The 57671-nt window shown below is 46.2% G+C and carries 37 protein-coding genes, 3 tRNA genes, 1 pseudogene and 1 other annotated feature (2 of these 42 cut by a window edge); of the genes and pseudogenes, 37 read left to right on the top strand and 4 right to left on the bottom strand.

What is annotated here, in order from left to right; all coding sequences use genetic code 11:
* From GCWU000182_RS09260 to rplL, 15 genes and pseudogenes are all read left to right on the top strand, one after another.
* A protein-coding gene (locus GCWU000182_RS09260) for a uracil-DNA glycosylase (protein ID WP_023392549.1) crosses the window boundary here: on the top strand, positions 1-496 show its 3' portion. Its footprint begins 158 nt before the window's first position; the window shows 496 of its 654 coding nt (coding positions 159-654); its start codon lies off the left edge, out of view; its stop codon occupies positions 494-496.
* A 36-nt stretch (positions 497-532) separates the two neighbouring features.
* Positions 533-1957 (top strand): cysteine--tRNA ligase, encoded by a 1425-nt coding sequence (cysS, locus tag GCWU000182_RS09255; protein WP_035364971.1) that lies wholly within the window; start codon positions 533-535, stop codon positions 1955-1957.
* Complete coding sequence (locus tag GCWU000182_RS09250) at positions 1954-2349, top strand: Mini-ribonuclease 3 (protein WP_023392547.1); 396 nt, start codon at positions 1954-1956, stop codon at positions 2347-2349. Before cysS ends, GCWU000182_RS09250 begins: the two co-directional genes overlap by 4 nt.
* Position 2350: 1 nt before the next feature.
* On the top strand, positions 2351-3196 hold the full coding sequence (rlmB, locus tag GCWU000182_RS09245) for a 23S rRNA (guanosine(2251)-2'-O)-methyltransferase RlmB (RefSeq protein WP_023392546.1): 846 nt from the start codon (positions 2351-2353) through the stop codon (positions 3194-3196).
* 12 nt (positions 3197-3208) lie between these two features.
* Complete coding sequence (locus tag GCWU000182_RS09240; RefSeq protein WP_023392545.1) at positions 3209-3724, top strand: YacP-like NYN domain-containing protein; 516 nt, start codon at positions 3209-3211, stop codon at positions 3722-3724.
* A 60-nt stretch (positions 3725-3784) separates the two neighbouring features.
* Positions 3785-4411, top strand: coding sequence for an RNA polymerase sigma factor (locus GCWU000182_RS09235; RefSeq protein WP_023392544.1), 627 nt, complete (start codon positions 3785-3787; stop codon positions 4409-4411).
* Between the two features lie 54 nt (positions 4412-4465).
* The gene (gene rpmG, locus GCWU000182_RS10120; RefSeq protein WP_070756439.1) at positions 4466-4618 is read left to right on the top strand and encodes a 50S ribosomal protein L33; all 153 of its coding nucleotides are present in this window, start codon (positions 4466-4468) and stop codon (positions 4616-4618) included.
* A 14-nt stretch (positions 4619-4632) separates the two neighbouring features.
* The gene (gene secE, locus GCWU000182_RS09230) at positions 4633-4806 is read left to right on the top strand and encodes a preprotein translocase subunit SecE (protein ID WP_023392543.1); all 174 of its coding nucleotides are present in this window, start codon (positions 4633-4635) and stop codon (positions 4804-4806) included.
* Positions 4807-4904: 98 nt separating this feature from the next.
* Entirely contained in the window at positions 4905-5402 is a 498-nt protein-coding gene (locus GCWU000182_RS09225; protein ID WP_023392542.1) for a phosphatidylglycerophosphatase A family protein, read from the top strand.
* Between the two features lie 141 nt (positions 5403-5543).
* Positions 5544-6083 carry a transcription termination/antitermination protein NusG gene (gene nusG / locus GCWU000182_RS09220; RefSeq protein WP_023392541.1) on the top strand — a complete coding sequence of 180 codons (540 nt, stop codon included), beginning with the start codon at positions 5544-5546 and terminating at the stop codon, positions 6081-6083.
* 247 nt (positions 6084-6330) lie between these two features.
* Positions 6331-7652: pseudogene (locus tag GCWU000182_RS09215) on the top strand (uracil-xanthine permease family protein).
* A 221-nt stretch (positions 7653-7873) separates the two neighbouring features.
* Positions 7874-8299: a 50S ribosomal protein L11 gene (gene rplK, locus GCWU000182_RS09210; RefSeq protein WP_035364969.1), complete on the top strand. Its 426-nt coding sequence runs from the start codon at positions 7874-7876 to the stop codon at positions 8297-8299.
* A gap of 80 nt (positions 8300-8379) precedes the next feature.
* A complete protein-coding gene (gene rplA, locus GCWU000182_RS09205; protein ID WP_023392537.1) occupies positions 8380-9069 on the top strand; it encodes a 50S ribosomal protein L1 in 690 nt (229 codons plus the stop codon).
* Positions 9070-9127: 58 nt separating this feature from the next.
* Positions 9128-9249 (top strand) — a sequence feature (ribosomal protein L10 leader region).
* A 36-nt stretch (positions 9250-9285) separates the two neighbouring features.
* On the top strand, positions 9286-9786 hold the full coding sequence (rplJ, locus tag GCWU000182_RS09200; RefSeq protein WP_023392536.1) for a 50S ribosomal protein L10: 501 nt from the start codon (positions 9286-9288) through the stop codon (positions 9784-9786).
* A 35-nt stretch (positions 9787-9821) separates the two neighbouring features.
* On the top strand, positions 9822-10187 hold the full coding sequence (rplL, locus tag GCWU000182_RS09195) for a 50S ribosomal protein L7/L12 (protein WP_023392535.1): 366 nt from the start codon (positions 9822-9824) through the stop codon (positions 10185-10187).
* Positions 10188-10563: 376 nt separating this feature from the next.
* On the opposite strand, the gene GCWU000182_RS09190 is transcribed toward rplL, so the two are convergent.
* Entirely contained in the window at positions 10564-11961 is a 1398-nt protein-coding gene (locus GCWU000182_RS09190) for an HD domain-containing protein (protein WP_023392533.1), read from the bottom strand.
* Positions 11962-11973: 12 nt separating this feature from the next.
* Complete coding sequence (locus tag GCWU000182_RS09185) at positions 11974-12837, bottom strand: lipoate--protein ligase family protein (protein ID WP_023392532.1); 864 nt, start codon at positions 12835-12837, stop codon at positions 11974-11976.
* A gap of 161 nt (positions 12838-12998) precedes the next feature.
* On the opposite strand from GCWU000182_RS09185, the gene GCWU000182_RS09180 reads away from it, so the two are divergent.
* From GCWU000182_RS09180 to GCWU000182_RS09160, 5 genes are all read left to right on the top strand, one after another.
* Positions 12999-13433, top strand: a complete 435-nt coding sequence (locus GCWU000182_RS09180; protein WP_023392531.1) for a DUF1934 family protein — start codon at positions 12999-13001, stop codon at positions 13431-13433.
* 43 nt (positions 13434-13476) lie between these two features.
* On the top strand, positions 13477-14154 hold the full coding sequence (gene rpoE, locus GCWU000182_RS09175; protein WP_023392530.1) for a DNA-directed RNA polymerase subunit delta: 678 nt from the start codon (positions 13477-13479) through the stop codon (positions 14152-14154).
* A gap of 145 nt (positions 14155-14299) precedes the next feature.
* Positions 14300-15901, top strand: a complete 1602-nt coding sequence (locus GCWU000182_RS09170) for a CTP synthase (protein WP_023392529.1) — start codon at positions 14300-14302, stop codon at positions 15899-15901.
* Between the two features lie 199 nt (positions 15902-16100).
* Complete coding sequence (gene fba / locus GCWU000182_RS09165; protein WP_035364966.1) at positions 16101-16958, top strand: class II fructose-1,6-bisphosphate aldolase; 858 nt, start codon at positions 16101-16103, stop codon at positions 16956-16958.
* 179 nt (positions 16959-17137) lie between these two features.
* Positions 17138-19117 (top strand): acyltransferase family protein, encoded by a 1980-nt coding sequence (locus GCWU000182_RS09160; RefSeq protein ID WP_023392527.1) that lies wholly within the window; start codon positions 17138-17140, stop codon positions 19115-19117.
* Between the two features lie 40 nt (positions 19118-19157).
* Here the strand turns inward: GCWU000182_RS09160 and GCWU000182_RS10440 are convergent, their stop codons facing one another.
* The gene (locus GCWU000182_RS10440) at positions 19158-19874 is read right to left on the bottom strand and encodes a prepilin peptidase (RefSeq protein ID WP_035364965.1); all 717 of its coding nucleotides are present in this window, start codon (positions 19872-19874) and stop codon (positions 19158-19160) included.
* Between the two features lie 134 nt (positions 19875-20008).
* On the opposite strand from GCWU000182_RS10440, the gene GCWU000182_RS09150 reads away from it, so the two are divergent.
* From GCWU000182_RS09150 to GCWU000182_RS09140, 3 genes are all read left to right on the top strand, one after another.
* Positions 20009-20081, top strand: a tRNA-Lys gene (locus GCWU000182_RS09150).
* Between the two features lie 23 nt (positions 20082-20104).
* Positions 20105-20177: transfer RNA gene (locus tag GCWU000182_RS09145), tRNA-Thr, on the top strand.
* A gap of 10 nt (positions 20178-20187) precedes the next feature.
* A tRNA-Gly gene (locus GCWU000182_RS09140) sits at positions 20188-20259 on the top strand.
* A gap of 103 nt (positions 20260-20362) precedes the next feature.
* Here the strand turns inward: GCWU000182_RS09140 and GCWU000182_RS09135 are convergent.
* Positions 20363-21214 carry a Cof-type HAD-IIB family hydrolase gene (locus GCWU000182_RS09135; protein ID WP_023392525.1) on the bottom strand — a complete coding sequence of 284 codons (852 nt, stop codon included), beginning with the start codon at positions 21212-21214 and terminating at the stop codon, positions 20363-20365.
* Positions 21215-21324: 110 nt separating this feature from the next.
* On the opposite strand from GCWU000182_RS09135, the gene manA reads away from it, so the two are divergent.
* From manA to rpoC, 14 genes are all read left to right on the top strand, one after another.
* Positions 21325-22275: a mannose-6-phosphate isomerase, class I gene (gene manA / locus GCWU000182_RS09130; protein ID WP_023392524.1), complete on the top strand. Its 951-nt coding sequence runs from the start codon at positions 21325-21327 to the stop codon at positions 22273-22275.
* Between the two features lie 23 nt (positions 22276-22298).
* Entirely contained in the window at positions 22299-22910 is a 612-nt protein-coding gene (locus GCWU000182_RS09125; RefSeq protein WP_023392523.1) for a class I SAM-dependent methyltransferase, read from the top strand.
* Between the two features lie 258 nt (positions 22911-23168).
* Positions 23169-35153 (top strand): ZmpA/ZmpB/ZmpC family metallo-endopeptidase, encoded by an 11985-nt coding sequence (locus GCWU000182_RS09120; RefSeq protein ID WP_023392522.1) that lies wholly within the window; start codon positions 23169-23171, stop codon positions 35151-35153.
* Positions 35154-35449: 296 nt separating this feature from the next.
* Positions 35450-42274, top strand: coding sequence for a ZmpA/ZmpB/ZmpC family metallo-endopeptidase (locus GCWU000182_RS09115; protein WP_035364963.1), 6825 nt, complete (start codon positions 35450-35452; stop codon positions 42272-42274).
* Positions 42275-42387: 113 nt separating this feature from the next.
* On the top strand, positions 42388-43095 hold the full coding sequence (locus GCWU000182_RS09110) for an MBL fold metallo-hydrolase (protein WP_035364962.1): 708 nt from the start codon (positions 42388-42390) through the stop codon (positions 43093-43095).
* A gap of 154 nt (positions 43096-43249) precedes the next feature.
* Complete coding sequence (locus GCWU000182_RS09105; RefSeq protein WP_169727611.1) at positions 43250-43675, top strand: TetR-like C-terminal domain-containing protein; 426 nt, start codon at positions 43250-43252, stop codon at positions 43673-43675.
* Positions 43676-43756: 81 nt separating this feature from the next.
* Positions 43757-44857 carry a PfkB family carbohydrate kinase gene (locus GCWU000182_RS09100; protein WP_023392516.1) on the top strand — a complete coding sequence of 367 codons (1101 nt, stop codon included), beginning with the start codon at positions 43757-43759 and terminating at the stop codon, positions 44855-44857.
* Positions 44858-45769 (top strand): pseudouridine-5'-phosphate glycosidase, encoded by a 912-nt coding sequence (locus GCWU000182_RS09095; RefSeq protein ID WP_023392515.1) that lies wholly within the window; start codon positions 44858-44860, stop codon positions 45767-45769.
* A gap of 198 nt (positions 45770-45967) precedes the next feature.
* Positions 45968-47887, top strand: coding sequence for a heavy metal translocating P-type ATPase (locus GCWU000182_RS09090; RefSeq protein WP_023392514.1), 1920 nt, complete (start codon positions 45968-45970; stop codon positions 47885-47887).
* Positions 47887-48183: an ArsR/SmtB family transcription factor gene (locus tag GCWU000182_RS09085; RefSeq protein ID WP_023392513.1), complete on the top strand. Its 297-nt coding sequence runs from the start codon at positions 47887-47889 to the stop codon at positions 48181-48183. The genes GCWU000182_RS09090 and GCWU000182_RS09085 overlap by 1 nt, the downstream gene beginning before the upstream one ends.
* A 150-nt stretch (positions 48184-48333) precedes the next feature.
* Complete coding sequence (locus tag GCWU000182_RS09080) at positions 48334-49266, top strand: dihydroorotate oxidase (protein WP_023392512.1); 933 nt, start codon at positions 48334-48336, stop codon at positions 49264-49266.
* Between the two features lie 209 nt (positions 49267-49475).
* Entirely contained in the window at positions 49476-51380 is a 1905-nt protein-coding gene (locus GCWU000182_RS10400) for a GbpC/Spa domain-containing protein (protein WP_023392511.1), read from the top strand.
* A 364-nt stretch (positions 51381-51744) separates the two neighbouring features.
* A complete protein-coding gene (gene rpoB, locus GCWU000182_RS09070) occupies positions 51745-55395 on the top strand; it encodes a DNA-directed RNA polymerase subunit beta (RefSeq protein WP_051372965.1) in 3651 nt (1216 codons plus the stop codon).
* A gap of 83 nt (positions 55396-55478) precedes the next feature.
* On the top strand, positions 55479-57671 hold the 5' portion of the coding sequence (gene rpoC, locus GCWU000182_RS09065) for a DNA-directed RNA polymerase subunit beta' (protein WP_035364961.1). The gene runs 1443 nt beyond the window's last position; the window shows 2193 of its 3636 coding nt (coding positions 1-2193); its start codon is at positions 55479-55481; the stop codon falls past the right edge of the window.

Below are 57671 nucleotides of genomic sequence, written 5' to 3'. Positions count from 1 at the left end.
TGTCAAGGTGGTTATTCTGGGTCAAGATCCCTACCATGGGCCAGGTCAGGCACAAGGATTAAGCTTTTCTGTACCTAATGATTTGCCTGCCCCCCCTTCTCTTCAGAACATTCTCAAAGAATTAGCGGATGACATTGGCGTCAAGCCCAATCATGACTTAACGGCCTGGGCCCAACAAGGCGTCTTGCTGCTCAATGCCTGTTTGACCGTTCCAGCCGGTATGGCTAACGGCCATGCAGGTCAGATTTGGGAGCCATTTACGGACGCCATCATTCGGGTTGTCAATCAACAGGAGCAGCCGGTTGTCTTCATTTTGTGGGGTGCCTATGCCCGCAAGAAAAAAGCTTTGATTACCGCTAGCCAACACTTGGTAATTGAATCGGCGCATCCTAGTCCCCTATCTGCCTATCGCGGTTTCTTTGGCAGTCGACCTTTTTCACGAGCCAATGCCTTTTTAGAGGCCCAGGGTCAGCCCCCAATTGATTGGCTTGCATAGAGCTATCTACTTATTTTAATGCAAAGGAGCAATACTATGGCAATACAAGTCTATAATACCTTGACACGGCAGAAGGAAGTTTTCCGCCCTATTAAAGAGGGACAGGTGGCTTTCTATGTCTGCGGCCCGACCGTCTATAACTATATCCATATCGGCAACGCCCGTAGCGCGGTAGCCTTTGACACCATTCGCCGTTATTTCCAGTATCGAGGGTATCAAGTTAATTATGTCAGCAATTTTACTGACGTCGATGACAAAATTATCAAGGCAGCGATTGCCGAAGGTTCGACTCCCGAAGCCATTGCTGATAAATATATCGCGGCCTTCAAGGAAGATACGGGTCAGCTCAATATTCAAGCGGCGACCGTTCACCCACGCGTTATGGAAAACATTGAAGAAATTATTGCCTTCGTTCAGACCTTAATTGAAAAGGGTTATGCCTATGAATCTGAAGGCGATGTTTACTTCAAGACGGAATCTTTTAAGGACTATGGCCATTTATCTGACCAATCGCTAGAGGACCTACTAGTAGGCGCAAGCGAACGTTTAGACCAAGCAGTCGCAGAACGCAAGGCCAATCCTCTGGACTTCGCCCTCTGGAAGACTGCCAAGCCTGGGGAAATCGCTTGGGACTCACCATGGGGGCCGGGCCGTCCTGGCTGGCATATTGAATGTTCAGTTATGGCCACTAAGTATTTAGGTGATACCATTGATATTCATGGGGGCGGGCAAGACCTCACCTTCCCTCACCATGAGAATGAGATTGCCCAGTCTGAAGCCTGCACTGGTCATACTTTTGCCCATTACTGGCTCCATAACGGTTTTGTGACCATTGGGAAGCAAGATGAGAAAATGAGTAAGTCCTTGGGGAACTTCGTCCTCCTGCGAGACTTGCTAGCGGCTTATGATCCGATGGTCATCCGCTATATGTTGGCGACGACTCACTATCGACGTCCTTTGCGCTATGATGAGGCTGTGATTACCGAAGCACAAGCTAATGTCAACAAATTACGGGAGGCAATTCGTCGACTTAAGCACCGTCAGGAGCAAGCTAGTGCAGACCTTGAAGGTCATGAGACGTGGTTAGCAGAGATTAATGGCATTCAAGAGCAATTTGTGACCGCTATGGATGATGACTTTAATGCTTCTAATGGGATTACGGCTCTCTTTGATTTGGTCAAGTCCCTGAATCGCTACTTGGACCTAGAATTAGTGAGCCAAGTTGTTCTGTCACTTTATGACAAAGTTCTACATGACTTATTAGCAGTATTTGGCTTGGATTTAGAAGATAAAAGCAATAGTATTGATCAGGAAATTGAGGCACTGATTGAGGAACGGCGTCAAGCCCGGGCCAACAAGGACTTTGCCCGTAGCGACGCGATTCGTGATCAACTCAAGGAGCAAGGAATTCTCTTAGATGATACGCCTCAAGGTACGGTTTGGAAGCGAGTGAATCGATGAATCAAGTAGATCAATTAAATGGGGCTGCCCTAGCCTATATTGGGGATGCTATCTATGAGGTTTATGTCAGACAGCATGTCATCGCCTCTGGCTTGACCCAGCCCAATCGTCTGCATCGGGCAGCGACCCGCTATGTAGAGGCCAAGGGCCAGGCCTATGCCATGCAGTGTCTGCGGGACCAAGAGGCCTTAAATGAAGAGGAATTAACCATCTATAAGCGGGGGCGCAATCATAAGGCTAATACCAAAGCCAAGAATGCCAGCATTGGCGATTACCGCCAAGCGACAGGCTTTGAAGCCCTACTTGGCTGGCTTCATCTCTCCGGACAAAGTCAGCGTTTGGAGGAGTTGATTGCCCAGTCTCTAGCCCTGATCGATCAGAGAGGACAATAGAATGAAATATGATACAAGTCGGTCGCGCAAATCAACCAGCAAGCGACAAACGCATAAAAAGAAATATGATGAAACAACAGACAAGAAAATAGAAAATATTCCAGATGCCTCTCCTCAAGAGGAAATTATCTTTGGCAAACATGCGGTAATGGAAACCCTTAAAAAAAATAAGGGAATAAACAAACTTTTTTATCAAAAAGGGCTGGCAGATTCTAAAATAAGTAGTATAATAGAATTAGTAAAAAACCACGGCGGAATTTTTCAAGAAGTTCCGAAAAGTAAACTGGATGAATTGACCCAAGGTGCTAATCACCAAGGGTTGGTTCTCACCGTGCCTCCTTTTGATTATCAGACCATAGAAGGCTGCCTTGCCTTGGCCGAAAGTAAAGGTCAGCCTCCTTTCCTACTGATTCTTGATGGGATTGAAGATCCTCATAATTTGGGGTCCATTCTTCGCACGGCGGATGCTTTTGGTGTCCACGGAATCATCATTCCTAAGCGTCGCGCAGTCGGTTTAACAGGCATTGTTGCCAAGACATCCACAGGGGCTATCGAACATGTGCCCGTTGTTCGTGTTGCGAATATCGCTCAGACCATTGAACTGCTACAAAATCAAGGGATCTGGGTCTTCGCCACGGATATGGCGGGAGAAGATGTGCGCCAGTGGAATAGTCAAGGGCCTTTGGCGATTGTCATTGGGAATGAAGGTCAAGGGGTCTCTCCTCTTGTGAAGCAAAAAGCAGATGGTATTGTCACCATCCCAATGGTGGGACATGTCCAAAGTCTTAATGCTAGCGTGGCAGCAGGCGTATTGGTTTATGAAGTTGCCCGGCATCGGATGAATTAGGGGAATCACTAGATGAAAAGACAGGCCTACCTTTTGGTGGATGGCTACAATATGATTGGTGCGTGGCCACAACTGTCGCGTCTTCAAGTGGTTAATATCCAAGAAGCGCGGGATCGACTAATAGCTGAACTGGCCAGTTATGCCAGGGTGAGACAGGTCCAAGTGATTGTGGTCTTTGATGCCCAATTAGTACCTGGACGAGCGACAAGGCTTGAGCAGTCTGGAGTGCAAGTGGTTTTTACCGAGGAGAACGAAACGGCAGACTCGTATATTGAGAGGGGAGTAGGAGCCTATATCCACCCGTTGAACCGCGTAACGGTGGCGACGAGTGATATGGCTGAGCAATGGACTATTTTTCAACAGGGAGCCCTTCGTATGTCGGCTCAAGAATTATGGCTTGATTTGAAGTTAGCCAAGGAAGAAATGACTGCAGATGTCGAACGTTACTATAGTAGACGGCTCCGCCGACACAGTCCGTGGAGCGCAACACAATTGGCAAGACTCGATCAATTGCGCCAAACACTTTAAACATATGGGATAAACCTTTTCCTTCTCCCCTATATTAACCCTATAGAGGAGGCAATACCCATGGATTTTCATCAGCAAGAAGATACAGAGTTGTCAGCACTGGATCAAGCAGTTGCAGCACTCAAGGCAGATTTTGATGGTCAACAATTTGAACAATTGTTGCGCCAGTTTAGTCCTTTGATTAGAAGTTGTTATTTGATGAGTAAGTCTGCTTATCTCGATTATGCAGACTTTCAACAGGAAGCTAGAGTTACTTTGTGGAAGGCCATCTTCACTTATAACGGTGGAATTCCCTTCAAGAGTTATTTCAAGATTGTCCTTATCCGACATTTTAGCCATTTGTATCGTTACGAATCGGCTTATAAACGCGTTCAATCATCCGATTGTGTTTCTTTGGACGTGGATGACTATGTAAGAGAACAACTAGAGGCACATTTTGATCCTTTGAGTCCCCTAGCCCAAGGTCACGATGTGGCACCAGAAGATTGGTGTTTAGCGCGTGAAGCCTCTGATGGTTATTTCTCAAGTCTGTCTGATTGGGAAAAAGAGGTCCTCTTAGCTTGTCTGGATGGCATGAGCGTCGAGGAGATGTCTCAAGTCAAGGGCAAGTCCCTACGTTCTTGTCAAAGTGCCCTAAGCCGCTGTCGTAAAAAACTAGAAGATTTCTGCAAGAGGCTTGACAAATAGCCGGGAACTGCCTATCATTAAAAGATGATATAGCATCAAAGGGAGGTAGTTGCCTTGGCTCAAAAGAAAGGTGCCTTAGCCTGTAGTGAATGTGGTCAACGTAATTACCACATGACACCCACACAAATGGGACAGTCGCAACGCTTAGAAATCAAGAAATTCTGCAAGTATTGCAACAAGCATACCTTGCATAAAGAAACTAAATAGAAGGGTATTAGAGCATGGGATACATTAAGAACGTCGGAAAAGAAATGAAACGCGTGACTTGGCCTAGCTTAGGTGAAGTCAACAAATATACATGGACAGTCATCATTATGGTCGTTTTATTAGGCCTCTACTTCGGTGGCATCGACTTTGGCTTGTCCAACTTACTCAATTACTTCTACGCCCTCTAAGCGAGCGAGAGGTAGGCACTTAGATAGAAAAGCTCAATCCGCTTGGAGAATCTCTCTAGGCGGATTGATTTTACTTTAGGGAAAAGGACGGTGGTTTCATGACACACGATGAACGTTTAGAACAACATATGTATGATCTCTTAAGCCAACGAGGCGTGACTATTAAGGATATTGCCCATATTGTCTACGACTTACAAGTAGATTATGTGCCCCATATTACCATTGAGCAATGCCAAGCCCACGTTCAAGAAGTCCTTAAGAAACGCGAGGTTCAGCACGCAGTAGTTACCGGTATTGAGTTAGATATGGCAGTAGAAGCGGGCCACTTCTCGCCTATTTTGCGTGATATTATTGCGCGCGATGCAGGCCTTTATGGCATTGATGAGATTCTGGCCCTGTCCATTGTCAATGTCTACGGATCAATTGGTCTGACCAACTTTGGCTATGTAGACAAGATGAAGACCGGTATTGTCAAAGAACTAGATTCCAAGACGCCTGGCCGCGTCAATACATTCATTGATGACCTGGTAGGCGCCATTGCAGCCGCTGCTGCAGCTCGGATTGCTCACGCAGGCTTAGAGAGAAATCAAGACTAGCCACTAGGCCAAGTGCCCGAGGAAATTCCTTGGGCCGGGTCTTGTCTCAGTGGCCGCCCTTATGTTATACTAAGGCTAACGATAGCGACCTACCCAATGTAGGTTTTTTATTTTGCCGGTTCAAATAAAAGGAGTAGACAGATGAGTAAAGAATGGTATGTATTACACACGTACTCAGGGTACGAAAACAAGGTCAAAGAAAATATCGAGATGCGGACGGAAAGCATGAACATGCAAGACCACATCTTCCGCATTGCGGTGCCTGAAGAAGAAGTGGTTGAGAAGACCGATGGCGTAGAGAAGAAAAAAGTCGAAAAGACTTTCCCTGGCTATGTCCTAGTAGAGATGGAAATGTCTGATGAGGCTTGGTTTATTGTTCGTAATACACCAGGTGTAACTGGTTTTGTTGGCTCTCACGGGGCTGGCTCAAAACCATCCCCACTCTTGCCAGAAGAAATTGCGGCTATCTTGGGTGACGCGCCAATGCCAAGTCAACGCGTGGAACTCAATGTTGAAGAAGGCGACTACGTATCTATTATCGACGGGGCTTTCTCCGGCTTATCTGGCCAAATTGAAGAAATCGACCGCGACCACGATAAACTCAAGGTGGTTATTGAGATGTTTGGTCGTGAGACAGTGGCGGAATTAGACTTCGTGCAAGTTAAAAAAGAAGATATTTAATCAAGGTAGAGACTAGGAAATAAGCTTCCTAGTCTCTTTTTGTGGGGCGAGTGACGAAGTCTTAACAAAATGAGCTAATTATCTAGCTTAGGCTCGTCAAAGAGCCTCACTTGTGCTATACTATCTCCCAATAAGGGCTTTTAATTCCATCCCGTGAGGTGGAGAAGGCTAAAATCACTTTACCGAGCCCTTGGAATAAAATCAGAGGGCTCTTTGTCATGTCTTGGAGCCCGGAAAAGAGGTTATGATGGAACTACAAACGTCCAAGGTCCGCATGCTGCTTGATGTTGAGCAGAAGCCGCCTTTCCTACAAGGGCTCTTGTTGAGCGCCCAACACGTCTTTGCTATGTTTGGGGCGACTATTCTGGTGCCCCTAATCCTGGGCATGCCGGTTGCGGTGGCGCTCTTTGCCTCAGGGATTGGGACCCTCATTTACATGGTCTCGACTCAGTTCAAGGTGCCGGTTTACCTGGGGTCTTCCTTCGCCTTTATCCAGGCTATGGCCTTCGCTAATAGCCAGATGAATGGCGATGTCTCTGCTGCCCAAACAGGGGTGGTGCTAGTGGGGCTAGTCTATGTTGGGATGGCACTCTTGATTCGGGCAATCGGCACTGCCTGGATTGATCGCCTGCTGCCACCTATTGTAATTGGGCCCATGATTATGGTGATTGGTTTGGGTTTAGCCAACTCAGCGGTTAAGAATGCCGGTTTTATTGAGGGGGCGACATCAAACATATCCTGGTCGCCCTTGTTACCTTCTTAATCACGGCCTTCATTAATACCAAAGCCAAGGGTTTTCTCAAAATCATCCCCTTCCTTTTTGGGATTATTGGGGGCTACTTGGTGGCCGTTGTCTTTGGTTTGGTAGACTTTAAGCCAGTCCTAGAGGCAGCTTGGTTTGAAGTACCACATCTCTATCTGCCCTTTGAAACCGGTGGTTTCTTCAGTCGCTATCATCTCTACTTTGGGCCAGAAACTTGGGCGATTTTGCCGGTAGCGGTCGTGACCATTGCAGAACATATTGGGGACCATACAGTGTTGGGGCAAATCTGCGGCCGTAAGTTCTTGGAGAAACCAGGCCTCCATCGGACCTTGATTGGGGATGGGGTGGCGACGGCTGTGTCAGCCTTTATCGGGGGGCCAGCCAATACCACATATGGCGAGAACACCGGGGTGGTAGGGATGACTCGTATCGCTTCCGTCTCCGTCATTCGCAATGCTGCCCTCTTTGCTATTGGGCTCAGCTTTATGGGCAAATTCACGGCCATCATCTCCACCATTCCTAAACCCGTTTTGGGTGGTATGGCCATCCTGCTCTATGGGGTTATTGCTTCTAACGGTTTGAAAGTGCTGATTGAGAAGCAAGTCGACTTCCACCAAGTCCGCAATTTGATTATCGCCAGTTCCATGCTAGTGCTAGGCTTGGGCGGTGCGGTTCTCAAATTGGGGCCGGTGACCTTATCTGGGACTGCCCTTTGCGCCTTGGCGGGCGTCCTACTCAACTTAATCTTGCCGCACGAAGAAAAATTCCAAGACCAGAAGGTTGAAGAATTACTTGGTGAAGCATAATAAGAAGCTCCCTTTCCAGGGGGCTTTTCTTGTATGAACAAAGCCAATCAGGAGCAGAATCTTGCAGAGCAAAAAAATCTCTCGAAATCAGGCCCTAAGGCATTGCATATTTGCTGGAGTATGCTATAATAGTACGGTGCGCAAAGTACGCACACTGAGTGGGAGGAGGCTTGGGCTTCCATGAACCACATCACGAACCAAAAATTAAGGAGGAATGTTTCGTGGCTAAAAAAGTCGTAAAACAAGTTAAATTACAAATCCCAGCCGGCAAAGCAAGCCCTGCTCCACCAGTAGGTCCAGCGCTCGGTCAAGCACAAGTAAACATCATGGGGTTCTGTAAAGAGTTCAACGCTCGTACACAAGATCAAGCAGGCTTGATTATTCCTGTTGTTATCTCTGTATACGAAGACCGTTCATTTACTTTCATCACCAAAACTCCACCAGCTCCAGTATTGTTACTGAAAGCTGCTAAAGTTGACAAAGGTTCAGGTGTACCTAACAAAACTAAGGTTGCCACTGTAACCAAAGATCAAGTACGAGAAATCGCAGAAACTAAAATGCCAGACTTAAATGCAGCCAATGTTGAAGCTGCAATGCGCATGGTTGAAGGTACTGCTCGCTCAATGGGGATTACAGTCCAAGACTAAGCACAATGTAGCTTCTCAACCCGAATTCTATCGGGTGTGGGAGGTCTAACCGTTATAACCACAACATAGGAGGAAGAAAAATGGCTAAAAAGAGCAAAAACTTACAAGCGGCTCTTGCAAAAGTAGACCGCAACAAAAAATATGAAGCTAACGAAGCTGTTGCCTTAGCAAAAGAAATCGACTTCGCTAAGTTCGACGCTACCGTTGAAGTTTCTTACAACTTAAACATCGACGTTAAGAAAGCTGACCAACAAATCCGTGGCGCAATGGTATTGCCACACGGGACTGGTAAAACCAGCCGTGTTGTTGTAATCGCGCGCGGCGAAAAAGCTAAAGAAGCGGAAGCAGCAGGTGCTGACTTTGTTGGTGAAGCAGACTTAATCCAAAAGATTTCTGACGGTTGGTTAGAATTCGACGTGATGGTCGCTACCCCTGACATGATGGGTCAAGTGGGTCGCCTTGGTCGTGTCTTAGGGCCAAAAGGCTTGATGCCAAACCCTAAAACCGGGACTGTTACTATGGACGTAACCAAAGCAGTTAACGACATCAAAGCTGGTCAAGTAACTTACCGTGCTGACAAAGCGGGTATCGTGAACGTGCCAATTGGTAAAGTATCTTTTGAAGATAACAAATTAGTTGAAAACCTCAAGGCGCTCCACGAGCAAATCTTGCGTGTGAAACCAGCCGCTGCTAAAGGTACTTACATCAACAACTTGACTTTGAGCACTACTTTTGGTCCTGGGATCAAGTTGGATGTTACTTCTCTCTAATTTTTAGCGAGAAATCCGCGAAGAGGCTTGACATGATGGCCCTTCTTCGCTACAATTACATACGTTAATATAACGACCGAAGACAGTAAGTGGCGCAGGCCTTAATTTCTTACCGAGGAAGTTCCACGAATGGAAGCTATCTCTATGTCTAAGGTGACATAGAGATTTTTTATGGCAACATAAAAATCTCTATATCAAACTAGCGGAGGTGAAATTATGACAAAAGCAGTTCTCTTGAAAAAGCAAGAAGAAGTTTCAAAAGTTGCTGAAGAACTCAAATCTGCAGCATCTGTAGTCGTTGTTGACTACTTAGGCTTAACCGTTGAAGAAGTGACTAACTTACGTAAAGAGTTGCGTGATAACGGCGTGCAAATGAAGGTTGTGAAAAACACCATCTTACGTCGTGCTGCTGCTCAAGCTGAAATCGAAGGCTTGGATGCCCACTTTGTAGGCCCAACCGCTATCGTGTTCAGCGAATCAGAAGTTGTAGCGCCAGCGAAAGTTATCGCAGAATTCGCGAAGAAAGCTGAAAAGCTTGAAATCAAAGGTGGCTTAATCGAAGGGAAAGCAGCTTCAGCAGAAGATGTGAAGGCTCTTGCAGCTCTTCCAGACCGCGACGGCTTGCTCTCTATGCTCCTTTCTGTACTGCAAGCCCCAGTACGCAACACTGCATTGGCTATTAAAGCTGTTGCAGAAGCAAAAGAAAGTGCAGCTTAATTACACAATACTAAACTTAATGGAGGAAATTAATCATGGCATTAAACATTGAAAACATTATTGCTGAAATCAAAGAAGCAACAATCATCGAATTAAACGATTTAGTAAAAGCAATCGAAGAAGAATTTGGCGTAACTGCAGCAGCTCCTGTAGCAGTAGCAGCAGGTCCAGCAGCAGCAGCTGAAGAGAAAACTGAATTTGACGTTGAATTAACTAACGCAGGTGCAGGTAAGATCAAAGTTATCAAGGTTGTCCGTGAAGCAACTGGCTTAGGCTTGAAAGAAGCTAAAGAATTAGTTGACGGCGCACCATCTGTAGTCAAGGAAGGCGCTTCTAAAGAAGACGCAGAAGCTTTGAAAGCTGCCTTGGAAGAAGTTGGCGCAACTGTAACCTTGAAGTAATCGACTTCGGTTATCAAATGCCAAAGGCGGAGACCTTGTCTCCGCTTTTTCTTATAAAAGAAAAATCCCATTATATCATATATGATATAATGGGATTTTTGTGTGTGGATTATTTTTTGTACTATGAGAGGATAGTTTTTAGCCTTGAAGCTAGGTGAATTACTGTAGTCGCGTCAAACATCATGCCCACGGAAGGTTGAGGATGTCAGGCGTATGAGAAGCGCTTGGAGCGTCGCGACTTAGCGATTCCATAGCTTGACAAGGCGGAAGACTGGCGGAGAGCCAGGCTAAAGCCGGTCCCCTTCCATGGGCATGACGTTTGCTCGAGCGACGGAAGTTATTCACCGTTTGAAAAGCTAGTATCTATTTCTAATCCTTAGAACAACCTTTGTTGAATATTCTGGGTAACATCGTTGCGCTCATTGTAATAGGCCGCCAGTAAGGTGGTCTGGTTCTCATTGACCTGGTCGGCCGCCGTATCCTCGGCTGTGGTCAAAATTTCTTTAGGGAAGTAGAGCCGCAAATCGCCTCGTTGCTTGCCGGCTAGGGAATTGACCAGGGGACTAACTTGAGATAGCTCAACAATTTGTCCCATCTTGGTAATGAGCTCAATCTGGGTGCGTTTGCTAATCTGACCTACACGATAATAGTCATAAGGCAGGTCAAAACTAGAATTTTCTGCGAAATAATAGTAAGGGTCATAGCCCAGCCGGACCAACTCTTGGTCGATGGCAATGGTCAGCTCAGTCTTCTCTTCTGGACTGGTCAGGACGGATTTGAAGGGTTTGCGGGTCAGGAAGCGATTAGCCAAATCTGCTAGCAAGACATCCTCTTCGTCTAGCCAGTGATTGAAGTAGCTACTAAGGATATGGTCGTCCAGGCGCAAGTAATCAGATAGGAGCCAATCTCCTCTCAGGAAGGGCTCTAGGAAGCTGATTTGGGTCTTCATCTGGTCAGCTTTTTCCAGATAGCAGGTCTTAGCGCGGGTCAGCAGACTGTGGAGGACCATTTCCATGCCGCGAGAGACGGAGTGGAAGTAGACCTGCATATACATTTGATAGCGACTGACGATATAGTCTTCAATAGCGTGCATACCCGAAAAGTCGAAGACAATGCCGTTTTTGAAGGGGCGAATCACTCGCAAAATCCGCGTCAAATCGAAAGTGCCGTAGGAGACGCCAGCATAGTAGGCATCGCGAAGCAGATAGTCCATGCGATCGGCATCAATCTGGCTACTAATCAGCTGCACTACCTGCTGATTCGGGTAGGTCTTATTGATGACACTCGCGACCTTAGCCGGAAATTCTGGGCCAAGTTGGAGCAAGACCTGATGAATTTCAGTTTCAGGCGAGGTGATAATGCGTTGAGTAATCTCCTCGTGGTTGGTATGGAAGATCCCTTCAAAGGCATGGGAGAAGGGGCCATGACCGATGTCATGGAGTAAGGCAGCGCAGAGGGCGACCAAGCGCTCAGAGGCCTGCCAGAGGCCGTCACCTGGCTTTTGGGACAGGTATTGGCGTTCGAATTTGTCGACTATGAGGCGTGTGATTTCATAGACACCTAGGGAATGCCCGAAGCGCGAATGTTCGGCCCCATGGAAGGTGTAGACGGAACCACCCAATTGTTTAATGCGGCGCAGGCGTTGAAATTCTCGCGTGTTAATCAGATCTAAAATAATCTGATCTTGGATATGGATATAGCCATGTACCGGGTCACGGAAGACCTTCTCACGGCTAAGTTTTTGGGCCACAACGGCCCCATCAAAGTTAAACATGGCATAACCTCCTTAGCTATCTGGCTTGCTATTTACTTCTGGTTTAAGTGATTGGGTACGGGCCAAGGATACTTGGCGCATTTTGGTAAAAATTGGAACTAGGTCAGGATCTTGATAGTCGCCGGGCACTAGTTTTTGATAGTGGCTAATCAGTTGGATTAGCTCTTCTTGGTAGGTCTGGCGGTCAAGTGGCTGACCACAAGCATGAGCCAGGGTCGTCATGACCGCAGGGTCTACCTTGGGGTAGCTGTCGTCCGCTCCAGCTGCCTGGTAAAAACCCGCCATGAGTTGGGCCCGAGCAGCTTGGTCGCCCGCTACACTGATATAAGCCGCAGTTGTCAGACCGGTCTTAAAGCGACGTTGGGCAATACCACCGATTTTTTGTCCGCCCACGACTAAGTCATAGGTGCCTGGGCAGTAGGATTGGGCGATTTCATAGGCTTCAAGTTCAAGGCCATAAGGTATCAAGGACAGCCCTATCAGGGCCACCATCTGTTCGTAGGCAGCATCAATGGATAGAGGGAAGTGAGTCAGATTACTGGCCAAGCCAATATTCAGGATGCCTGAATCACAGACAACGCCCAAACCACCATGGGGCCGGAGGGCATAGTCGAAACCCTGGCCTTCTAGGTAGGTCAAACCAGCCGCTAAGTTAGGCAGACGGCTATCCTTGGCGCCCAAGAGGACAGTGGGACGATCAATTGAATAGAAGTGAACGAGGCCCTGAGCTTGGTCTCCTTGTAAATGAGGAAGCCAACGAATGAAGCTGTCTTGATAGGCCAAACTATCGCTTGCCGGTAGCGCCGGAACATGGCTAGCATCGTCAAAGTAACGCCATTCATGCTGTGATAAATATGGAAATTGTGGCAATGCCATTCTGCCCTCCCCCTTTCTTATCAAAGTTGCGCTCCTAAATGCGGATGAGAGCGATTGCTATAGTGTTATTATAGCACGATTTGCGGTATAATGACTATATAGAACCATTCGAGAGGCCCATCTTGTGACAGAAAGTGAACAAGTGGCCAGAAAGGACCTTCATGAGACGTGTAAGCATTGACCTTCAGGTCGAACAACAAATTATTTATCCCGATAGTCAGCAGGTAGAACGTTATGACCACAAGACCCAGGCGGTCCTATTAGAACTAGAATCTTTTACCAAGCTGACCTATCAAAATCTCAATCAAGAACCTGTTGAAGTCAAATGGCTACCCCAAGCTGATGGAAGCACCCAGATTCAAGTTAGTCAGGCTCAGGGAATCCTACTTTTTGTACCCAACCAAGAAACCACGACTAGCTACCAGACCCCTCAGGGTAGCTGGACTTTGAGTGTCCATACCCAGCACTTGCACTGGCATTTTGAGCCTGCTGACCAGCCAGGTAAGACCCGCTATGCCTTGACCATCGACTATCAATTAAAAAATGACCAAGAATTGCTAGGAAACTATCGTTTTCGATTGATTTATGTCGCTTAAATAGGTAATATATAAGAGTATACTAGGGAGGGTGTGTCAAACCATGATTTTGAAACAATTTGAAGGACAAGACCGCAAAGATTTATCCATGATTGAAGTTGCTCACGCAATTTTAGAACAAAAAGGCGATGTGGTAGACTTTACGGAATTACTGATTGAAATCCAAAACTACTTGGAATTATCAGAGTTAGAGCTGGAAAGCCGTATGGTCCGCTTCTATACTGACTTGAATATCGACGGTCGTTTTATCTCCTTAGGGGAGAATCGTTGGGGCTTGCGTGGCTGGTACCCAATCGATGCAATCGATGAAGAAATTATCTCTAGCGCTGAAGCTGAAGATGATCGTCCAGTTAGCCGTCGTAAGAAACGTAAATACAATGCCTTCTCTGAAGGTGATGACATGATCGACTACAACGATGATGATCCAGAAGATGCAGATGATATCTACGACACCGATTTAGACGATTACGGCGATGTAGATGAGGATGATGAGGATGACGACGATACTCGTGGTCTAACCCTCATTGAAGACGATGCCGTTGACTTAGACGACGACGAAAACCAAGAGTTGGGCGAATACGCTTCTGACCTCTCTGATTTCGGCGATGATGACTTAGATTTAGACGGTGATGCTTCCTTCGAGGCCGAAGATGATGAAGCCGATGACTTCGAATCAGAAGACGAAGAATACGAAGAAGAATTACAAGACGAAGAAGAATAAACTTGACGCGGTCTTAGCTTTAGCGTAATATTTTATGTGGGCCCCCTAAAGCTTTTTAGGGGCAACTGACCAAGTGAGCGCTCCCTGTTCCTAGAACGGGGAGCGATTTTCATTTAGTAAATAGACAAGGAAAAGGAGTAGTGACATGACAAAGTATATTTTTGTAACAGGTGGGGTAGTTTCCTCCATTGGTAAAGGGATTGTAGCAGCTTCCTTAGGGCGTCTGCTCAAGAATCGTGGCCTCAAAGTAGCCATCCAAAAATTCGACCCTTATATCAATGTGGATCCTGGCACCATGAGTCCATACCAGCACGGGGAAGTCTTTGTCACCGATGACGGGACCGAGACTGATTTGGACTTAGGTCACTATGAGCGTTTCATCGACATTAACTTGAACCAATATTCCAATGTCACTACCGGTAAGGTCTATTCAGAAGTGCTCAAGAAAGAACGTCGGGGCGATTACCTCGGGGCAACGGTTCAGGTAATTCCGCACATCACTAACGAGATTAAGGATAAAATTCGCCGCGCTGGTGAATTAACCGATGCCGATATTGTCATCACTGAAGTAGGGGGGACAGTAGGGGATATTGAGTCCTTACCATTCCTTGAAGCCTTGCGTCAAATGAAGGCCGACATGGGCGCCAACAATGTACTCTATATTCACACGACCCTTATTCCTTACCTCAAGGCAGCGGGTGAGCTCAAAACCAAGCCAACTCAGCACAGCGTCAAGGAATTGCGTAGTTTGGGGATTCAGCCTAATATCTTGGTAGTCCGTACCGAAGAAGAGTTACCAAGTGGCATAAAGGACAAGTTAGCCCTCTTCTGCGATGTTAAACCTAATGCCGTGATTGAGTCTCGCGACGTCGAGACCCTCTATACCATTCCGCTTAATCTTCAAGCTCAAGGTATGGATGACTTGGTGCTGGACCACTTTGGCATTCAACGTCCAGAAGCAGATATGACCGATTGGCGCGCGCTAGAAAACAAGGTGCTCAATCTTAAGGGTAAGGTCACGGTCGGCCTAGTCGGTAAATACGTCTCCTTGCCAGATGCCTACCTATCCATTGTGGAAGCACTCAAGCATGCAGGTTATGCACACGATACTGAGATTGACATTCGTTGGATTGATGCCGAAGAAGTGGACGATCAGAGTGTAGCAGACTACTTGGCAGATGTCGATGGCGTCTTAGTACCAGGTGGCTTTGGTAGCCGAGGCCTGATCGGGAAAATTGCGGCCATTCGCTATGCTCGCGAACACAAGTTACCATTCTTTGGAATCTGCTTAGGAATGCAGCTAGCCTGCATCGAGTTCGCACGGAATGTGGTAGGCATCCATGATGCGGATACAGGTGAAGAAAACCCAGCTTGCCCACACAAAATTATCGATCTCTTGCCTGACCAAGAGGCAGAGGGTGACTTGGGGGGCACCTTGCGTCTAGGACTCTACCCTTGCCGCTTAGTGGAAGGCACCTTGGCTCATCAACTTTATGGCCAAGAGGTGGTCCAAGAACGTCACCGCCACCGTTATGAGTTTAATAATGCCTACCGTGAGCGTTTAGCAGCAGCTGGCTTGACTTTCTCTGGCCTTAGCCCTGATGGTCGTTTGGTAGAAATTGTCGAAATTAAAGACCATCCATTCTTTATTGCAGCTCAATTCCATCCAGAGTTTATTTCTCGTCCTAACCGTCCACAAGCTATTTTTGATGGTTTCGTGGCTGCCTGCCAAGCGCATCAAGCATAATTCGTCGGCGCACAAGTTCTCAGGGCTTGTGCGTTTTCTTGTCTACATATGCGTGACGCCTGTCTAGACAAGGTATGAGCTTGTGAAGAAAGCGCTATGATGCAGTTTATGGGCAAGGTCAAAGGAGAAAGACTAGCCAACCCAGTGAAAATGGAGTATAATAAAAACATAAAATAATCCAACTCAAGGAGGCATAAACATGAGTCGTTTAGTAAGTATGACGGAAATGTTGAAGAAAGCAAAAGAAGGTCATTACGCTGTTGGTCAATTCAACATCAACAACTTAGAATGGACCCAAGCGGTATTACAAGCTGCTGTAGAAAACAATTCACCAATTATCTTAGGGGTTTCTGAAGGTGCTGGTAAGTACATGGGTGGCCCTGTTGCTGTTGTCGGCATGGTAAATGGTTTGTTGGAAGCAATGGATGTAAAAGTACCAGTTGCTTTGCACTTAGACCACGGTTCATCTGTTGACGTATGTAAACAATACATCGATGCAGGTTTCTCTTCCGTAATGTTCGACCACTCTCACTACCCAATCGATGAAAACATCGCTTTAACCAAAGAAGTAGTGGCTTATGCTCATCCTAAGAATGTTTCTGTAGAAGCAGAAGTTGGTACAGTTGGTGGTACTGAAGATGGCGTAACCGGCGGGATCAAATACGCTGACTTAGAAGAATGCAAACGCATGGTTTCTGAAGGTCAAGTCGACGCTTTAGCTGCTGCTTTAGGTTCAGTTCACGGGACTTACGCTGGCGAACCTGTATTAGGTTTCGACGAAATGCTTGCTATCTCTGAAGCAACTGGTGCTCCACTTGTACTTCACGGTGGTTCAGGGATTCCAGAATTCCAAATCAAGAAAGCAATCGAACGTGGTCACGCTAAAATCAACGTGAACACTGAATTGCAACAACAATGGACAGCAGCTGTTCGTGCTAAATTAGCAGCTGACTCAGAAGTCTATGACCCACGTAAAGTCATCGCACCTGGTAAAGAAGCCATTGTGAAGACAACTAAAGAAATCATGGACATGTTTGGTTCAACAGGCAAAGCCTAAGACCAGTAAGTATCATGCAGGGACTGGGATTTCGATTCCAGTCTCTTTTTTGCTGATAGGCCAAGGAGACATGAGCTCGTTTGTTGCCGGAAAGCCCTGAGAACGTAATCTGATTGTTACGGTATAGGGCTAAGATTTCCCTTATAATAATAAAATAACAAGTACAAGTAGGTGGCGAGATGAAAGGACAACATATACGAGGCCTGAATGGCATAAAGGGTTTGGCTATTCTGATGGTCATTAGCTATCACCTCTTTCCGAGTGTGACTAGCGGTGGCTTTCTCTGGGTCAATAGTTTCTTTGTCCTGGGTGGTTTCTTCCTTGCGCGGAGCATGGAGAAAATCCAAGAAGGTAACCGGCCACATGCCTTAAGAAACTATGTCTTAAAAACAGTCCAACGACTTTGGTGGCCACTCTTGGTCTTTATCTTAATTATGTTGGCCTATCTCCTAGCCTTTGATCGGCGGGAGCTGAGTTATGACCGAAGCGACATTCTGTCTAGTCTATTCTTCTTCAATAATTATTTCCAGATTAGTGCTGGTCGGTCCTACTTTACTCAGATGGCCGGGACTTCGCCTTTTACCCACCTCTGGTATAATTCGCTTTATCTCCAGTCTTTCCTAGTCGGAGTAGCTGGTATTTGGGTGACCCAGAAAGCCTACTTTTCTGCCTACTATAAGGCGGCCTTTTGGTTGGCACTGATGAGCCTCAGTCATACATTGACCTTCTATCTCTACCAACCGTCAGGTGACCCCTCTCTGGTTTATTATGGATTGGCGACCCGCTTTGCTAGTGTAGCGGGTGGGATTGCCTTGGCCTACTTATTGCCAATTTTCCTCAACGCCTGCTATCGCTATCAGCACAAGCAAGCCATGCTTAACATTCTGGCCTTGGTGTCAGTCGCGCTCATGCTAGGGCTTAGCTTTACTGCATCAGACCAGGCAGGTATTACCTACTATCTCTGGTTACCAGCCTTCAACATCCTGACCATCTTACTAGTGCTGGCCTTAGTCGGGGGCGCAACCCTAGGACGTTTAGTCTTTGATTGGGGCTTTTTGACCCATTTTGGCCGTCGCTCCTATTCCTTCTACCTCTGGTACTATCCGCTCTTGACCGGCCTGCTAAAGGCGCTACCTCATACCGCCTGGACAGCTATCCTGGTCTTGTTGGTCATCCTACTGGCTAGCGAAATCTTCTACTGGCTAGTTGAAGGCCGCGCGCCTCAGCCTGTCTGGACTTGGGGCAGCCGCTTCAAGAACGCCTGGACGCGCTTGAGACAAGGGGCGTGGCGTTGGCCAGACTGGCGTAAGGCGAGCCTAGGGCTAGTGGGTGCTCTTATCTTAGTCGTCGGCCTCTTGCTAGCAGCTGACTATCAACGCCTTGCTTTATTTGAATTGGAGTACTTGGCTTTTACCAACAAGACCCATGTTCAAAAAGCCATATATCCTGGGACTGAAGCCATGGATGCCCTACAGACTGATTTGAAGGCTGTCGATACAACCTTTAAGACCGACTATGTAACGCCACAGTCTCGCCAGACTGTCCTTGACAAGGCCATTAAAGCAAGTCAGGTTAATGCCGAAATGCAAGCCTTTTTTGAGGAGAATAAGGAAGTTTTAGAGCAAGCCGCTGCTCTTAATCCAGAGCTTGTAGCGATGCTGTCGCCAGTTGAAATCATTTATGCGACTACTCAAGAAGTGTCGCTCTTTGGTGACTCGGTAGCCTTGCTTAACTCATCGACTTTCTCTGATATCTTCTGGCAAGGCAATACTTACGGTAAGGTCAGTCTATCGGTCTATAACGGAGCACAAGAAATTCTACAGGACCGTGTTTGGTCAGGCCTAGTTAAACCTAAAGTGGTCATTCAACTGGGTGTCAATGGTGGCTTAGATACTGATTCCATGGATCAGCTTATGGCGATTTTACAGGGCAGAGAAGTTTACTTTGTGACCGTCCATAATGCGGATGGTGAGGACACGGAAGTGAATAGCTATATTAAAGACACGGCCCGTCGCTATCCAAATGCCCATGTAATTGATTGGCAAGCCTATCAAGTGGGACATCCGGAATGGTATGTGTCGGATGGTGTCCACCACAACGAAGTGGGGACCCTACACTATGTGGCCTTTATTGCTCGCAGTCTCTACCAACAACGTTAAGACTTATCTAACCAAGCTGTCTTCACTGCAGCTTGGTTTTTTAGCTTAGCCAGGGGAGCAGAGCTAAGATGAGATAGTAGGCGAGGGCGATGGCTGGGACAAAGGGGATGGGTTGGCGCCAGCACCTAGGACGACTGCCAACCATCAAGAGGCCAAGTCCGGCTGCCAGTCCCAATAGCAAGGCCAGTGTCCTAAGTGGAAGAGATAGCCAAAGCAGGCCTAGCAATTTGATATCAGCGCCGCCCAGCCAATGGGGATAGAAGGCTTGGAGTAAGACAAGGAAGCTTAGGGCGAGAATAATGGCTAGCAACTTCCAGCCATCCCAAGCTTGAAGTAAGGCAAGAAAGCAACTAAAAGGCAGGCAGGCAAGCTGTAAGCTATCTGGTATCCAGTAAGCCCAGAGGTCGCAAGCAGCCATCAAAGCAAGTAAAAGGAGCAAGATGCTATAAAGGAAGATTTGACTTGGAGGCCACGCCTGATAAGATGACATCAAAGCGAAACCGCTAGCTAAGCAGCCTCCTGCCAACTCGCTTTGCCAGTAGAGGGAGGAGATTACTTGGTGACAGTGAGGACATCGGGAATGGAGGCGGGCCTGAGAGATTAGAGGAATGAGCTCTTTCCAGGAGAGTGGGTGATGGCAATAATCGCAAGAGGAACGGGCCCGCCAATCAAAATGGTTAAAAACTAGTTGGTGGGCCAAACACGGTACAAAAGAACCTAAGCAAGCCCCCAAACAAAAAGCTAAGATAAACAGCATACTAAGCACCTCCTTATATACTATATAGACTGAAAATGGAATGAAACACTAAATCTCAGCAAAAAATCTGAAAAGATTTAGGCTATGACTTGACTAAAATGTAAATCTGAGCTATGATATATGAGTCGTTACAAGAGTCATTAGCTCAGTTGGTAGAGCATCTGACTTTTAATCAGAGGGTCACAGGTTCGAGCCCTGTATGACTCATTCTTGCTTTTTAGCAAGCTGTAGCCGGCTTAGCTCAGTTGGTAGAGCATCTGAATCGTAATCAGAGGGTCGAGGGTTCAAATCCTTTAGCCGGCATCGCCAACTTGCGGAAATAGTTCAGAGGTAGAACATCACCTTGCCAAGGTGGGGGTCGCGGGTTCGAATCCCGTTTTCCGCTTATTATATAGAAGAGGCTAGGATTTCCTAGCCTCTTCTTTTTTATGCTTAGCTAGCGATTGGGGCAACAAAAAAGACGGGGCAATATCCCGTCTTCAAAGAATTTACTTCATTTGCTTCAAAAGCTGATAGATGATATGGGCTACCCCATCTTCTGCGTTGCTAGGAGCCTCATAGCTTGCCAAGTCTTTAATGGCTTGACCAGCATTAGCCATGGCATAACTATTAGGGAACATGGCTAGCATAGAGCGGTCATTGGCCGAATCGCCAATGGTTAAGACTTGATGCTTAGTGAATCCATGGTGTTGACAGTAGGCTTCAATCGCTAAGCCTTTTTGGGCCTTGAGACTAGTGATTTCTAAATTATCTGGGCCAGAAGAAGTCAAGTCAATGGCAAAGTCCTTGAGGAAATGGCGGGCAGTCTCTAAGATTTCAGGGCGACGGTCAATCAGCATAATCTTAAGTGGAGGATCTAAGTCCGGTTGATAGTCCTTAAGTGGTAGAAGCTCTTTGAAGTGGAGCTCAAGCTGGGCTAGACTATCATCGCTAGTAGCTTCTTTGGCATGATCCATGAAAGCTTCCATGCGCTGCCGATAGAGGGCAAGGTCATTAACATAATAACCGTTCAGAGACTTGAGTGACACCAAAGTCTGAGTTCCAGGCACCGCAAATCGTTCGATAATGGTCTGGGTATCAGCTAAATCCAGGGCAAAGACATCCTCCAAATTTCCTTTAACGTCATAAGTTGCAGCGCCATTGACGGCAATGATGCGAGCGGTCAGTTGATGCTGATCTAGGAGCCATTTAGCAGATCGATAATCTCGTCCGGTAGCAATCAGAAACTCGATATCCGATTGAGCTTGAAGGTCTCGAATAGCTTGGGCGGTAGTGTCGCTAATGACATGGTTTGGGTTTAATAGCGTCCCATCCATGTCGGATGCAAAGAGTTTAATCATCGGCAACCTCCATAATTCGTCATAATTCTCGTATAAATAGTGTACCACGAAATCGTCAAAAAATGGTATGATAGAAGCGAGAAAATTTATCTTTGAAAGGATGGATCGAGATGACACAACCGATTTTCTTAAAGCCTGTGTTACAAGATAAAATATGGGGTGGTCGCAAATTAGAGCTAGAATTTGGTCTCAAAGGCCCTAGCGACACAGTGGGGGAAGCTTGGTGTATTAGTGCTCATCCAAATGGGGTGTCGACCGTCATTAGTCCTGCCGAATATGCAGGATTGGGCTTAGATCAGCTCTATGAAGAGCATCCAGAATTGTTTGGGAATCCTAGTCAAACTGTTTTTCCTCTATTAATTAAAATACTAGATGCAGCAGCCGAGCTTTCTGTGCAGGTCCATCCTGATGATGCCTATGGACTTGAACATGAAGGGGAGCTTGGTAAGACTGAATGCTGGTATGTCATTTCGGCAGAGCCAGGAGCCAAGATTGTTTATGGGCATAAGGCTCAATCTCGGCAAGAATTCGAAGAATTAGTAGCGGCAGGGCGTTGGTCAGACCTTTTAGTGGAGGTGCCAGTTAAGGCGGGCGACTTCTTTGATGTGCCGGCAGGGACCATCCATGCGATTGGTGCAGGGGTGGTCATTCTGGAGACACAGCAGAGCTCAGATACTACCTATCGTGTCTACGACTATGATCGACGGGATGCGCAAGGCAATCCCCGTGATTTGCATCTTAAGCAGGCGGCGGATGTCACTTTCTATCCAGATCCAGAGCGTCACTTGCAAGTCAAGACTCAGCAAGTTGGTGACAGCCAAGTTATTCAGTATCTAGAAAATGAATTTTTCACTGTGACCAAGTGGGAAGTCGTGGATAGCCTGACTTTAAGCCTGGATAATGCCTATACCTTGGCAACCGTCATTGCAGGGCAAGGCCGACTATGGCTGGACGGTGTCGCTTATGACTTAGATTTGGCAAGTTCCTTTATTTTGCCGCACGGTGTTACAGAAATTCGTCTGGAAGGGACCCTAACCTTAATTAGTTCCCATCCGGCTTAAAGAGGGGAGCGTATCAGCAGATAATGAGTGAACAATACTTTAAATCTAGTCCTACTAGTCAGCATGCTTTGCACCAGATTCAAGATGGTGTGGCAGGCCTGACTTTGAGCTTTCAGACCGATAATGGCGTCTTTTCTAAACAGCGCATGGACTATGGTTCCAAGGTGCTAGTGGAAGCTTTCGCTGATGCAGTCCCTGTAGGAAGCTATCAAATAGTGGAACTGGGGAGTGGCTACGGACCAGTCACGATTGCCTTGGCAAAATTATATCCCCAAGCTCAAGTGACAGGTGTCGAGATTAATGAACGCGCCTACCAGTTGGCGCAGGCTAATAGCCAGCTCAATCGCGTAGAGAATACGGCCTACCAATTGGCTGATGCAGGCCAATGGCAAGCTAGTCAAGCGCCGGATTTTGTGGTGACCAACCCACCAATCCGGGCCGGCAAGCAGGTCATCCAACAATTCGTACGCTCAGCCCAGGCTAATTTAAGACCTGGCGGTGAATTATGGCTTGTAATTCAGAAAAAACAAGGCGCTCCTTCTATGGAAACTTTTATGGAAGAAGTCTTTGGGAATGTTGAGTTAGTGACCCGATATAAGGGCTATTGGATTTTGAAAAGCAAAAGTCAATATTAAATGAACTGTATAAGGCTATTCTGATTATTTCGTCAGGATAGCCTTTTGCATTTTAGCGAAAATTCACCTTCCTATATCCGCTTAAAAACGGCGATTCTAGCTGCCGTGTGCTAGGGTGGGTGATGTTATCGTTCGTGAAAAATCAAGCCGCTAAATCTAAAGGATAAATTTTGTGAATTTAAGTAAAAAACCGTATATTTCTTAGTGATTATATGATAGAATGAATTGCAAAATTAAATTTAGAAAGGTAAGAAATTAGTGAAATTTAAAGGGAAACATCAGCGTCCTAACCAGATCCAACGTTTTTCTATTCGGAAATTCTCTGTCGGAATTGCGTCGGTAGTGATTGGGAGCTTTTTTATGGGGACAACAGCACCAATTTCGGTCCAAGCTCAGGGGAGTATTAGTTCTCAATATGTAGCCTCGGCACCTACATTATCCTCTATAACGACTAGCTATCAGTATGTGGCTCTGCAAGAGCTAACACCTGCCCAACAACAAGCGATTCTATCTGGTACGCCTTCCGATATTGCGCAGGCTGACCAGGTCTATTATTTTGTTTATCGTCCGATAGAATCCAAGCAAGTACTGCCAGCGACGGGAGAGGCGGCGCCTCTTTTTGGAGCCATGGCAGGAGCTTTAACCTTAATTGTTGCAGTGGGCCTTATTCGTGATCGTAAGAAAACGATAATGACTTTGATGGTAGTATCAAGTTTAGGGCAGATTCTATCGACCTCGGCAACGCTAGCCCTCGAATCACGTTTGCTAAATCGCTATAATCAAGTTTTTTATAGTCAGCAAGGAGATCATTTGCCAGACCCTCGTATCCACATCGAAGGCTATGAATATGTCGGTTACTTTGCTCAAGCGACATTAAATCAGGCTAATAATACTCTTCCACAGTCTAGTGAAAGTTCATCGCAAGTCCAGTCGAATGAGGAAGTTTCTAGCGAAGAGCTTTCTAGTCAATTGGTTTCTGAATCTTCATCTAGTTCGCCAGCTAATGCAGTAGTGACTAGTTCCGTTGCAAGCAGTGAGTCAAGTGCCTCTACATCAGATTTATCTTCAAGTAACGCAGAATCTAGCAGTGAGTCTCCGCTATCAAGTGAGAGTGAGGCCTCCCTCAGTCAATCATCAGAAGTGACCGTAAGTGAAAGTTCGTCTCAATCTAGCGAGTCTAGTCAGCCTGTTGAATCGACTCAAAGTAGTGCTCAGCCGGTAAGCTCTGATCCAGCAGAATCTGAATCAAGTCAAGCTGTAATCTCGCAACCGGCCGAGTCTTCAAGTCAAGTTGAATCGACACCTCAGCCAAGTTCTGAATCAAGCAGTCAGAATCAAATTCCAAATCCAGCAGAATCAAGCAGTAAGACACCAAGTCCAACTCCGGATCCAATCCCACAACCTGAGCCACCTAAGCCACTTAACTATGCTGCTTGGCAAGCAAATCTTGAACAAGCTCAAGCAAGTTGGCAGGTTTTAGCGAATGATGATTTATCAGGTAAGACACCGAAAAGCGTAAAAGCTTACAATGATGCTCTAGCCAGCCTGAAACAAGATTATCAAGCCCTTGTAGAGGCGATGACTAGTCTTCAGGCTAGTGGTGCCGTAAGCCAGTCAGAAATCGATCAACTGACTTCGAAGATGACAGGGATAATTGCGCGCCAAGTGGCTTTGCCTGACACTTTAGTCAAGCGTGCAGATCAGACGCCGCTCATCACTCAATCCGATAATCTGGCTAATCTTGTTAAGACTCTGAATGCAACAGATTTAAGTCAGAAAACACCAGCTAGCGCCCAAGCTCTCAAGGAACAAATTAAGTTTGCTCAGGCAGCCCTACAAAATGGGGGCAGTGTCTTAAAGGATGGAGACGCTACTGAAGCAGACATCGACGCTATGACACAGAACTTAGCTGACCAGTTAAAGTCCTTGCAGGATGCCCAAGCAGCTCTTCAAGATAAAGCAGACTTAAGTGTTTTAAAGGAAGCATTGAATCAGTTAGCAAAACCTGTTAATACGGATGGCAAGACACCAAAGAGCGTCAAACAATTCGAGGCTGCAAAAGCGGCATATGCTGAGCGCCTTGCTGAGCTGATTACTCAAGCAAATGCGGTCCAGGAGGATCCGAATGCTAGTCAGGAACAAGTGGATACTGTCGTAGCAAAAGTTCAGGCTTTCCAGCAAGAAGTCAGTCAGGCTCAAGAACTTCTAGTAGACCAAACTGATAAGAAGGTGCTCAATCAAACCAAGGCAGACTTAGACCAACTGTTAGCTTCAGAGCCAGATTTGTCTAACAAGACCCCTAAGAGTGTGGCGGCCTATCGTCAAGCCAAAGAGGCGGCTCAACGCCTAACGCAAGAAGCTGCCCAGTTGCTAGCCAATCTTGATGCAAGTCCTATGGAAGTCCTAGAGCTGAACGAACAATTAAATCAAGCTCAAGAAAAATTACGTACGGCTGAAACTGCTATTATGGCAGTTGCGGACAAGGAGTCTTTGCGACAAGCTAAGCAAGCCCTGGCGAAAAAGCCTGACACAACGGGTAAGACCCCTAAGAGTGTGGCCGCTTACCAGGCCCAAGTTCAAGCGCTAGCTCGGGAGTTGGCGCAAGCGAATGATCAAGCACAGGCAGTACTTGACGATGCAAATGCTAGCCCTGCTGAAGTTGAGGCTGCTTTAGCTCAGGTTCAAGCCCAGCAGGAAAAATTGGATCAAGCAGCCAAGCTTCTTAAAGATCAAGCAAATAAGACAGCTTTAGAACAAGCTATTCGAACTCTGGAAACCGACCTTGCCCAGGAAGTAGAGGGAAGCAACAAGACACCATTTAGTCTTGCTCTCTATCGTCAGAAGCAAGAAGAGGCCCGCGATGCATTGGAGCAGGCGAATCGAATCGTTCAAGATTTAGACGCTAGCCCCCAAGAGGTAGCGACTGCAGTAGAGGAAGTCAATCAATCTAAGGCAGCTTTGCAACATGCTAAGGAAAACCTCCGAGACCAAGCAGGGAAAGCTACCTTGCACAAACTCTTGAAAGAAATGGTCAAACCTATCTCAACAGAGGGTAAGACTCCTAAGAGCGTTCAAGAATATCAGACAGAATATGGTCGTCATCGAGCGGAAATTGATGCGGCTCTAGCTAAAGGTGCACAGGTAGCTGAAGATAAGAATGCTACAGAAGCGGCGGTTCAGGAGGCAATTAGTGCGCTAGAACAAGCGCTAGAACGCAAATCGAATAGCCAGTTGCTACTCGTCAATCAAGTTGACAAAACAGCACTTCGAGCTGCTCGCCAAGGACTTCAAGATTTATTAAGCCAAAAACCAGATTTAAGTGATAAAACACCAGCGTCAATTAGAGATTATCAAGAGGTGCTGGAGGAAGCTGAAACTGAACTAGACTTATTAAGTAGTTTGATTGAGGATCCTAATACAGCTGAAAATGAAATGAATGATGCGCTTGCCCAGTCGCGGACGACCGCGACAAGTCTCGAATCAGCGATAGCGGCTTTGACCCCTAAAGCGGACAAAGTAGCTCTAGAACAGGCCTTGTCACAAATCAATCAACCGATTGATTTAGCTAGTAAAACACCAAATAGTGTGACAGCCTTTGAGGAAGCTAAGCAAGCCAATCGAGCATCTCGCGACCAAGCGATTCAAAAGGCTCAGGATGTAATGCTAGACGAAAATGTAACACCAGAAGCAGTTAGCCAGGCTTTAGCTGAACTTAAGGCCGCTCAGGCTAAGCTAGATCAAGCTCGTGCAAAGTTAGTGAATCAATCCGATAAATCAGCCCTGAAACAAGCTCGTGCAGCACTAGATACAATTTTACAAGCTCAAGCAGATTTAACTAACAAAACCCCACAATCTATTGGTGCTTATGACCGAGCACGTCAGGCTGCTCAAGCCCAAGTTCAAAATGCTCAGGCAATCATTGCTGACGCCAATGCAACTCCAAACGCAGTAGCAGAAGCAGTCAATAAAATTAAGGAAGCTCAAGCTAACCTAAAAGCGGCCCAAGAAGGTCTGACGAACCAGGCAGATAAGGCGAAGCTAATCCAAGCTTTGGCAACCTTGAAACAACCAATCTCAACGGAAGGTAAGACACCAAAGAGCATTCAAGCCTTTAATCAGGCACAAAATGGTCAACTTGCTCAAGTTGAAGCTGCTAAGAATGAAGCTGAACGTATCATAGCTAACCAGGATGCGAGTCCAGAACAAGTCAGTCAAGCACTTCAAGCTATTCAAGAAGCACAAAGTCAGATAAATCAAGCCAAGGCACTTCTAGTGAATCAAGCAGACAAGTCAGCTTTAGGACAGGCTAAGCAAAATCTTGATACTGCTATTCAGGCGACGCCAAACCTAACGAATAAGACGCCACAGTCGGTTCAAGCTTACGAGCAGGCTAAAGCGGACGCTCAAGCTGCAGTTCAGGCGGGCCAAGCTATAATCGTAGATTTGAATGCAAGCCCAGAAGCGGTAGAAGCAGCGAAGACACGGATTACTCAAGCCCAAGCAGCTCTGAAAGCAGCTCAGGATAATTTGCGAGACAAAGCAAATAAGGCAGGACTCCAGTCTGCACTCAATGCTTTAAATACTCCGATTTCAACTGTTGGCAAGACACCAAACAGTGTCAGCGCCTTTGAAAAAGCACAAGCTGTCGATAAAGCGACAACTGACCAAGCTAAAGCCAAAGCTAAGGCAGTGATTGCCGATGAAAACGCAACGGAAGCTCAAGTGGCTCAAGCTCTTCAAGCCGTTCGGGATGCGCAAACTAAGGTAGACACTGCCAAGGCGCTTCTGGTGAATCAAGCAGACAAGTCAGCTTTAGAACAGGCTAAGCAAAATCTTGATACTGCTATTCAGGCGACGCCAAACCTAACGAATAAGACGCCGCAGTCGGTTCAAGCATACGAACAAGCTAAGGCAAACGCACAAGCTGCAGTTCAAGCGGGCCAAGCTGTTATCGCAGATTTGAACGCTAGTCCAGAAGCGGTAGAAGCAGCGAAGACACGGATTACTCAAGCCCAAGCAGCTTTGAAAGCAGCACAGGATAATTTACGAGATAAAGCAAATAAGGCAGGACTCCAGTCTGCACTCAATGCTTTAAATGCTCCGATTTCAACTGTTGGTAAGACTCCAAGAAGTATTGATGCCTTCCGTACGCAAGAATCAGGCTACCAATCAGACCTTAATTCTGCAAAACAAGCGGCTCAATCCGTGCTAGCAGATGAGAATGCAACAGCTAGTCAAGTAGCCCAAGCTCTAGAGCAGGTTCAAGCAATCCAAGCAAAAGTTAATGCAGCCAAAGCCTTACTGGTAGATCAAGCTGATAAATCTGCCTTAACAAGTGAGCGTACTAAACTACAGAATCAAGTGGCACAAGCGCCAGATTTGGCTAATAAGACGCCGCAAAGTATTACAGCTTATGAATCAGCCAAGGCTCAGGCTGACGCAGCGCTAGCGAAAGCTCTAAGTGTACAGAACGATTTGAACGCGACACCAGCTCAAGTTCAAGAGGCGGTTAATCAGTTGAAGGCCAGTCATACAGCTTTGACCTCAGCTAAAGCTGGGCTTCAAACTAAGGCCGATAAGCAAGCCTTGATTGGGGCCTTAAACAAGCTGAATGAACCAATTGCTACGAACGGTAAGACACCAAACAGTGTTCGCGCCTTTGAACAAGCACAAGCTACAGATAAAGCGACAACTGACCAAGCTAAGACCAAGGCTCAAGCGGTGATTGCCGATGAAAATGCAACGGAAGCCCAAGTGTCTCAAGCGCTTCAAGCCGTTCGAGATGCGCAAACTAAGGTAGACGTTGCCAAGGCACTTCTAGTTAATCAAGCCGACAAGTCAGCGTTAGAGCAGGCTAAGCAAAATCTTGATACTGCTATTCAGGCGACGCCAAACCTAATGAATAAGACGCCACAGTCAATTCAAGCTTACGAGCAAGCCAAGGCGGACGCGCGAGCTGCAGTTCAGGCAGGCCAAGCTGTTATCACAGATTTGAATGCTAGTCCAGAAGCGGTAGAAGCAGCGAAGACACGGATTACTCAAGCCCAAGCAGCTTTGAAATCAGCACAGGATAATTTACGTGACAAAGCAAATAAGGCAGGACTTCAATCTGCCCTCAACGCATTGAATGCCCCAATTTCAACTTCTGGTAAGACACCAAACAGTGTTCGTGCCTTTGAACAAGCACAAGCTGCCGATAAAGCGACAACTGACCAAGCTAAAGCCAAAGCGAAGGCAGTGATTGCCGATGAAAACGCAACGGAAGCGCAAGTGGCTCAAGCGCTTCAAGCCGTTCGCGAAGCGCAAACTAAGGTAGACATTGCCAAGGCACTCCTGGTGAACCAAGCCGACAAGTCAGCGTTAGAACAGGCTAAGCAAAATCTTGATACTGCTATTCAGGCGACGCCAAACCTAACGAATAAGACGCCGCAGTCGGTTCAAGCTTACGAGCAGGCTAAGGCGGACGCTCAAGCCGCAGTTCAGGCAGGCCAAGCTATTATCGCAGATTTGAATGCTAGTCCAGAAGCGGCAGAAGCAGCGAAGACACGGATTACTCAAGCCCAAGCAGATTTAGAGGCGGCTAAGAATAATCTGCGGGATAAAGCAGACAAATCAAGCTTATTGGAGGCTCTAGCCACCATAAACCAGGCTGTTTCAACTACTAATAAGACACCAAATAGTATCCAAGCATATCAAGCACGCCTTAAGGCACAGGACGGAGTTATTTCACCTGCTAAGTCTAAGGCGGCACAAGTGATTGCGGATGAGAATGCTAGTCGCGAGCAAGTGGAAGATGCACTTCGTGCGGTACAAGTAGCTCAAACGCAGGTCAACCAAGCAGTCGGTCTGTTAGTGAACCAGGCTGATAAGCACTTATTATCGGAAGCTATTAATAATAGCCAAGTAGAAGTGAATAAGGCGCCAACGTTGGCTGATAAGACGCCGAAGTCTGTGACTGCCTACGAGCAAGCTAAGGCAACTGCCCAAGCAGCTCTAGAAGTAGCTAAAGGTGTGCAAGCTGATCCGAACGCAACACAAGCGCAAGTTCAGGAAGCTATTAATCGTTTGGCAAGTGCCAAACAAGCCTTAGAGAAAGCCAAATCTGCCCTTCAAGTCAAGGGGGATAAGGCAGGCCTACGAGCAGCTTATGAGGCCTTAAATTCTCCAATTTCCACCATAGGTAAGACTCCAAGAAGTATTGATGCCTTCCGTACGCAAGAATCAGGCTACCAATCAGAACTTGATGCTGCAAAACAAGCAGCTCAGTCTGTGTTAGCGGATGAGAACGCAATAGCTAGTCAAGTAGCCCAAGCTCTAGAGCAGGTTCAAGCAATTCAAGCAAAAGTTAATGCAGCTAAAACCTTACTGGTAGATCAAGCTGATAAATCTGCCTTAACAAGTGAGCGTACTAAACTTCAGAATGAAGTGGCGAAAGCGCCAGATTTGGCTAATAAGACCCCGCAAAGTATTACAACTTATGAGACAACCAAGGCTCAAGCTGACGCCGCGCTAGCGAAAGCTCTAAGTGTACAGAATGATTTGAACGCGACACCAGCTCAAGTTCAAGAGGCGGTTAACCAGTTGAAGGCTAGTCATACAGCTTTGACTGCAGCTAAAGCTGGGCTTCAAACTAAGGCCGATAAGCAAGCCTTGATTGGGGCCTTAAACAAGCTGAATGAACCAATTGCTACAGACGGTAAGACACCTGCAAGTATTACGGCTTATCGCAATAGTTTGACGGCTAATCAGTCAACTATTAATCAAGCCAAGGCTCAAGCTCAGGCAATGATTGCGAATGAGAATGCAAGCCAAGTTCAAGTGAACGAGGCCCTACAAGCGATTAAATCAGCCCAAGTGAAAATTGATGAGGCTAAGAATAAGTTAGTTGATCAGGCCAACAAGCAAGCCCTTCAGGCTAGCATAGCTGAGGCAGGCCCTCTAGTAGAAAATCACTATACGCCTGCGAGTTGGCAAGCCCTTCAGACTCAGTTAAGTGCTGCTAAGCAAGTAAATCAAGATCTGAATGCAAGCCAGTCTGCCGTAGATAGTGCTAAGCAGGCCTTAGATCAAGCGATTGCCCAGTTAGTGATGCACACACCACGCTTTACAAGCCAAGAAGTTGTTCTACCAACTGATGAGCTGTCTCGAAGCGTGACGGTGAACTATACCTTGTTTGATCCAGCTAATAAATATCAAAGCGCCCAAGTCAAAGTCTATCAAGGAGACCAACTGGTTCAAACGGTTGCGATTAATAATAATCAAGCCGTAATTAATGGCCTCAATTATGAAGTGCCATACCGCTTGGTAACAGAGCTAACCTATGCAGATAAATTAGGCGTGTCTAAGACGGATCCACAGTTATCTGAAGAGCTGGTAGAGCTTAAACTCAAGAAGTTTGAGCTTAAACAGATTAAAGAAGAAGGCCTCTATCAAGTGGAAGGGCAGGAGCTTAAGCGCGTTAGTGCTTTGGCCTCAGTGCCTCAAGACCTCAGTGGCTATTTAGTGAAAGTAAGTTCGGATCGCTATAAGGATGTGGTGCTCAAAGTAGCGGCAATAGAAGCAACAACCTACAATGGCGAGGATTACTATCAAGTGACCGCCACTGCGCCTGAATTAGTGCAAAATAATGGGGGAACAACTGATTATCATCAGACTCATCAGTTCCTAGTTCGTAAGGCTGCCCCTGCCGTGAATAATGTTTACCATAGCTTCGGTGAGTTGTTGACAGCTATGAAGGCGAATCTAAGTGGCACATTCATCTTAGGCTCTAATGTTAGCGCAGCTGATGTTGTGTTAGCTAAGGGTCAAGAAGCCTACTTAATGGATACCTTCCGAGGGAAATTACTAGGGCGTGGTGCTGATGGACAATCGCATGCCATCTTTGATTTGAAGGCACCGCTATTTAAGGAAACTAATCAAGCTACGATTTCTAATTTGGACCTTAAGCGAGTTGATATTCGCGATCGTGATAACGTAGGTTCCTTGGCAGTTGTCGCAAACCAAACAACCATCACGGATGTAACGGCTAGCGGTCGACTATCTGGTAGCCAGAGCATTGGTGGTTTAGTGGCCACTGTACTAGGTGGTTCTCAGTTGAGTCAAGTCGGCTTTAAGGGTAGCATAGAATCTATGGCTTTCAATGGTGCAAATTCAACTATAGGTGGAATTGTAGCTAACCTTGAGAAAGGTAGCATTACACAGGCGACTGCTGATATTAATATGCACCTTTCGTCTGGTAACGAAAATAGTAGATATGGTGGACTGGTTGGGGCTGTTGGCTCAGGCAGCAGCCTAACGAAAGCCGTGGTTAAAGGGAACATCTGGAATAGCGGTAGTGGCGTTCTTAGACGTTGGGGCTCTTCGACAGGTGGGGCAGTAGGTTCTACCTGGAGTAATAGCCGTATAGACCAAGTAATCAGCGAAACCAAGGTAGACAATGGCCGTATTTTCTTTGGTCATAGAAATGCGGAGCAGCAAGAATCAACGCGTAGAAGCTTCAGCAATATTGCGGTTGTGCAAGATGTAGCTTCTGGTATAGAGCAAGAGTTTCTCAAGGATATAGAAACTATCTCACCTCAAGAGGCAGCTAGTCGTCAGCAAGCTATGGGAATCACTGTTTCCTTCGACGATAGCTCTGACGCTGTGACGACCTTGTCTAAAGAATCGCTGATGACGGACTATACTACCATGCCGAATTACAAGGCAGATAAAGCACAAGCTTATGCCAACATGGAAAAACTCCTGCCGTTCTATAACAAGGAACAGATTATTAAGTATGGTAACCTGGCAACTGGCAAGTTAGCATCTCAAGTGCTTGTATCTGTTACCCCTATGATGGGTTCAAACTATGTAACAGATTATAGTCAACCAATGGATCGCATTATGTTGCACTATGCTGATAAGAGTGTGCAATATCTAGGCCTCGCTGCTAAATCTAACTTTAAGCAGACTGGGATAGTCGAGTATCAATTGGAAGACTCTGGCTTGATTTATACACCAAACCAAATTCAACAGGCCTCGATAGAAAGTCTGGCGCAAGATCTTGCAGCGCAGCTTAGCACTACAGACCTCTACTCTGATAAGATGTTTGAGCTACTAGGCATCAAGGATAAGAACTATGTAAATGATAAGGTTAAACAAACGCGTAGAGATGCTCTGCAAAAAACACTAGGTCGTGTTCCTACAGATGAAGAGCTTCAAGCAGATTTAGATGCTGTTAACCAGGCGGAGCGTATTAAAGATGTCAAGCGCCTCTATCTAGAAGATACAATGGCTCGCTTGAAACCAAACTTAACGGATGCTGTTAAAAAAGTTCTTAAGCAAAGCTTGAACCAAGCGATTGATGGAGGTCATTCTGGTCTAGAAGCGCAACTCAAGCAACAAGTGCTCGATAACAAGGAAGCCTTGTTACTGGGTCTCCTCTACATGCATCGCCACTATGAGATCAAGTTTGGCGAAGCCAATATTGGTGATATTTCCACCTATCAAGCTGATTTCTTTGGGAAGAGCGAGAACGTGCTCGATAAACTTATCTATTTGGGCTCAAGAGGTATTAATGCGCTTCATACTAAGCATAATTTCCGTGCCTATGCAGCTTTCATTAGTCCTGATCAAGCGGTAGGGAATTTACTAGACTACTTAGATTACTTCCGTGAGACACTTACGGATTTAGATGAGAATGCTTGGTTCCGACAAGCTACTCAGCAGAATCTGGTACTGGAAGAACGGGCGTCGAGAGAAGCTGGTTTAGCAAATAAAGAGTATCGGATCTACCCACGTCTTAAGGCAAGATCTGTGCAAAACTACATTTTGCCATTACTTAACCTTAAAGACAGTACTTTGTTTGCTATTTCGACAGTTAACGGATTTACTTGGGGTAGCTTAGATCGTCGAAGCTATGATCGCCAAAGACTGGAAGAGTTGGTTAACCTTATGGCCAATCGCCAACAAACTCACCTGGATACTTGGTATCGAATGGCCTTGCCAGCTGTTAAAGACCGTATTGCCAATAACCCTGGGAACCAAACTTGGGATGGTTATAAGGATGCAACTGGACAGTGGTTTGGCGAGTTTGGTGAGAGCAATGCCAAGGGGAATGCTCCTAAGAATCCATCAATGGGTATCCGCGAATTCTTCGGGCCAATTGGACGCTATTTCGGTGCAAATGGTTCGGCTGCTTATGCAGATACGATTAGTAATATCTACTTTATCCATACGGATATGCTTAATGACTACAACGGGGCATCGATTTGGACGCATGAATTAGTCCATCTGCAAGACCGTTCTATCAACTTAGGGGGTTATGGTTGGCGTCCAGATGAGAGATTTGAGCAGTACCCACAAGGTTTGTTACAAGCACCTGAGAATCCAAGCACAATCAACCATATGGGGATTAACACTATCTTCGATTACTCTAATGAGAAATTGCGTTATTACAATGAATCGCCAGATCGCTTCCAAACTGCAGCAGATGTTCATGAGTATGTTCATGGAGTATTCGACGTTCTGTATACTCTAGACTATGCGGAAGGACTAGATGTCTTGGCCCGCGGTAAGGATTTCTGGAAGAAGATGTATAACCAGGTAACCAATGAGGTGGATGGCGTGCATGCTAACAACCTAATTAAGGAATTAACTGACCAAGAATGGGAGAATATCAATCTCACTTCTATTAATGATTTGGTTGAGCACCAATTGGTTGTTAAGCGTGGCTATGGAGCCAAGGCTAAATATAATCGTGATAATTACGTCACAATTAATATGTATGCACCAAACTATGCGACTGGGGAAAACACGACGGGTTCACCGGGTGGTCTCATGTTTAAGCGCATGGCTTGGGAGATGATGGCCTACAAGGGCTATGAAGATGGTTTTGTACCGTACGCCTCTGATAAGCTTCAGAAGGAAGCTAAGGCTGCTGGAAATACAGAACTAAGTGATACCTATGTAATCAAATCTGTCTCCGGAGGAGAGTTCCAAAACATGACAGTCTTTAAGCAGGCCATGTTCAAAGAACGGATTGATAAGTTGAACCAATCCCTGATTCCAATTACAGTCAATGGAACACAGGTACGTACTTTTGCTGATATCCAGCAACTCATCCATCAAGCGATGGAAGCAGATATTAAGGCTAACTTCCTGACGAGAGGGGACAATAACGTTCACAAAGTGAAGAAGGAAATTTATCGTCAATATCTATTGGCAACAAATGATTTCAGAACCTCTATTTTCCAAGGACAGTAAGCTGATAATCTTAATCCTACGGCATCTTGCCGTAGGATTTTTTATATAGTAAGTTAACTATGATGAAGCTTGGATATAATTATAAAATAATGAAGTTGCCATATTTTTATTTATGGACTCGGGTGAACGGAATAATAATCTGTATAGACATTATTGCCATGCAAATATGGTCTGAATAAAATTAGTTTATTAAGCATAACAAAAATACTACAAAATTAATACTTCCCATATATTTCTGGTTATTTTTGTGGTAAAATACACTAGCAATGAATATTCATACGAAAGGAAAAAACTCAATGAAGAAATCTAAGGGCTCCAGCAGCCTTACTACAGTCCAACGATTCTCCATCCGGAAATTTTCTGTTGGGATTGCTTCTGTTGTCATTGGGAGTTTTTTTGTATCGGCATTGACCGGACCGACCGTTAATGCCCAGGCCCCCACGCCTGTCACGAATGCTCCATCAACCCCAAAAACTGTTACAACAGAATATCGATATGTGTCCATCGAAGAATTAAGCTGGGCACAACGTCAGGCCATTAAGTCAGGCACTCCTAATCAAATCGCACAAGCAGATCAAGTTTACTATTTTGTTTATCAACCAAGTCCAGGCACGCGTCAGTTGCCGGTTACAGGGGAATCATCAGCCTTGTTAGGCCTAGCAGCAAGTGCAACACTGATTGTCTTTGCTGTTGGCTTAGTTCGCGACAAGAAGAAGGCTTTGACTAGCTTTATGGTAGTGACCATGGCAGGTCAAGTCTTACTCTCGCCAAGTTTACAGGCAATTGAGGCTCGTTTACTGCAAGACTTCAACCAAAGCTACCAGCTGCCAGTAGGCCAAACACTTCCTAACCCAAAGATTGAGATAGAAGGTTATGAATATCTTGGATATTTGACCACGCATGAGTTGAATCAATCAGTGGCCAGTGTTTCAGTTGCTAGCACGTCGAGTGAGTCAGAAAGCAGTAAATATTCAGTTTCCTCAGAAGAGACCTCATCTGTTGAAGTGTCGAGTGAAAGCAGTTCAGCTGAGTCATCAGTACAATCTCAAGAATCTGAGTCAAGAACTTCAGTAGAATCAAGCCAGCAACCATCGGAATCAAGTACAGCGGCAACTCCGACCCCGCAACCAGAAGAATCAAGTTCGAGCGCAACTCCGACTCCAACCCCACAATCAGAAGAATCAAGTTCAAGCACAGCATCGACTCCGGCTCCGCAATCAGAAGAATCGAGTTCAAGCGTAGCATCGACTCCAGCCCCACAATCAGATGAGTCGAGTTCAAGCGCAACTCCGACTCCGCAACCAGAAGAATCGAGTTCGAGCGCAACGCCAACTCCAGTCCCACAGCCAGAAGAGACAAGTTCAAGTGTAGAACCGACTCCGCCCCCACAACCGGAGGAATCGAGTTCGAGCGCAACTCCGACTCCAGAGCCCCCTAAAACATTAGATTACACAAAGCTGGAGATGACTCTAAAGACGGCAAATGATCAATTGGGAGCTTTATCAGGAACGGCCTTGGTCGGCAAGAAACCTAGCACAATCAAATCCTTTGAAGAGCGGGTTGCTCAAGTCAAGGAAAAACTAAAAAATCTAAATAACCAGGCGCAAGAACTCAAAGGGCAACCTGATACGACAGAACAGGCAACAATCGATGCTTTGGCTCAGCAAGTGCAGGACTTAGTCAATCTTTCGACTAATTTGGCTGATATCTTAGTAGACCAAGCAGATAAGTCGCCGTTAGAAACTGCTATGGCAGCTTTAGCAGAGCAAGTAAAAACAGCCAAAGCGCTTGATTTAAGCGACAAGACACCAAGTAGCCAACAAGCCTTAGCGGATGAAATTCGCAAAATACAAGCCACACTCCAGAATGCGCAGTCAGTAGTGAAGGATCCTGAAGTCTCAGATGTTGATGTAGAGGCGATGACTCGATCAATAGAGAACCAAGCCAAATCCTTGGAAGCTGCCATCAAGGCTCTCCAAGCCAAGGCAGATACAAAGGCGCTAGCGGCAGCCTTGGCTTTACTGGACGCTCCTGTTAATACAGACCAGAAGACGCCGCAAAGTATTGCGAACTACCAGCAAGCGCTAGATTCATTGAGAGACAGTCTAGAAGCTACGCGTGCTCAAGCGCAAGCCATCTTGAGTGATCCAGAGGCTAAGCAGGAACAGGTGGATAAGACCCTGATAGCAGTAAATGAAGTGCAAGCTAAACTTGACCAAGCCAAAGCTTTGCTACGACAACAAGCGGATAAGTCCGCCTTAGAGAAAGCCAAAAATAATCTGGACCAAGCCATTCAAAAACCAGTTGTGACAGATCAGAAACGGCCAAAGACTATTCAAAATTACCAAGCAGCAAAAGGCCTTGCTTTGCAATTGAGTCAAGAAGCTGCTCAACTATTAAAAAATCTTAATGCTACTCCAGAAGAGGTTTTAGCAAGTACGGAAAAACTCAACAAGGCTTTCCAACAGTTAGAATTAGCGGAAGCGGGTATTTTGGATCTTGTGGACAAGGCAGACTTACAACGAGCTCTGACTCAGTTGAATCTGCCAGTTGACACGACAGGGAAAACACCGCGCAGTGTGAATGATTTCAGCCAGGCGCTTGCAGGGCATCAAGCTACTATTGATCAAGCAAAAGCCAAGGCTCAAGCTTTGATAGCCAATCAGGATGCAACGCCTGAAGAAGTGGCCGCCGCAATCGAGGCTGTGAAAGACGCTCAAGCGCTTAAAGACCAAGCGCAAGCTCTCTTAATGGACCGCGCAAATAAAGAGGCGCTTGGCCAACAGGTTGAGGCAGCACAAGAAGTTGTCGCCAATCGTTATACGCCAGCTAGCTTCCAGAAAGTTGCTGACCAGCTCAAGGCTGCTCAGGCCGTTTTAGAAGATGGCGATAGCAGCCAAGAAGCGGTTGATCAAGCGACCCAAGCCCTTCGAGAAGCCTTGGCACAATTGGAGCAAGTAGAACCTAAATATACAGCTGTTAACGTTGAAGCACCTGTATCTGATTTATCTCGGAGCGTCACCGTGAGTTATCAGTTAGAAGACCCTAACCAGCTTTACCGGGGAGGCAAGGTACAAGTCTTCCAGGGGGATCGCCTAGTTAAGACAGTCCCAATCCAAGATTTGACCGCAAGCATTGATGGGTTGGATTATCATGTGCCTTATCGTCTCCATACTGTGATGGATTATGAGAACCAGCAAGGTGCTCAGTCGAAAGATCAGTTAGAGGACCAAGCAATAGAGTTAGATTTGAAGAAGATTGAGCTTAAACAAATCAAGGGTGTGCAACTCTTCCATCGACAAGCTGATGGTAGTCATCAATTAATGGCTAGTTTGAGTCAGATTCCATCTGATTTATCTAATTATTATGTCAAAGTACAGTCTGACCGCTTCAAGGATGTCTATCTGCCAGTTGCTTCTATTGAGACAGTAAGTCACGATGGTCAGTCTTATTATCAAGTGACGACCCAGGCGCCTGAGCTAGTGCAAAATCAAGGTGGTTCAAGTGACTATCACCAAGGTTATCAATTCCTAGTTGGTCAAGAACGCCCAGCGGATGGGAACGTGCATTATAGCTTTAAGAGCTTGCTTGAGGCTATACGCCAAAACCCAGCTGGAGACTACATACTGGGTGCCAACCTATCAGCGTCCGAGGTCAGCTTAGCAGCCAACGCGACCGCCTATTTTGTGGGAACCTTCACTGGGACCCTGTCCGGCCAGACTGCAGACGGCACGCAACATGCTATCTATAATTTGGTTGCACCACTCTTTGATCAGTTAAACCAAGCGACCATCAAGCATTTAGACCTTAAACAAGTGGCCATTGAATCTGGTAACTCTATAGCTGCTCTAGCCAAACGAGCGACTAGTTCGACAATCAGTGATGTGGCAGTTTCTGGGCGCGTGTCAGGGACGACCAATGTAGCAGGTATCGTTCATACCGTAGTGGGTGGTAGCAGGCTTGAGAACGTTCGATTCCAAGGTGAGATTAGCCAGAGTGGCCAGCCTAACCAGGCCCAAGAAGTGGGCGGTTTAGTCGGCCTACTTGAACAATCAAATGTTACTAACGCGTATGTCGATGCCAAACTGAAGGTGAATCTAAACGCGCAAAGCACTCGTGCTGGCGTAGCCTTTGGTCGAGTTGTGTCCAGCCAAGGTAAGGCAGTAGTTAAGAATGTCCTTGTCAAAGGAAGTCTTAATAATACAGGCTCTACTGTTCAAGGTCGAAGTGGTGGACAAGTAGGTGGGGTCGTCGGCTCTACCTGGATGAATGGACGTTTAGAAAACATTATCTCAGACGTGGCAGTCACTAACGGTTACCGTGTTTACGGAGATAATGGGGCCATTTCAGAAGGCTATATCCGAAATGATCAAGTGGCTTGGAAGATGACTGAACGCGTAACCGGTGTAGAAGAGCCAAGTTTTAAACCTGCTAAGGCTAGTCAAGCTGATGTGGATAAATTAGCTAGTCAATTAGAAGCGGCCGGTGGGGTCCTGACGGATACGCCTGCAAGCTCTTATGTCGATCAAATCAACCAACAAGCAACCGATTATAGTCGTTTGGCTAATTATCAAGCTAGTCGTGCTCAGGCCTATGCCAATATGGAGAAACTCCTGCCATTCTATAATAAGGAGCAAATTGTTAAGTATGGGAACTTAGTGGCGCCAGACAGCAAGTTGGCGACTCAGGTGCTCTTGGCGGTTACGCCAATGCAAGGTAATGCTTTTGTGACGGACTACAACCAAGCAATGGACCGGATTATGTTGCACTTTGCTGATAAATCAGTGAAATACTTGGCCTTAGGTGCGAAATCTGAGTTCAAACAAACAGGCGTGGTTGAGTATCAATTAGAGGATTCAGGTCTTATCTATACACCTAACCAAGTGCTGAAATCAGTGGATGATGTCATGAATGCAGTCCTCGATATCATGAAAGAGACAGGTTTATCATCTGACGCTGTTTGGCAAGCCGCAGGTGTCAATAATCTCTACACAGATGTAAGTGCCAGAGTCAAAAATGATCGCCGAACGGCCCTAGAGAACAAGCTTGGCCGATCAGCAACTGAGGAAGAAATTGCAGAAGATTTAGAAGTCTATCGCCGCGAACAGCGTGCCTATCAGATTGAGACACTCTTCTTCAATGCAACCTTTGGCGCTTTCCAAGATACCTTAGCCAATGACTTAGTGAAGATTATTCGCCAGGAGGCCAACTATCTGGGAGATAATGAGCAGGCGCGTGCTGCTTTGATTCAGAAACTCAAGGATAATCGTGGCGCCCTGCTTTTAGGTCTGGCATATCTTCAAGACCACTATCGTGTAAACTTTGGAGACCTCAATTTAGGAGAAATCGCGACCTATCAGACAGACTTCTTCGGTAATCAGAAGAGTATTATTGATAAGTTGATTCAGATTGGGAGTCAAGGGGTTCAACCCCTTCGCTCAGTCAACAGCGCTAAGACTTACAATCGAGTATTAAGTGCGGACTCTAAACTGCCGACAGTCCTCGACTACCTTTCTTATTTCCGTGAGCTGTGGACCAAGTTTGATCAATACGAATGGTTCCGCGATGCGACCAAGGCTAATGTCACCATGGAGGAGCGTCCATCTCTTGAAGAAGGACTTAATAAATCTCCTTATAAGGTCTACGATCGTTTGTCTGTTCCGGATTATCGTGATTACATCTTGCCTTTACTCAATCTGAAGAAGAGTCGGATTTTCCTTGTATCCAATGTTCTATCGCTAACCTTGGGGTCTACTGACCGACGTCCTAACCTAACGCCAGAAGAGTTCGACAGACGCGTTAAGGCCTTAGCAGATCGCCAACAAATGCACGTCGATACCTGGTATCGTGTAGCCTTACCAGCGGTTAAAGACCGCATGGCCCGCAAGAATGCTATGCTGATTTGGGATGGCTATGCTAATGGCAAGAATGGCGGTTGGTATGATGGACTAGGTAACGATACATCCAATAAGCCGGTTAAATACCCTTCAATGGGGATTAAGGAATTCTTTGGGCGAATCGGCCGAGTTTATGGCAATAACGGTGCTGGTGCTTATGCCGATACTAACAATGGGATTTACTTTGTCTTCACGGATATTCTGGAAGACTATATTGGGACCTCTCACTATACTCACGAAGTGGTCCACAATATGGAACGTTCAGTCTATCTTGGCGGGAACGGCTGGCGTCCGGAAGAAGTCTGGGAAGAGTATGCGCAAGGTCTCTTGCAGTCACCTGAGGGACCTGAGTTTGATCATATTGGGCTTAATACTTCCTTTGACTGGAGCGATAAGGCGAACCGCCTCTATAACGCGACACCATCACGCTTCCAGTCTGCAGATGACTGGGGTCAATATGTCCACCGACTCTTCGATATTCTCTACTTGCTAGACTATGCTGAAGCCAAAGCAGTCCTAGAAAAGGGGCCAGATGCTATGAAGCAATGGTTCAACCGCTTCATTAATGTGCCGAATGGGCCTAACCATGTCAATAATAAGGTAGTGGAGATTAGTGATGAAGAGTGGACAAACTTTAATATCCAGTCGATTGATGACTTCATTGATCGTAGCTTAGCACCAAAACGCTACTTCCGTAATGGTTTTGAGACAGATCGTAACTCTTATGAGCGAATCAATATGTTCCACCCTATGTACGGGACAGGTCAAAATGATAAGGGCTCACCAGGCGGTTGGTGGTTCAAACGAATGGCTTGGGAACTGATGGGTTATAAGGGATATAAAGATGGCTTCATCCCTTATGCTTCCAACCAATTAGAACGTCAAGCTAGAACGGATGGACAGACCCTAAATGATAACTATATTATCCAGAAGGTTTCTAACGGTGAATTCCAAGATCTTAATGCCTTTAAGAAGGCTATGTTCAAGGAACGTCTGGATAAGATTGCCAATGGGGCAACATTGCGTCCAATTACAGTCCGTGATCGCCAAGTAAGCACCTTGGCGGATATCGAAGCGCTGATGAAGGAAGCAGTTGACAGAGTGCTATCAGCTCGTCAAACAGGTAATATGCGGAATGATGTCTATAACTTGAAGCGCGAAATTTACCTTCAACTCTTCAAGGCTTCTGATGATTTCCGTCAATCTATTTTTGCCAACGAATAGAAAGCAGAAAACAGCAGCTAAGGCTGCTGTTTTTTGGTCGTACTTGCAAGTAGGGATTAGATGGAGTAGAATATAAACTAATCCGATTAGTTTAAAAAGGAAGGATGATTTCGATGAGAATCAAGCAACACGGAAATCTTTATCAATTAACCTTTTTGCCTCGTCTTTTCCCCATTAATGCTTATGTGTATGAGACAGCTGATGCCCTAATCGTTCTAGATATGGGAGTGAGCAACTTTGTTAAAAGCGTTCAGGCCATTGAAGCTAAGACGGCCAAGCCAGTGACCCATTTGCTAATTACGCACGGGCATAGTGACCATATCAGCGGAATTTCGGCCTTTGCAAAGCTGTATCCCCATGCGGAGATTGTGGTATCTGCTCGAGAGGCTAGAATTTTACGCGGAGACCTAAGCTTAGATGATACAGAAGATCAAAGTCCTATCTCGGGAGGATGGCCAGAGCTAGATTTTGACATTCATCGAGAAGTAATCCCAGGGGATCAAGTGGCAGGCTTTCAAGTAGTGGGGGTTCCAGGACATACCCCAGGTTCGGTTGCCTACTTAGCGCCTGATGGGACTATGATTGCGGGCGATGCCTTCCAAACACGCGGGGGCTTGGCTGTAACAGGCGATTTACGTATTGCCTTTCCATTTCCAGCTTGGGCTACGTGGAGCCACAAACAGGCTTTGGCTAGTGCGGAGGCAGTCTTAAAATTAAACCCAAGCTGTCTGGCTTTAGGTCATGGGCCACTAGTTTTAAATCCGGCTTTAGAGTTGCCACCAGTAATTAAGCGAATGAAGGAGCGTTTGGAGCATGCGTAGACCCTCTATAAGCCTAGAACAGCTCGTCAAAATAGGTTCTTCTTTACTAAATCGAAAGGGACTTACGGAATTTGCTCTCAAAGACGTTGCGCACGAGGTAGGAATGCGTCTGCTTTCTCTATATAACTATATCGAGAGTCGGGAGCACTTGCTGATGCTTATCGCAGAAGATACGGCAAAGCGTTTTTATCAGCTATTGTCAACAGCAGCTCAAGAAGGAGATGGCACCGAAAAGATACGTCAGGTAGCCGAGGCATATTTGAACTTTGCTTGGGACTACCCGGGAGAGTATGAATTGATGCAGGCGCCTATCTTTTGGTGCAAGAGTTCGGCAGGACCTGTCTTTGAGTCAATCTTCGAGTTAGTACGTCAACTTACTGGGGATTGGAGATTAGCTCCGGAAGTTGAGACGCATTTTTATCGGAGTCTACGTAGTTATTTGCATGGTTATGCCGATATAGGACGACAACAGGGCTTTCGGCGACCTCAAGCCTTGGAGTCGAGTGCTCAGTTTGGTTTGGACCTACTCTTAGCGGGATGGCAGGATTATTTGGCGAAACAGGATAGTATCAGTCGCTAATATCCTTGCATCGAGAGAATAAAAGGAGTATCATATAGACAAAAGTTATTCCAAAGACAATAGTCTAGAAAGGCGGTGCCTATGTTAACGCCTAATGAAGCCAAGGTGCTTGCCTTGATAGAGGAAGACCCTTTCCGCACCCAGCAAGAATTGGCGGTATTGATGGGAATTAGTCGGTCAACGGTGGCCAGTTTAATCTCCTCTCTGATGCAGAAACATCAGTTGCGCGGACGAGCTTATATTTTGAATGAGGCGCGGCGAATTTATTGCATCGGTGGGATGAATATCGACCGTAAATTTCGTCTAACCGGCGCAATCCAGTTCGGTACTAGTAACCCTGTCACCTCAACTCTCAGTGTGGGAGGCGTAGTCCGCAATGTAGCTGAGAATTTAGGGCGACTCGGTCAATCGGTTCAATTGCTATCCGTAGCGGGACTTGATCAGGATTACGACTGGATTAAGCAACAGACTCAGGCCTATGTGGATATGAGCCAAGTAACGCAAATCCCAGAGGCGGCCACGTCAACCTACAGTGCCATCTTGGATGAGTCCGGGGATATGCAATTGGCGCTAGCCGATATGGCGATTGCCGACCAGATGGATTTAGATTGGATTAGTCAATTTGCTCCACGGCTTAAACTAGCAGATTACCTGATTCTGGACTTGAACTTGCCATTAGAAACCGTGACTTATTTGATTCAACTTGCAAAAGCTGAATCCATTCCGCTCGCCATTATCCCGGTCAGTGGCCCCAAAATGAGCCATTTGCCAGAAGATTTAAGTGGCGTTAGTTGGCTTGTTGTCAATGAGGATGAATCCATCAGTCGCTTTGGGAATCTGCCCGCAGCGGAATTAGTGGAGGCTTGGTTAGCAACCGGCGTCTTGCAAGTGGTCATGACCAGAGGGACACGAAGTAGTTTCTATGGGCATCAGGATGGCAGCCGCCAGGAAGTCCAGCCTCTCCTAGCGCAAAATGTAGTAGATGTAACAGGGGCAGGTGATGCCTTCTCTGCTGGCCTTCTCTATGGCCAGTTGACAGGGCATGATGCTAAGACATCTATTTATTATGGGATGGCCAATTCCTATCATACGGTTCAAGTCAAGCAAACCGTTCGACTCAATCTCTCCGCTAGCCAGTTGGAGAGTGACTATCAGACATTAAAAGAAAGAGGTTTAGCCTAGATGAAAAACTTATTATCTATTAGTAAAGAAGTACAACACGCTTTAGATCATAACTTACCTGTTGTTGCTTTAGAATCCACCATCATTTCACACGGGATGCCCTATCCACAAAACGTTGAAATGGCTAAAACAGTAGAACAAATTATTCGTGATAATGGGGCCGTACCAGCAACAATCGCCATCATGGATGGCCAGTTTAAGATTGGGTTAGAAGAAGCGGATTTAGAACGTTTGGCTAGCGAGAAGCCGGTTGCTAAGGTATCTCGTCGTGACTTGGCAGAAGTCTTCGCCAAAGGCATCTTAGGGGCGACGACAGTGGCAACGACCATGATTGGGGCACATTTAGCGGGTATCAAGGTCTTTGTTACTGGCGGGATTGGTGGTGTACACCGTGGCGTAGAAGAAACTATGGATATTTCTGCGGACTTAGACGAATTAGGTCAAACACCAGTAACGGTTGTTTGTGCAGGTGCCAAAGCTATTTTGGACTTGCCAAGAACTTTGGAATATTTGGAAACCAAAGGGGTGCCTGTAGTTGGCTACCAAACGGATTACCTACCTGCTTTCTACACACGGACTTCAGAATACAAGCTTAACAGTCGCGCTGACAAGCCAGAGGAAATTGCAGCCATGATGGACTACTCTGAAGCGCTCGGCCTTAAGGGTGGGATTTTGGTGACGAATCCAATCCCTGCTGAGCACGAAATTCCACATGAAAAAATTGATGCTATTATCGATGCGGCTGTAAAAGAAGCAGATGAGAAGGGGATTCGAGGCAAAGATAGCACGCCGTTCCTATTGGCTAAGATTGTTGAATTAACAGATGGAGCTAGCTTAAATACTAATATTCAATTGGTTTATAATAACGCCAAGTTAGGGGCAAAAATCGCTAAAGCCTATCAAGAACGTTAAGTTTGTTTATAGTGGCCGGGACTAAATGTCCCGGCTTTTTGTATGTGTCGTTAGTGGGAAGCTGGTGACAGTCTGAATCATTTTATGTTGATGGGTCGACGGTTAGCCAGAAGGGCTTGACTTTTCTACTAGACATCATATAATAAAAGTATAAACACTTGAATAATTGTTCAACTAAAAGAAAGGAAGGTGGATGAGATGTGTTCTCATGACCACAATTCTCATACGCATCAGCACCCCGACCACGGGCATACAGTTGCATCAGCTATCTTTGCTTATGTAATTGGGCTTCTTGCTTTTCTCCTAGGGCTTATTCCAGGACAAGCATCTTTGCTAGTGAATGTGCTCTATAGCTTGACGGTAATCCTGTCTGGTTATCATGTCCTAAGTGAAGGTTTGTTGGAGACTTGGCAGGCTAGCTACAAGTCTCGCCGTTTTTGTCCTAATACTCATTTGCTAATGGGGCTAGCGGCTTTGGGCGCCATGGCAATTGGACAGTTTCAAGAAGCGGCCTTGCTGATTCTGATATTTGCTGGGGCTCATTTTCTGGAGGACTATGCAGAAGCCAAATCTAAGAAGGAAATGACGAGTCTTTTAGCCATGCAACCCAAAGAAGCACGCCTTTTGGCGGAAGATGGCACAGTAAACATTGTACCAGTTCAAGACTTAGTTGTCGGGGATCGAGTACAGGTGCTAAATGGTGCCCAAATCCCCATTGACGGTCAAATTGTGAGTGGACAGGCAGTTATTAATGAGGCCATGATTAATGGGGAGAGTATGCCGCAAGAAAAAAGTGTGGGCGACAGGGTCTACGCGGCGACCCTCAATGGTAATAGCAGCTTTGTCATGCGAGTAACAAGTTTGGCTGACGAGACTACTTTTGCCAAAATCCTTGGCCTAGTCAAGGAGGCGCAGGCCAAACAAAGTCCGGTAGCGAGTCAGATTCAGCTCTTGGAGCCAGTATATGTGAAGGGGGCGCTCCTCTTTACGGCCTTGTATGCGCTGGTGATGGCGCTATGGGCATCACTTTCATTACATGAAGTAGCCTATCGAACCTTGGTTATGCTCATTGCCCTCTCGCCTTGTGCCCTAGCTGCTAGCGCTATTCCTGCAACTTTGTCAGCCTTATCAAATTTGGCCAAGCAAGGGGTGCTAGTCAAGGCTGGGAGTCACCTACATCAGGTGTCAGAACTTAGCGCCATTGCCTTTGATAAAACGGGGACTTTAACGCAGGGGCGGCCTCAGGTGACGGATACCCTCTTATCAGCTGAAGCTGAACAACTACTGGCTGTTTGGGTGTCTATGGAACGCCAAGCTAATCATCCTCTAGCGCAAGCCATTGTGGCTCATTATGCTAGTTTGCCAGTTTTGGATTTAGAGGTTAGCAATCAGATGGGGCAGGGTCTCTATGCTGATTATCAAGGTCACAGCTATCAGTTAGCTAAGCCGACTGCCTTTGAAGCGGTGGCACCAGACTATGAGCGGCAACGTCTAGAATGGGAAAGTCAGGGTAAGACAGTGGTTTACTTGGCTCAAAACCAAGAAGTCTTAGGGGCGATGGCCCTAATGGATATGGCCAAAGATGATGCTCGCCAAACCCTAGACTACTTCAAGCAAGTCGGTGTTAAAACCGTCATGTTAACAGGGGATGCCGAGTTAACGGGGCAGGCTATTGGCCAGCAACTAGGAATCCAATCCGTCCAAGCCCAAGTTATGCCTGACCAGAAGGCAGAAGAAATCCGTAAGTTAATGGGTAAACACCAGATGGTAGCCATGGTGGGGGATGGCATCAATGATGCGCCTGCCCTGGCTAGTGCTAGTCTGGGGATTGCGATGGGTCAAGGAACGGATGTGGCTATGGAAACGGCGGATGTGATTCTCGTTCGAGACCAACTCCAGTCTCTATCTTATTTGCATCGTCTGGCCAAAAAGCATGACCGGATTATCTGGCAGAATATTGGCTTTTCCATGCTAGTTGTGTTAGCCTTAGTTATAATGAATGTCGGCCAAATTTCCAATATTGCCCTAAGTGTAGTGGGGCACGAAGGATCAACCCTTCTAGTGATATTAAACGGCTTACGACTTCTAGTCCCCTTATCATCACGAGGTGAATCATAATGTATGACGAACAAGTAATTGAAGAGCTAGCACAATTTTTTAAGGCGGTAGCAGATGCTTCCAGGCTCAAGCTTCTGCTATATTTAATGAAGCAAGAAGCTAATGTGAATGAATTGGCCGAGGCAACTGGCTTAACTCTCTCGGGGGTCTCTCAGCAGCTTAAACTATTGAAGTTAATGAAGCTGGTTAAGTCTAGTAAACAAGGCAAGTATGTCTACTATAGTCTAGATGACCATCACGTTAAACACATTATTAACGATTCTCTGATACATTTGTCTGAGGGAGGTTCTGAATAGCGAACAGGCGGCTTTGGCTGCCTGTTTTTTCGTGCTAACAAAAGACGCGAACATTCTGTTGAAAAAGGTTAACAATTTTCGTTCTAGGCATTCTGTTAGTCTTGGACTTATGCTATAATAGGTAAAATTTTAGAAAGAGATGGTGAGCAAATGACTGTCGAGACAAGCTTCTTAGGGATAACCTTAGCCAATCCATTGATGAATGCATCAGGGGTCCACTGCATGACGGTAGCAGAGATGGATGAGTTAGCGCAGAGTGCGGCTGGAGCCTTCGTGACCAAGACGGCAACGCGAGACTATCGAGCGGGTAATCCCCAACCTCGTTATGTAGATGTGCCATTAGGCAGTATTAACTCCATGGGCTTGCCCAATGAGGGATTAGCTTATTACCTAGACTATTGCTTAGCGCGCCAGAATCAACAAGCCCTGCAATTCTTGTCGGTGGTAGGCCTAAGTTACGATGAGATTGTTGAGAACCTGCGTACTATAGAGGCCAGTGACTATCAAGGGGTGACAGAATTCAACTTATCATGCCCTAATGTCCCGGGTAAGCCTCAAATCGCCTATGACTTTGAATTGACAGAGCGACTCTTAACAGAAGTCTTTTCCTTCTTCACTAAACCGCTAGGGCTTAAGTTGCCACCTTACTTCGACATTGCCCATTTTGATCAGATGGCAGCGATCCTTAATCGTTTCCCACTGACCTATGTTAACTGCGTCAACTCAATTGGCAATGGTCTCTATATTGATGTCGACAAGGAGCAAGTAGTGATAAAACCTAAAGGAGGGTTTGGCGGCCTAGGCGGAGATTATATCAAACCAACCGCTTTGGCTAACGTGCGGGCCTTCCATCAACGCCTCAATCCATCTATTAAGATTATTGGCACAGGGGGTGTTAGGACCGGACAGGATGTCTTCGAACATATTCTGTGTGGTGCTAGCTTAGTTCAAGTGGGGACGGCACTTCACCAGGAAGGGGTAGGCATCTTTGAGCGCCTAGTCGCTGAATTGGAAGCTATTATGGAAGCTAAAGGCTATACTTGTTTAGAGGATTTCCAAGGCAAATTGCGTGAAATCAATTAAAAATATATTAAAAAACGATTTTATAATTCGATAGAGAGTATGAAATGTTATATTTTTGTTTGGGATATTCTGTTATTACCTATAAACAAGAGTTAATGAGTAGAAAAAATATCGTTGTCTGGCAAAAAAACATATTGACAGTCAGCGGTATTTTTTATATTATATCATAGATAATTTTATCCTCAGAGGGGAAAGGGAGAGAACAGTAAATGAATAAATCCAAAGTGATGGCGCTGGGACTTATGGGGAGTGCCTTTGTCTTGACGGCATGGACTAGTCAGGTAGTGTCCGCGGAGGAAGCGCCAGTAGTTTCCAGTGAAGCAAGTTCTAATGAGGCAACTTCACAAGCAATGCCGGCTGAGCCAGTAATTAGTGAGTCAAGCACTAGCCAAGCTAGTGGGGAAGTAGAAACTGAGAGCGTTGAGGAGAAGACGGCAGAATCGACTAACCCAGCTCAGTCAGTTGATGCGCTAGCAGATTATAAAGCCCTCAAAGCAAACTATGATGTGCAAAAAGAGGCATACGATAACAATCCTAGTGATTTTCAGTCAGTAGAGCGTGCCTTCCAAAGTGTTCAGGCCGCTTATGAGTTGGCTAAGTCGGAATACGACAGTAAAGTTTCTGTCTATGAGGAAGCCATGGCGGCTTATCAAGTGGCCAAATCAGCCTATGATCAAGCCTTAGAGCAGTACAAGCAGGACTCAGTACGCTATCGCCAAGCTAAAGCACAGTATGACATGGATCAAGCGGCTTATCTTAAGGCCAAGACACAATATGACCAAGATTTAAGTAAGTATCGCGCGCAAGAGGCTCAATACCAGAAGGACTTGAAGACCTATCAAGAAGCCAAGGCTAACTATGACCAAGCTCAAAGCAAGTATGTCACCGATAAAGCAGCCTATGATCAAGCTAAAGCGCAGTTTGATAAGGATCAGGCTGCGTATGAAGCTGGATTAGCTGAAGCAGAAGCTAAGAAAAATGAAGAGGGTTATCTCTCTCAACCAATGAGTCAAAGTCTAAATTTTCAATCAGAACCTAATGCGGTACTGACCGTTCAAGATGGTGTGAAGGTCTATGACAAGGATGAGATTAATGCTTTAGTTGCCTCTTGGAATTTAGATGGTACAGCCATGTCTGACTGGGCCAATTTAATGTACTGGAAGAGTGATCTAACAAAGATTGTTCTGGAAAAAGGCAAGCCTGTGACAGCAACTTATAGCAATCTTCAAAATTCGAGCATCAATGGAAAAGCAATTAAGAAAGTTGTTTACACCTATACTTTGAAGGAATCGACTAAGTCAGGTAATCTGATGCCGCTCTTCCTTATTAAAGATCCAACTGAAACAGTCTGGTATTTGGATTTCCATGGAGAAACTCGAATTGGAGTTCAAGTTGATTTTTACGGAGAAGATGGTCAAAAACTAGATATGAATGGAGCCCTAGTTAGCTTCTCCTCTCTAAATGCCTCTAATAATTCCGCTGAATATGTGCGAGGATTTAACGGTCGTTATATCCCGATTACTGGGTCGGCAATTGTTCCTCAAGCTGATACAACAGCTAAAGCAGATCGTTCTATTAACTATGCGAGCGAAGGGTCACGTTGGGATTACGGTGTTTGGGATAAGGCTGATGGGCCATTGTCTTGGTACGGGGCCATTGTAGGACAAGCGCAGGCGAGTGACATCACTTTTGATATTGGTGCTTACAATTCAGGCTCGATTTGGTTCGCATTCAATTCTAAGATTGCGGCCAAAGGTGTCCCTACTAAGCCAGTAGCGCCAGTTGCACCTACTCAACCGATTGCGCCTACTCAACCAACTGCTCCAGTTGCACCGGTAGCGCCACAAGCGCCAACTGCTCCAGTAGCGCCAACTGAGCCTCTTGCTCCAAACGCGCCTCTGGCACCTGAAAAACCAGAACCACCAATTGCACCACAGCCTGTGAGTCAGCCGGTTACACCTCCGTCATCGGAATTGCCACCTAAGACTCCTGAGGATCCGCAAGACAAATTGCCAGAAACTGGTGAGTCAGCCTTTCCTCTGACCTTGTTAGGGACGGGGAGTTTAGCTTTGGCTGCTTGGTTAATTAGAAAACGTCCAAAGACTGATTGCTAAAAATTTACCCTTTACGAGTCTCAGTAGCTCGTAAAGGGTTTTTAGTATTTGACAGGTAATGATTCAGCATGGGGGTTCCTAAGTTGTGTGGTCAGAGGGAGTTAGTGAGGCTTGACAAAAGCCTATAAAATCCGTATAATATTCAGATGCAAGAGTATGCACTTTAGAAAGTAAATGCGGCTTGAAATCTTGTCCAAGCCGGTGTTTGAGGCCTAAACAACATGTAACGTCACTCCGATGAGTTGGTTCTGTTGTCTTTTTTTTGCGCTTCAAAGACCGAAAAATGTCATTTGTCAACAATTATTAATAATTGTAACCTTAATGTAAAGTGGTGTTCTTAGATTATATTATAGGGGTGAATCGCTTGAGTCATATCGTGAAATACGGTAAAAAAGCTGAGCGTCGAAGCTATGCGCGTATCGACGAAGTCTTAGAGTTGCCGAACTTGATTGAAATCCAAACGGATTCCTACAAATGGTTCTTGGATGAAGGGCTAAAAGTGATGTTCGAGGACATTTCGCCGATTGTCGACCATTCGGAGAACTTGGAACTTCATTTTGTAGACTATGAGTTCAAGGAAGCTAAGTATAGCTTAGAAGAAGCTCGTAGCCATGACGCTAACTACTCAAAACCAATCTATGTAACCTTGCGCCTGTTCAACAAAGAGACAGGTGAAGTCAAAGAACAAGAAGTCTTCTTCGGGGACTTCCCAATCATGACCGAAATGGGGACCTTCATTATCAACGGGGCGGAACGGGTTATCGTTTCCCAGTTGGTACGTTCTCCAGGTGTCTACTTCCACGACCGTATGGACAAGAAAGGCCGCCACAGCTATACTTCTACGGTTATTCCTAACCGTGGGGCTTGGTTGGAATTTGAATCAGATGCTAAGGGGATTGCCTACGTCCGCATTGACCGGACCCGGAAGATTCCATTGACTGTCTTGATGCGTGCCTTAGGTTTTGGTTCAGATGACGAGATTTATGATATCTTCGGCCAATCTGAGCTCTTAGACTTAACTATCGAGAAGGATGTTCACAAAAACATTCAAGACTCTCGTACGGAAGAAGCCTTGAAGGACATTTACGAGCGTCTCCGTCCAGGTGAACCTAAGACCGCAGAAAGCTCACGTAACCTCTTGGTTGCGCGCTTCTTCGACCCACGTCGCTATGACTTAGCACCTGTAGGTCGTTATAAGATCAATAAAAAGCTCCACCTCAAGAACCGTTTGGTTGGCTTGACTTTGGCTGAAACCTTGGTTAACCCAGAAACAGGCGAAGTGCTCTTTGAAGAAGGAACGGTCTTGGATCAAGAACGTGTTCAAGCCCTGATTCCATACTTAGAGGCTGGCTTGAATAAGGTAACCCTCTATCCTTCTGAAGATAGTGTGGTAGCTCAACCAATTGATTTACAAATCATCAAAGTTTATTCACCTAAGAACGCCGAGCAAGTGATTAACATCATCGGTAACGGGAACATTGAGAAGATTAAGTGCTTGACGCCAGCTGACATTATTGCGTCAATGAACTACTATCTCTATTTAGACCAAGGAATTGGTGTGACAGATGATATCGACCACTTGGCTAACCGTCGTATTCGTTCAGTCGGTGAATTATTGCAAAACCAATTCCGTATCGGGCTATCCCGGATGGAACGGGTAGTGCGTGAACGTATGTCGCTCCAAGATGTTGCGACCATCACACCGCAACAATTGATTAACATTCGTCCAGTAGTGGCGGCTATTAAGGAATTCTTCGGTTCATCCCAGTTGTCACAATTCATGGACCAAGTTAACCCACTCGGGGAATTGACCCACAAACGTCGTCTGTCAGCCTTAGGGCCTGGTGGTTTGACGCGGGACCGTGCCGGCTATGAAGTGCGGGACGTTCACTACTCTCACTACGGCCGTATGTGTCCAATCGAGACGCCAGAAGGTCCTAACATCGGGTTGATTAACAGCTTGTCTTCTTATGCCAAGATTAACAAGTATGGTTTTATTGAGACGCCTTACCGTAAAGTGGACAAATCGGTTACGCCACACCGTGTCACGACCGAAATTGACTACCTAGCAGCGGACGAGGAAGACTTGTACGTAGTAGCCCAAGCCAACTCTAAACTCAACGAAGACGGGACCTTCGCCAATGACCTAGTTATGGCGCGTTTCCGTTCACAAAACATTGAGGTTAACGTTGACCAAGTAGACTACATGGACGTATCGCCAAAACAGGTTGTCGCTGTCGCGACTGCTAGCATTCCGTTCTTGGAAAACGACGACTCCAACCGGGCCTTGATGGGTGCCAACATGCAACGTCAAGCTGTGCCACTTATTAATCCACAATCCCCACTGATTGGGACTGGGATGGAATATAAGGCAGCACACGACTCTGGGGCTGCGCTCTTATGTAAGCGCGCCGGTGAAGTGGTTTATGTCGATGCTAACAAGGTGCGCGTGCGCACTCCAGAAGGTGAAGTTGACGAATACCGTTTAACCAAGTTTGCACGTTCTAACGCTGGGACCTGTTACAACCAACGTCCAATCGTAGAATTAGGCGACCAAGTTGATGCCTTGGAAATCTTAGCAGATGGTCCATCTATGCAAAATGGGGAGATGGCCCTCGGTCAAAACCCACTGGTAGCCTTCATGACTTGGGAAGGGTATAACTATGAGGACGCGGTTATCATGTCTGAACGTCTGGTCAAAGACGATGTTTATACCTCTATCCACATTGAAGAATATGAATCAGAGTCCCGTGACACCAAGTTAGGGCCTGAAGAAATTACACGCGAAATTCCAAACGTGTCCGAAGATGCCCTCAAGTACTTAGACAAAGACGGGATTATCTGTATCGGGGCGGAAGTAAAAGACGGCGATATCTTAGTTGGTAAGGTAACACCAAAAGGTGTGACCGAGTTGTCTGCGGAAGAACGCTTGCTCCATGCTATCTTCGGTGAGAAGGCGCGTGAAGTACGTGATACTTCCTTGCGTGTGCCACACGGCGGGGGCGGGATTGTCCACGACGTTAAAATCTTTACCCGCGAAGCTGGCGACGAATTGGCACCAGGTGTCAACAAGCTAGTCCGCGTCTACATCGTACAAAAACGTAAAATCAATGAAGGGGATAAGATGGCCGGTCGTCACGGTAACAAAGGGGTTGTCTCCCTTATCATGCCGGAAGAAGATATGCCATTCTTACCAGATGGTACCCCAGTTGATATCATGTTGAACCCATTAGGGGTTCCATCCCGTATGAACATCGGGCAAGTCCTAGAGTTACACTTGGGGATGGCTGCTCGCGAAATGGGCATCAAGATTGCAACACCTGTCTTTGACGGTGCTAGTGAAGAAGATGTCTGGGAAACAGTTAAGGAAGCCGGCTTAGAAGCTGACGCTAAGACTATCTTATATGATGGTCGAACCGGTGAACCATTTGACCGTAAAGTCTCTGTTGGGGTTATGTACATGATTAAGTTGGCCCACATGGTCGATGACAAGTTGCACGCCCGTTCAACAGGTCCATACTCTCTGGTTACCCAACAACCATTGGGTGGTAAAGCTCAATTTGGTGGGCAACGTTTCGGGGAGATGGAAGTTTGGGCCTTGGAAGCTTATGGTGCCGCTTATACCCTGCAAGAAATCTTAACCTACAAGTCTGACGACGTAGTCGGCCGGGTGAAAACCTACGAAGCTATCGTCAAAGGTCAACCAATTCCACGTCCTGGTGTGCCGGAATCCTTCCGCGTCCTAGTTAAGGAATTGCAAGCCTTAGGTTTAGATCTCAAAGTTTTAGATGAACATGATCAAGAAATCGAATTACGCGATGACGACGATGAGGATGAAGTAATTAACTTCAATGCCCTTGACCGCTATAAGGCTGATCAAATGGCCCACCATCATGTAGCAGAAGCTGATGATGAAGGTGAAGAAGCAAAGGCTGAGATCAACTTAGACGACCAGTCAATCGCGGAAGACTTCATCGATTCAGCGGTTGAAGACGAACTCGATTCATTAGACTAAGTTTTAGGAGCCCCTAGCCTAGCTCTTTAGGCTAGGCAGGCAATCCTAACAGAACAATACAAAAGAAAGAGGAGGTCAGCCCTTTGATCGATGTAAATAATTTTGAAGCGATGCAAATTGGCTTAGCGTCTCCAGAAAAAATTCGGAGTTGGTCTTATGGTGAAGTTAAAAAACCAGAAACCATCAACTACCGGACGCTAAAACCAGAAAAAGACGGCTTATTCTGCGAGCGCATCTTTGGTCCAACTAAGGACTGGGAATGTAGCTGTGGGAAGCTCAAACGAATTCGCTATAAGGGTCGGGTCTGCGACCGTTGTGGCGTCGAAGTAACGCGTGCCAAAGTCCGTCGTGAACGGATGGGGCATATTGAGTTGGCAGCGCCTGTCACTCACGTATGGTACTTCAAAGGAATCCCAAGCCGGATGGGCTTGGTCTTGGACATGAGTCCACGACTCTTGGAAGAAGTTATCTACTTCGCTTCATATGTTGTAATCGACAGCGGCGACACCCCATTAGAACGCAAGTCTCTCCTGACTGAAATGGAATACCGTGAGAAAAAACGTGAATACGGGGACCGTTTCTATGCCAAAATGGGGGCAGAAGCCATCAAGGAATTGTTGGATGCCGTTGATTTAGAAGCAGAATGTGCGGAATTGAAGGAAGTGCTCAAGACCGCTACAGGTCAAAAACGGATGCGCGCGATTCGTCGCTTGGACATCTTAGATGCCTTCCGTTTATCAGGTAACAAGCCATCTTGGATGGTCTTGGATGTCCTACCTGTTATTCCACCAGATATTCGCCCTATGGTCCAATTAGAAGGTGGCCGGTTTGCGACAAGTGACTTGAACGATCTCTATCGTCGAGTAATCAACCGTAACAACCGTCTCAAACGTCTTTTGGACTTAGGTGCACCAAACATTATCGTTCAAAACGAAAAACGTATGTTACAAGAAGCGGTCGATGCCTTAATCGATAACGGTCGTCGTGGTCGTGCCGTAACAGGCCCAGGTAACCGCGCGCTCAAGTCTCTCTCTCACATGTTGAAAGGGAAACAAGGTCGTTTCCGTCAAAACCTCTTAGGGAAACGGGTCGACTACTCTGGCCGTTCGGTAATTGTCGTGGGGCCAAACCTCAAGATGTACCAATGTGGTTTGCCAAAAGAAATGGCCATCGAACTCTTCAAGCCTTTCGTTATGAAAGAATTGGTGGAACGTGGCATTGCTGGCAATATTAAGAATGCTAAGCGCATGATTGAAACTCAAGATACTGCCATCTGGCCAGTAATTGAAGAAGTTATCAAGGAACACCCAGTTCTCCTCAACCGGGCACCTACGCTCCACCGTTTGGGGATCCAAGCCTTCGAACCAACCTTGGTTGAAGGTCGTGCAATTCGTTTGCACCCACTGGTCTGTGAAGCCTACAACGCCGACTTTGACGGTGACCAAATGGCCGTTCACGTACCATTGTCTGAAGAAGCTCAAGCTGAAGCGCGCTTGCTCATGTTAGCGGCACAAAACATCTTAAACCCTAAAGATGGGAAGCCAGTTGTTACCCCGTCTCAGGACATGGTCTTGGGGAACTACTACCTGACCTTGGAAGAGGCAGGGCGTATTGGTGAAGGTTTGGTTGTAAGTGACGTCTCTGAAGCAGAGATTGCTTATCAAAACGGCTACGTTCATCTCCACACCCGGATTGCCATTCCTGCTAAGGCTTTAGTTGGTAAGCCATTCACTGATTGGCAAAAGGAACGCTTGATGGTAACGACCGTTGGGAAATTGCTTTTCAACGATATCATGCCATTAGAGTTCCCTTACCTCAATGAGCCTTCACATGAGAACTTAACTGAGAAGACACCAGATAAGTACTTCCTAGAGCCTGGCGTGAATGTACCAGAAGCCATTGCAGCGATGGACTTAGTTCCACCATTTAAGAAGAAAGACTTAGGTCGCATTATCGCGCAAGTCTTCAAACGTTTCAAGATTACCGAAACCTCTGTTATGTTGGACCGCATGAAGAACTTGGGTTACAAGTTCTCAACTCGTGCCGGGATTACCGTAGGGGCGGCCGACGTATTACGTCTGGAATCTAAGGGCGAAATCTTAGAAAAAGCCCACAGCCGTGTTGACAACATTACCAAGCAATACCGTCGTGGTTTGATTACAGACGACGAACGTTACGAATCCGTTATTCGGACTTGGGAACAAGCTAAGGACCAAATTCAAGAAGAATTGCGTAAGTCCTTGCCACGCCTGAACCCAATCGCGATGATGTCTGAC

The organism is Abiotrophia defectiva ATCC 49176 (genome assembly GCF_000160075.2).
Classification (GTDB): domain Bacteria; phylum Bacillota; class Bacilli; order Lactobacillales; family Aerococcaceae; genus Abiotrophia; species Abiotrophia defectiva.
This window is presented reverse-complemented; position numbering and strand designations above follow the sequence as displayed.

Excerpts from the sequence above, each read along its gene's own strand:
- cysS (WP_035364971.1), top strand. The coding sequence starts at position 533 with ATGGCAATACAAGTCTATAATACCTTGACACGGCAGAAGGAAGTTTTC.
- GCWU000182_RS09250 (WP_023392547.1), top strand. The coding sequence starts at position 1,954 with ATGAATCAAGTAGATCAATTAAATGGGGCTGCCCTAGCCTATATTGGG.
- rlmB (WP_023392546.1), top strand. The coding sequence starts at position 2,351 with ATGAAATATGATACAAGTCGGTCGCGCAAATCAACCAGCAAGCGACAA.
- GCWU000182_RS09240 (WP_023392545.1), top strand. The coding sequence starts at position 3,209 with ATGAAAAGACAGGCCTACCTTTTGGTGGATGGCTACAATATGATTGGT.
- GCWU000182_RS09235 (WP_023392544.1), top strand. The coding sequence starts at position 3,785 with ATGGATTTTCATCAGCAAGAAGATACAGAGTTGTCAGCACTGGATCAA.
- secE (WP_023392543.1), top strand. The coding sequence starts at position 4,633 with ATGGGATACATTAAGAACGTCGGAAAAGAAATGAAACGCGTGACTTGG.
- GCWU000182_RS09225 (WP_023392542.1), top strand. The coding sequence starts at position 4,905 with ATGACACACGATGAACGTTTAGAACAACATATGTATGATCTCTTAAGC.
- nusG (WP_023392541.1), top strand. The coding sequence starts at position 5,544 with ATGAGTAAAGAATGGTATGTATTACACACGTACTCAGGGTACGAAAAC.
- rplA (WP_023392537.1), top strand. The coding sequence starts at position 8,380 with ATGGCTAAAAAGAGCAAAAACTTACAAGCGGCTCTTGCAAAAGTAGAC.
- rplJ (WP_023392536.1), top strand. The coding sequence starts at position 9,286 with ATGACAAAAGCAGTTCTCTTGAAAAAGCAAGAAGAAGTTTCAAAAGTT.
- rplL (WP_023392535.1), top strand. The coding sequence starts at position 9,822 with ATGGCATTAAACATTGAAAACATTATTGCTGAAATCAAAGAAGCAACA.
- GCWU000182_RS09190 (WP_023392533.1), bottom strand. The coding sequence starts at position 11,961 with ATGTTTAACTTTGATGGGGCCGTTGTGGCCCAAAAACTTAGCCGTGAG.
- GCWU000182_RS09185 (WP_023392532.1), bottom strand. The coding sequence starts at position 12,837 with ATGGCATTGCCACAATTTCCATATTTATCACAGCATGAATGGCGTTAC.
- GCWU000182_RS09180 (WP_023392531.1), top strand. The coding sequence starts at position 12,999 with ATGAGACGTGTAAGCATTGACCTTCAGGTCGAACAACAAATTATTTAT.
- rpoE (WP_023392530.1), top strand. The coding sequence starts at position 13,477 with ATGATTTTGAAACAATTTGAAGGACAAGACCGCAAAGATTTATCCATG.
- GCWU000182_RS09170 (WP_023392529.1), top strand. The coding sequence starts at position 14,300 with ATGACAAAGTATATTTTTGTAACAGGTGGGGTAGTTTCCTCCATTGGT.
- fba (WP_035364966.1), top strand. The coding sequence starts at position 16,101 with ATGAGTCGTTTAGTAAGTATGACGGAAATGTTGAAGAAAGCAAAAGAA.
- GCWU000182_RS09160 (WP_023392527.1), top strand. The coding sequence starts at position 17,138 with ATGAAAGGACAACATATACGAGGCCTGAATGGCATAAAGGGTTTGGCT.
- GCWU000182_RS10440 (WP_035364965.1), bottom strand. The coding sequence starts at position 19,874 with ATGCTGTTTATCTTAGCTTTTTGTTTGGGGGCTTGCTTAGGTTCTTTT.
- GCWU000182_RS09135 (WP_023392525.1), bottom strand. The coding sequence starts at position 21,214 with ATGATTAAACTCTTTGCATCCGACATGGATGGGACGCTATTAAACCCA.
- manA (WP_023392524.1), top strand. The coding sequence starts at position 21,325 with ATGACACAACCGATTTTCTTAAAGCCTGTGTTACAAGATAAAATATGG.
- GCWU000182_RS09125 (WP_023392523.1), top strand. The coding sequence starts at position 22,299 with ATGAGTGAACAATACTTTAAATCTAGTCCTACTAGTCAGCATGCTTTG.
- GCWU000182_RS09115 (WP_035364963.1), top strand. The coding sequence starts at position 35,450 with ATGAAGAAATCTAAGGGCTCCAGCAGCCTTACTACAGTCCAACGATTC.
- GCWU000182_RS09110 (WP_035364962.1), top strand. The coding sequence starts at position 42,388 with ATGAGAATCAAGCAACACGGAAATCTTTATCAATTAACCTTTTTGCCT.
- GCWU000182_RS09105 (WP_169727611.1), top strand. The coding sequence starts at position 43,250 with ATGCTTATCGCAGAAGATACGGCAAAGCGTTTTTATCAGCTATTGTCA.
- GCWU000182_RS09100 (WP_023392516.1), top strand. The coding sequence starts at position 43,757 with ATGTTAACGCCTAATGAAGCCAAGGTGCTTGCCTTGATAGAGGAAGAC.
- GCWU000182_RS09095 (WP_023392515.1), top strand. The coding sequence starts at position 44,858 with ATGAAAAACTTATTATCTATTAGTAAAGAAGTACAACACGCTTTAGAT.
- GCWU000182_RS09090 (WP_023392514.1), top strand. The coding sequence starts at position 45,968 with ATGTGTTCTCATGACCACAATTCTCATACGCATCAGCACCCCGACCAC.
- GCWU000182_RS09085 (WP_023392513.1), top strand. The coding sequence starts at position 47,887 with ATGTATGACGAACAAGTAATTGAAGAGCTAGCACAATTTTTTAAGGCG.
- GCWU000182_RS09080 (WP_023392512.1), top strand. The coding sequence starts at position 48,334 with ATGACTGTCGAGACAAGCTTCTTAGGGATAACCTTAGCCAATCCATTG.
- GCWU000182_RS10400 (WP_023392511.1), top strand. The coding sequence starts at position 49,476 with ATGAATAAATCCAAAGTGATGGCGCTGGGACTTATGGGGAGTGCCTTT.